The following is a 57671-nucleotide window of genomic DNA, read 5'->3' as shown; positions in this document are numbered from 1 at the left end:
CGAGCGGGACGATCGTGTGCCCCGACTCGTTGGACTTCGACTCCAGCTTGTCGATCTCCGCCCGGTGCATGAGCAGCTTCCGCTTGCGCCGCGCGGCGTGGTTGGTCCAGGTGCCCTGCGAGTACAGCGGTACGTGGATGTTGTGCAGCCATGCCTCGCCGCCGTCGATCTGCACGAAGCCGTCCACCAGCGACGCCCTGCCGAGCCGCAGGGACTTCACCTCGGTGCCCATGAGCACGAGCCCGCACTCGTAGGTGTCCAGGACGGTGTAGTCGTGCCTGGCCTTCTTGTTCTGCGCGACGATCTTGCGCTTGGGGTCCTTTTCCTTAGCCATAGTGCGGTCATTTTCGCACTACGAGCCCCCCTGAAGGCCACTCAATACTGTCTCGGCCCGCTCCCGGGCCCGCTCGGTCGCCACGAGGTCGGGCGTGAGGCCCCGGCCGTCCAGATGGTGCCCGGCGGGGGTGCGGTAGTGGCCGACCGTCAGTTCGGCGACCGAACCGTCCGCGAGGCGGCTCGGTTTCTGCACCGACCCCTTGCCGAAGGTGCGCGAGCCGACGGTCAGCGCCCGGCCCCGGTCCTGGAGCGCGCCCGTCACCAGTTCGGCGGCGCTCATCGTGCCGCCGTCGACGAGCGCGACCAACGGTCTCAGCATGTCGGCGCCGCGCTCGGCGTGCAGCGCCCGCTGTCTGCCCCGGTCGTCGTACGTCGCCACGAGCCCGCCGTCGAGGAAGGCGGAGGCGGCGGTGACGGCCTCGCCGATCAGCCCGCCCGCGTTGCCGCGCAGGTCGAGCAGGACGCCCTTGCCCGCGGGGAGGGCGCGCACCGCGTCCCGTACCCGCTCCCCCGAACCCCTGGTGAAGGAGGCCACCTTGATCAGCACCGCCCCGCCCGCGAGCCGCTCCACGGTGACGGCGTCCGTGGGCAGGGTGGCCCGGCGGACTTCCTGCGTCCAGACCTTCTTGCCGCGCTGGAGTTTGATCCGTACGGGAGTGCCCGCCTCGGCGCCCGAGCCGTCGCCGCGCAGCAGCGAGACGACCTCGGTGACCGGGCGGCGGTCCACGTCGCGGCCGTCGATGCCGCGCAGTGCGTCGCCGCGCCGGACGCCCGCCTTCGCGGCGGGGCCGCCGGGGCGCACCCGCTCGACCTGGACGCGGCCGTCGGCACGCCGCTTGGCGACCAGGCCGACACCGGTGTACTCACCGTCCAGGGACTGCTCGAACTCCTTGTACTCGGCCGGGTCGTAGACCGCGCCCCACCGGTCGCCACTGCGGCTGACCGCCTCCTGGGCGGCCTCCTTGCCGGACTTGCCGTCGGCGACGGCCTCGGCCGCCGCCCTGGCCACCGCGTCCGTGGACGCTCTGGCGGCTTCGCCCCTGGCCGCCCCGGCGGCGGCGGACCGTACCGCCGAAAAGGGCTGCGGCTCCTCGTCGTACGCCCAGGGACCGGTCGTCGAGACGGTGGCCAGAGCCCCCGCGAAGACCAAGGTCAGGGCCGCCCCGCGGCACAGGCCGCGGGGCCGGATACCGAATTCCGGGCCTGGCATGGCGACGAGTCTAGGACAAACACCGCGCCCCGTACGGCTTGTTGCCGTACGGGGCACGTGGTTCGCGGAGTGTTTGCGGAGGTGCGGGGCTACACCTTCACGGCAGGGCTCACACCTTCAAGTACTTGCGGAGCGCGAAGAAGGCGGCGAGCGCGGGCATCAGCAGACTGATCGCGAGCACCAGCGGGAGCTTGGTGAGGACCGCGTCCCAGCCGATGAACTGCACCAGTTCCATCTTGTCGGCGAGCGCCAGACCGTGGTCGATCAGGAAGTACCGGCCGAGGACCAGCAGCACGCAGGCGAGCGCACCGCCGATGAGCCCGGCGACCGCGGCCTCCATGATGAACGGCGCCTGGATGTAGAAGCTCGACGCGCCGACGAGCCGCATGATGCCCGTCTCCCGCCGTCTGCTGAACGCGGAGACGCGCACGGTGTTCACGATCAGCATCAGTGCGATGACGAGCATCAGGCCCATCAGGAAGAGCGCGGCGACGTTCATGCCGTTCATCAGCTCGAAGAGCTGGTCGAGGATGGATCTCTGGTCCTCGACGGACTGCACGCCCGGCCTGCCCTGGAAGGCGGTGGCCACCACCTTGTACTTCTGCGGGTCCTTGAGCTTGACGCGGAAGGACTCCTGCATCTGGTCCGGCGTGATGACGTTCGCCATCGGGGTGTCGCCGAACTGCTCCTTGTAGTGGTTGAACGCCTCGTCCGCGTCTTCGTGGAAGACGCTTTCGACGACGTCCATCCCCTTGAGATCCCGCTCGATCTGGGCCTTCTGGTCCTTGGTGACCTCGCCCTTGGCGCACTGCGGTACGCCGGTCTCCGCGTCGTTCTTGTTGCAGAAGTAGATCGAGATGTTGACCTTGTCGTACCAGAAGCTCTTCATCTCGCTGACCTGGTCGCGCATCAGGAGCGCGCCGCCGAAGAGAGCGAGGGAGAGAGCCACGGAGACGATGACGGCAAAGGTCATCGTGAGGTTCCTTCGAAGACCGACACCGATCTCCGACAGGACGAACTGGGCGCGCATCGGCGTCCTTTCAGTGCTGGTAGCCGTAGACGCCGCGAGACTGGTCGCGTACGAGACGGCCCTTCTCAAGTTCGATGACGCGCTTGCGCATCTGGTCGACGATCTGCTGGTCGTGGGTCGCCATCACCACAGTGGTGCCGGTGCGGTTGATGCGGTCCAGCAGCTTCATGATGCCGACGGAGGTCTGCGGGTCGAGGTTGCCGGTCGGCTCGTCCGCGATCAGCAGCATGGGGCGGTTGACGAAGGCCCGCGCGATGGCCACGCGCTGCTGCTCACCACCGGAGAGCTCGCCGGGCATCCGGTCCTCCTTGCCGCCGAGGCCGACCAGGTCGAGCACCTGGGGGACGGCCTTGCGGATCTCGCCCTTCGGCTTGCCGATGACCTCCTGCGCGAAGGCGACGTTCTCGGCCACCGTCTTGTTGGGGAGGAGGCGGAAGTCCTGGAAGACGGTGCCGAGCTGGCGCCGCATCTGGGGGACCTTCCAGTTGGACAGGCGCGCGAGGTCCTTGCCCAGCACGTGCACCTGCCCCTGGCTAGCGCGCTCCTCGCGCAGCAGCAGCCGCAGGAAAGTGGACTTTCCGGAGCCGGAGGAACCGACCAGGAAGACGAACTCGCCCTTCTCGACCTCCAGGGAGACGTCCCGCAGGGCGGGCCGGTTCTGCTTCGGGTAGGACTTGGACACGTTGTCGAATCGGATCACAGGTGCACCACGGTCGCCGGTAGTAGGTGTGCGTGACCATACGCGACCCGGCCCCGGGCTTGCAGGCTGCTTCCCCGCGATGAGCGTTTTGCTCCGTTTTGCCGGGCGCCTGCCGAGTGGCTGCCGAGCGCCTGCCGGGCGGCCCTTTGGCCCCGGGCCGCGCACGTCGGTCGACCTGCTGGCACAGTGGAGGGGAACGGATGCGTTTCCCCGGGCGTTATGGGGAGAGAACGCGAAGTATCCGTCAGTGTGCGTCCAGGATGTGCGGAGTGTGCGGCCGGTGACCGGAGGAGGACAGCGCATGACCTATGACCGCTTGGTGTGCGCGAACTGCGCGGGACCGGTGGCCGAGGGCCGCTGCCCGACCTGCCGGGCGAGCAGGCAGCGCCTGGAACAGGGCGAGGGCCCGTTCAGCCAGCTGAATCCGGCGACGCTGGTGGCGTTGCTGGTGGTACTGGTGGCGGCGATGGCACTGCTGGCCCACCAGGCCGCGTAAGGGTTCGTACGTACGAGGAGGGGCCCGGGGCGCTGATGCGCCCCGGGCCCTCTCGCGTGCTCTACGGCGTACGGCGTGCTCTACGCCGCACGGCCTGCTCTACGGCGTACGGCCTGCTCTACGGCGTACGGCTGCGGAGGATCAGGCCGCGTTGCCGCCACTTCCGCCCAGGCGGGGCAGGAAGCGGAAGGCGACGCCACCGGCGATCATCGTCGCGGCGCCGACCATGAGGAGCGTGGTGTCACCGGCACCGGTCGCGGCCAGCTCGTCCTTCGGCTTGGCCTGCTCGACCGGGCGGTTGGCGACGGAGTCGACGTCGGTGTTGTCACCGGTGCCCGTGCCGGTGCCGGTGCCCGTGCCGCCGGTCTGACCGGGGGTGGTCGGAGGCGTCGTGGGCGGCTTGGTCGGGTCCGTCGGCGGCTTGGGGTCCGTCGGGTCCGTCGGCGGCTTGGGGTCCGTCGGGTCGGTCGGCGGCTTCGGGTCCGTGGGCGGCTTGGGATCCGTCGGGTCCGTCGGCGGCTTCGGGTCGGTCGGCGGCTTGGGATCCGTCGGGTCCGTCGGCGGCTTCGGGTCGGTCGGCGGCTTGGGATCCGTCGGGTCCGTGGGCGGCTTGGGGTCCGTGGGCGGCTTCGGGTCCGTCGGCGGCTTCGGGTCCAACGGGTCCGCGGGGTCGGCGGGGTCGGCGGGGTCCGCGGGATCAGCCGGGTCCGCAGGGTCAGCCGGGTCGGCCGGGTCCGCGGGGTCAGCCGGGTCCTTGCCCGGGTCCTTCGGGTCGTCCTTGCCCGGGTCACCCGGGTCGGCCGCGTCGATGCCGGCGTCGACCTTGACGGCACCGGCGTCGAGCTGGACGCCCACGCCGCCCTTGGCACCGTCACCGGTACCGGCGGCCTGCGCGACGCCCGCGACGGTCAGCGACGCTCCGGCGGCGACCACCGCGCTGGCGGCGATCCGCGCCACGCGGACACGCATCTTGTTGGTCATCTGGTTGCTACCCCCAGTAGCTGGCGAGCTCTTCGCAATCGAGTCGGTGGAGCAGCTATGCAGGGGCAACGGCCTTGGCGGGGATGTCAGTTCACGGGACCGCCTCTCAAGAGGCCGCCCGCTCGCCCCCGTTCACACCCGCCCCAGACATACGCATGCTGCCCGCCACACTCCCCCAGCCCCGAGAAGGGCGTCAAGAACGTTCCGGGCGGGATGCCGGATTTACGAACACTTGCCCGGCCGATGCACACAGGGCTGTGACATACACGGCCCGGCCCCGGGGAACGCGGAGGCGCCGGAACCCCTCGGGGTCCCGGCGCCTCCGTTCTCGTACTGCTGCTTACTTCTCCTGCTGCTTGCGCCAGCGGATTCCGGCCTCCAGGAAGCCGTCGATCTCGCCGTCGAGGACGGACTGCGGGTTGCCGACCTCGAACTCCGTACGGAGGTCCTTGACCATCTGGTACGGGTGCAGGACGTACGAACGCATCTGGTTGCCCCAGGAGTTGCCGCCGTCGCCCTTGAGGGCGTCCATGACGGCCTGCTCCTCCTGGCGGCGGCGCTCCAGGAGCTTCGCCTGGAGGACGTTCATGGCGCTCGCCTTGTTCTGGATCTGGGAGCGCTCGTTCTGGCAGGAGACGACGATGCCGGTCGGGATGTGGGTGAGGCGCACCGCCGAGTCGGTGGTGTTGACGCCCTGGCCGCCGGGGCCCGACGCGCGGTAGACGTCCACGCGCAGCTCGGTCTCGTCGATCTCGATGTGGTCGGTCTTCTCGACGACCGGGAGGACCTCGACACCGGCGAAGGAGGTCTGGCGACGCCCCTGGTTGTCGAACGGCGAGATGCGGACCAGGCGGTGCGTGCCCTGCTCGACGGAGAGCGTGCCGTACGCGTACGGGGCCTTCACGACGAAGGTGGTGGACTTGATGCCCGCCTCCTCCGCGAACGAGGTCTCGTAGACCTCGGTGGAGTAGTTGTGCCGCTCGGCCCAGCGCAGGTACATGCGCTGGAGGCGCTCGGCGAAGTCGGAGGCGTCGACGCCTCCCGCCTCGGCACGGATGTTGACGAGGGCCTCGCGCTCGTCGTACTCGCCGGAGAGGAGCGTGCGGACCTCCATCTCGTCCAGCGCCTTGCGTACGGAGACGAGCTCGCTCTCGGCCTCGGCGAGGGCGTCCGCGTCGTCCTCGTCGGCGGCCAGCTCGAACATGACCGCGACGTCGTCGATCCGGCCGCGCAGGGCCTCGGTCTTGCGGAGCTCGGCCTGGAGGTGCGAGAGCTTGCTGGTGATCTTCTGGGCGGCATCGGGGTCGTCCCACAGGGACGGCGCCGCGGCCTGCTCTTCGAGCACGGCGATGTCGGCCCTCATCTTTTCGAGGTCCAGGACGGCCTCGATCGACCCCATGGTCGAGGAGAGGGACTTCAGCTCTTCGGATACATCGACGACTGCCACGTGCACCAGCGTAACCGGTGCGGGATCGGGGGTGCCCCGGGTCCCTCTCGGGCCCCTCTCCGGGGCCCGGGGGCGGGGCCTTCCGGGGAGGGTCAGGGCTGGGCCGGGGACGAGTGGCCGGGGGGCGGGGCGGGGTCGTCCTCGGAGGAGGAGGCCGCGAGCCAGCCGCCCACGCCGACCGCCGCCAGCAACGCCACCCCCGCCGTCGTCATGATGAGCCTGCGCCGACGGACCTCCGACCGGTGCCGGGCGGAGCCGGGACGGCGGTCACCCGAGGCGCGCGGTACCCGGGCCGTCCCGAGCGGGCCCCCGGCCAGCTCGTCCGGCGCGGGCACGCGCATGGAGGTGTGCGTGTCCCGGTTCGAGTCCAGGGAGCCCCCGGACACCAGCGGCACCGCGCCCTTGCGCGGCTGCGGCTCGGCCTCCCGCGCGCCCTCGGCCCCGTACGCGACGGTGTCGGCCTCCGAAGAGACCCCGGTCGGCTCCGCCTCCGGCTCGTCCACGTCCAGCGGTCCCATCCCCACCAGCGAGGGGAGCTGCTCGCGCAGGCCCGCCGCCAGCTCGGACGCGCGCAGCCGGGAGGCCGGGGCCTTCGCGAGGCACTGCACTATCAGCTGCCACAGCTCCTCCGGGATGCCCGGAAGCGGAACCACCGTCTCTGTGACGTGCCGCCGCAGCACCGCGCCCGGGTGGCCGCCGCCGAAGGGAGTGAAGCCCGCGAGCAGCTCGTACAGCACGGTCGCCAGTGCGTAGATGTCGACGGCGGCGCGCGGCGGCAGCCCCTCCACGATCTCCGGAGCGAGGTAGTCCGGCGTCCCGATGATCTTCGTGACCTTGGTGCGGCGCGGGGTGTCGATGAGCTTGGCGACGCCGAAGTCCGTGAGGAGCGCGGGATGCGCGCCGCCGGGGCCCAGCGGGCCCTGCATGTCCAGGAGTACGTTCTCCGGCTTGACGTCGCGGTGCACGATCTGGGCGGCGTGGGCCGCGGCGAGACCGTCGGCGATGTCGATGGCGATGGCGACGGCCGCCTCGGGGGCGAGCCTGCGCTCGCGGTCGAGCCGGGTGCGCAGGTCGGTGCCCCGTACGAGATCCATGACCAGCGCGAGGTCGTTGCCGTCGACGACCAGGTCGCGGACGGCGACGACGTTCGGGTGGTCCAGTTTGAGCAGGGCCGTGCGCTCCTGGACGAAGCGCCCGACCAGTTCCTGGTCGGAGGCGAGGTCCTCGCGCAGCATCTTGATGGCGACGGGCCCTTCGGGTCCCTCGCCGAGCCACACCGTGCCCGCGCTGCCGCGCCCGAGGATCTGGTGGGCGGTGTACCGGCTGCCGATTTTCCGTGCCAAGACTGCTCCCTCAGCGGCTGGCGTCGGCCCTCAAAGTACGCCGCCGACGAGGCGTTGAGTGCACAGGATGGCCCCTGCACGCCGTCATTCCGTACTTCCGGGGGCGAAATCCACTCCCGGAAGTCGACATGTCTCCACCCTGACCACTCCTGGTGGCAGGGGGCTACGGCGTGGAGCCGCCGATGTCGTCGAAGAACTTCACGATGCTGTCCCACACGTCGCCGATCTGCGCGAAGAAGCCCTTCGTGGTGCCGATCCACTCCTGGAGCGGGGTCAGCTCCCAGATCAGCCAGGCCGCGACGAACAGCAGGACGATCGTGAACAGGCAGCCCTTGAGGCAGCCGAGGCCCGGGATGCGCATCGGGTTGGCGGTGCGCCGGCGCGGCTCCCTCGGTGGGCGGGGCTCGCGCGGGGCGGGTGCCTGGGGCTGCTGGGGCTGCTGCGGCTGCTGCGGCTGGGGTGCGTACCGCTGCTGCGGGGGCGGCGCCTGGGGCTGGTGGTGCTGGGGGGCGTAATTCTGCTGGGGCTGGGGGCGCTGCTGCTGCCGCTGGGGCGGGCGCTGCTGCTGGGGCTGCTGGTACTGGCCCTGCTGCTGTCCGTACTGCCCCTGGCCCTGACCCTGCTGTCCGTACTGTCCCTGGGCCTGCTGCCCCTGCTGGCGCTGTTGTCCCTGCTGGCGCTGCGGGCGGCGGCGCAGGGGGTCCTGGCTCGGGTCCAGGTACTGCATCTGCGTCTGCTCGTTGCGGTCGCGGGCGGCGCGGAGCTGGTTCTGCCAGGGGTGCGGTTCCTCGGGGCCCGCACCGGCGGGGGCACCGGCCGGACGCGGTGGCACGGGCGGCATGACCGCCGTCGGGTCGGCCGCGCCGCGCGGGCCGCCGACCTGGCCGTGGGCGCCGGTCGAGGGCAGGACGCTGGTCGCGCCGTTGGGGTCGTACGATCCCGCGTTGCTCGGCAGCACCTGCGTCGGGTCGGCGTCGCCGGAAGCCCCGGTGTCGGGGACGGGCGCCGGAGCCGGGTCGGGGGCGAGCAGCGCGCCGACGCCCATGGCCGCCTCGACCTGCGCGGACGTGGCGTGCACGCCGATGCCCGGGGCGACGGTGCGCAGGGCGCGGGCCAGGTTCTCGGCGCTGGGGCGCTGGTCGGGGTCCTTGCGCAGGCAGCGCTCTATGACCGTCCACAGGGGCTCGGGGACGGTGGTGGGGCGGCGCGGCTCCTCGCTGAGGTGGCGGTGCAGCACCTCCAGGGCGGTGCCGCCCGCGAACGGGGGCCTGCCGGTGACCAGTTCGTACAGCAGGATGCCCGCGCCGTAGATGTCGACGGCGGAGGTCTGCGGGCGGCCCTCGGCGGACTCCGGCGCGACGTACGCGGGCGTGCCGACGAACTCGTGGGTGCGGGTGAGGCCCGGGGAGTCCGCGAGGCGGGCGATGCCGAAGTCGGTGAGCATCGGGTGCATCGCGCCGTCGCGCTCGTCGACCAGGACGTTCGCGGGCTTGAGGTCGCGGTGCACGACGCCGTCGGCGTGGCTGGCCGCCAGCGCGTCGGCGATCTGCGCGGTGAGCAGGGACGCGGCCACCGGCGTGAGGGGGCCGTTGTCGCGGAGGTAGCGGTGCAGGTCGGGGCCGTCGATCAGGTCCATGACCAGGGCGAGGAGGTCGCCCTCGACGACCAGGTCGCGGGTGCGCACGATGTTGGGGTGCGTGAGCCGCAGGAGTACGGAGCGTTCGCGCAGGAAGCGCATCACCACGTCCGCGTCGTTCGCGAGCTCCTCCTTGAGGACCTTGATCGCGACGGTCTCGCCCGGCTGGCCCGCGACGGCCGCCTCGGCGCCCGCGGTCTCCCGCTGGCGGGCGCGCCAGACGGTGCCCGTGGCGCCGCGCCCGAGCGGCTGCTCAAGCAGGTACTTACTGCCTACCGGCCGCACGTCATGCACTCCCTGCTGGTCGGTGACTGACCCTGATCGTGGTGTGTGTCCCGGACCGCCGGACTTCCGGTCGGCCGGGCTTCCGCTTTTCCGGTTGCCCAACTGTAGTGCCGCCGAACGGGGCACAGGCCGAACGTGCGTCGTGCCTCTCCGGTCGAGGCGACGAGACCTTTCGCACGGCCTTCCGCACGACGTTTCGCACGGCCTTTCGCGTGATCTTCCGTGCGGCCTTTCGCGCGCGGCCGTACACACGTACCGCACACGTGTTCCAGGGAAAGACGCACATGCGGGGTGGATGGTTGCCGCACGTCCGTGCGGGGTGTGCCACTGCCGTTCGGCGGACCGCCCCGGCGAGGGCGGTGCTCCGCCCCGCGCACTGTCCGAGCGTGCCTCATACAGGTGCTTTTGCGCCCACAGCCGACCATTCAAGATCACTTGGGGGCGGGCGGCGGGCAGGTTGTCAGTGGCAGGTGCGAGGATGCCATCAGCACAGACCTATGGGGTACGCGAGGGCGCACGAAGCCCTCAACACCCCACGGTGGGTGCCGACCTGTACCGGACGACGCGTCCGCGCCGGGTGGGGGGACCTCGCGGGGGCGGCGCAGTGAGCAGCTCCTCCCCGGCCCCTGCCGCCCGCGCCGCGCGCAGAAGGGACCGCTGACGCGATGCAGATCCGGCTGACCGTCCTCGCGCCGCGCAGCGGCCAGAGCCGAGCCGCCACGCAGGGCGCGCCCGCGCCGGGAGCACCGGTCGCGGCGGCCGCCGCCCCGGCGGTCTGCGACGTGCTCGTCACCGCACCCGCCGGGACGGCGCTCGCCGCGGTGGCCTCCGGGCTCGCGGCCGCAGTGCAGGGTCCCGGCGGTCCGGAGACGACAGGCGCGGTGGTGGTGTACGCCGGGCGCGAGCGCCTGGACGCACAGCGCTGCGCACTGGGCGAACCGCCGCTGGTGGACGGAGCGGTGCTGTCGCTCCAGGCCCCGGCCGAGGAGGACGCCCCCGAACTGTCCGACCTCGCTCAGCTCCAGGTGGTGGCGGGCCCCGACGCGGGCGGCGTGCACCTCCTGCACGGCGGCCAGATCCGGATCGGCCGCTCGGCCGACGCCGAGGTGCCGCTGGACGACCCCGACGTGTCCCGGCTGCACTGCACGGTGACGCTCGCCGACGACGGCCGGGTCACCGTCGCCGACCTCGGCTCGACGAACGGCACGACGCTGGACGGCCGCGAGGTCGGACGGCGGGAGGTGCGCCTGGCACCGGGGGCACTGCTGCGGGTCGGCGAGTCCGCCCTGCGGCTGGCCCCGGCGGGTGCGCACGGGAGCGCACTGCCCACCGCCCCGGACGGCGAGGGCCACTTGCGGGTGCCGCGCACGCCGTCGGCGGCGGGCCCAGGTACGGCCGAGGCTCCCGCCCCCGCCCCCGGGCGGTACGGAGGGGGCGCGTCCCACCACAGGGTGAGCGGCAGACCCCCGGCGCAGCCCCCCGTACAGGGGGCACAGCACGGCACGGTGCCCGCGCAGGGCACGTACGGACAGGGCCAGGCAGGCCCCGTCCCTGTCCGACCGGACGGGTACGGACAGGGTCACGCGGCACAGGGCGGGAGCCCGGAGCCGTTCGGCTCCGCGACCGGGGCCCCCGGTACCCCGTCGGCTGCCGGCCGTTTCCCGCCGGCGTACCAGGGCCAGGGCCCCTTCGCCGGAACGGCGGACCGTACGCACGGCGCCGGACGGGTCGTCGACAGCGGCGACGACCCGCGCACGGGCCGGGACGACACCCGCACGGGCAGGGCCGCCGAGCCCCGCAAGGAGGAGCCCAGGAGACGCGGCGGCATAGGGAGTTGGGCACGCCGCCTCGCCGGGGGCCGCACCGACCCGACGCACGACTACGCGGACGAGCAGCCCGCCCGGGAGACCTCGGCCCCGGTGTCCGATGCGGCTCCCTCCGCGCGGCCCGCCCCCGTCGCGGACTCCGCAGCCCCTGACCCGTGGCCCGACGCCGCGGCGCTGCTGCTGACCGCGCTCCAGCCGGGGCCCAGGCTGTGGGAGCGCGGGCCCGCGCACCCCGAGTCGCTGGTGCTGCGCCTGGGCACCGCCGACCGGACCGCCCCCGACGGCGCGGGCCTGCTGCCCGCTGTGCCGGTGACGGTGGGGCTGCGGGAGGCGGGTTCGCTGGGGCTCGCGGGGCCCCGGTCGCGGCTGGCCGGACTGGCGCGTTCCGTGGTGGCGCAGCTCGCCGCGCTGCACTCCCCGACCGACCTGGAGATCGTGCTGATCAGCGCGGACCGCTCCCGGCCCGCCGAGGAGCGGGCCCGCGAGTGGGGCTGGCTGGGCTGGCTGCCGCATCTGCGCCCGGCGCACGGGCAGGACTGCCGACTGCTCCTGGCGTACGACCGCGACCAGGCTTCGGCCCGGGTCGCCGAGCTGGTACGGCGTACGGAGGAAGGCCCGCTGGAGGCCGACGCGCCGCGCACCGTGGTGATCGTGGACGGCGACCCCGGTTCGGCCGGGCTGCGCGAGGCGGCGGTGCGGCTCGCCGCGCACGGTGCGGCGCACGGCATCCACCTGCTGTGCCTCGCCGAGACGCCCGCCGCGTCCCCGCTGTCCCCGGTCGAGGCGACGTACGACGCGGCCTGCGCGAGTGCGCCCGCGTTCCGCGAGTGCGGAGCGGTGGCGCTGCTGAGCGGGGACGTGGCCACGGCGGTACGGGTACTGCGCACGGCGGGCGGGCAGAGCGCCGGGCACGGCACGCTGGGTTCGGTGGACGCGGTCTCGGCGGCGTGGGCGGAGCGCTTCGCGCGGGCGATGGCCCCGCTGCGCACGGACGCCGCCGACCTCGGTCCCTCCGGCACGCCCGGTCAGGGCCGGGGCGCGGGGCGGCTGTCGGCGGCGACGCTGCCCCCGGTGTCCCGGCTGCTCGACGAGCTGGGTCTGGCCCGAGCGACTCCCGCTTCCCTGATGGCGCGTTGGGCGGCCGCGGCCGACGACGAGCAGGTGCCGGGGGCGACCCGGGCGTGGGCGGTGCTGGGCGCGGGTCCGCGCGGCCCGGTCTGCGCGGACCTGGCGCTGGACGGCCCGCACCTGCTGGTCGAGGGCCCCGCGGGCAGCGGTCGTACGGAACTGCTGCGGTCGGCGGCGGCTTCCCTCGCCGCAGCCGCGAGGCCGGACCGGCTGGGGCTGATCCTGGTCGACGGGGCGGGCGGCGAGCGCGGCGAAGGACTGCGCGCCTGCACCGAACTGCCGCACGTGTCGACGCACCTGGTGGCCTCCGACCCGGTGCGGATGCGCGAGTTCGCGCAGGCGCTGGGCGCGGAGCTGAAGCGGCGCGACGAGCTGCTGGGCGGCCTGGACTTCGCGGACTGGCACGCGGGGCGGGCTCCGCGGACGGCGGGCTCGGCGGCTTCGGCAGCTTCGGCGGCTTCCGCGGCTTCGGGCACACCGTCCGTTCCTGCGGCACGTACGCAGGCACAGGCACTGGCACAGGCACAGGCACAGGGGTACGCGCCGGGCCAGGGCTCCGCCCCCGCCGCACAGGGGCCGGAGGCATCCGCTCCGTACGCCTCCATCGGCGCACAGCGCGGCGAGGCGCGCACGGGCGGGACCGGGGGTTCCCAGGGCGCGGGCGACATAGAAGCACCGAGCACCGGGACGCTGCGGCTTCGCCCCGCCTCCGTACGGGAGCGCGAACGGGAGCGTCAGGCGCAGGCCGGTGGCGGCCCGTCCGCGCTGCCCCGACTGGTGGTGCTGGTCGACGACTTCGACGCACTGGTCGCTCCCGCGCTGGGCAGTACGGGACGGCCTTCGGCGGGTTCCGTCGTACGGGCCCTAGAGGCGGTCGCCCGGCACGGCGCCCGGCTCGGGGTGCACCTGGTGGCCGCCTCGGCCCGCCCGGACCGCACGGCCGACACCGAACTGGCACGCGGGGAAAGGCTGTTGCGGGTGGTCCTGGACCCGCCGCCCTCGGCCCCCGCGCCCGAGGAGCCCGCGCCGGGGCGGGGCAGGCTGCTGCACCCGGACGGTTCGGTGACGCCGCTCCAGGGCGGCCGGGTCACGGGCCGCATCCCGCGCACGGCGACACAGCGGCCGACCGTGGTCCCGCTGGAGTGGGACCGGATGGGCGATCCGCCGACCCGTCGGCCGGTCCGCGAGCTGGGCAACGGGCCGACCGACCTCGCGCTGCTGGCCAGTGCCCTGGAGCGGGCGGCACGGACGGTCAACGCGGAGTCGCTGCCGCCGCTGGCCGCCCCGCAGGAGGCCCGATGAGCGCACGCTGAGCGCGCAGCCGGGCGCTCCGGGCCGACACCGGGGACGCGCCCGGCCCCTGCCCGTACCTCTGCCACCCCTCCTCCGTACACCTGCCACCGCAGGGTGATGGCACGTCACGAGGCCACAACGAAAGCCGAGTTGACACCGAAGGCACTATTGCGGGCCATCACCGCCGGGCGTAGGACTGACCGCACGGGAAAGAAGTTCACAGGTCAGTAAAGAGCGGCGGTCGGCCGGTCGGTACGTGCACGGGAGAGACGGGGCAGTGATGCGCACAACTCTTCACCAGCGGAAACAGCGAGGCGCCTTCGGGCGAGGAACCTTCGGCGGTCCGCACGGCAGGCGGGCCCGGCAGGCTCTGATGGCCGTGACGGCGGCGAGTGCGCTCGCCCTCACCGGCTGCGGCGACGGCGGCGGCAAGAAGGACCCGGAGAAGCCGGGCGGCACCTCGGGCGCCCCGCAGCCGCCCGCCGACGCACTGAAGCTCCCCAACCTGGACGGTCAGAAGCTCCAGGTCATCGCCGTATGGACGGGCGCCGAGGGCGAGAACTTCAAAAAGGTCCTCAAGGAGTTCGAGAAGCGCACCGGGGCGACGGTGAGTTACGTGCCGACGCAGGACGCCATGCTCACGTACATCGGCTCGAAGATCTCCGGCGGCACTCCCCCGGACGTCGCGATGCTCCAGCAGCCGGGCGCGCTCAAGCAAGCCGTCGCGAACAAGTGGCTCAAGCCCCTCGACGCGGGTACCCAGGCCCAGTTGGACAAGAACTACTCCAAGGGCTGGAAGGACATCGCGGCCGTCGGCGGCACCCAGTACGGGGTGTACTACAAGTCCGCGAACAAGTCCCTGATCTGGTACAACACCAAGGTCTTCGAGAACGCGGGGGCGAGCGAGCCCAAGACCTGGAAGGACTTCCTGACCACCGCGGAAACGATCTCGCAGTCGGGCGTCACCCCGGTCTCGGTCGGCGGTTCGGACGGCTGGACGCTCACCGACTGGTTCGAGAACATCTACCTCTCGCAGGCGGGCCCGAAGAAGTACGACCAGCTCGCCAAGCACGAGATCAAGTGGACGGACCCGTCCGTGAAGGCCGCGCTGACCACGATGGCCGAGCTGTTCGGCAAGGAGAACTACCTGGTCGGCGGGTCGAAGGGCGCGGTCGGTACGCCGTTCCCGAAGTCCGTCGAGCAGACCTTCAGCGGCGGTGAGCAGGCCAAGGGCGCGATGGTCTTCGAGGGCGACTTCGTGGCCGTCAACATCGGGCAGACGAAGGCCAAACTGGGCACGGACGCCAAGGTGTTCCCCTTCCCTGCGGTCGGCGACAAGTCCCCGGTGGTGACCGGCGGCGACGTCGCGGTGGCGCTGAAGGACTCCCAGGCCACGAAGGCGCTGATGACCTTCCTGGCCTCCACGGACGCCGCGAAGATCTCGGCGGGCGCGGGCGGCTTCATCTCGCCGAACAAGTCCGTCGACATGTCGGCGTACCCCAACGACACGCTGCGCGACATCGCGAAGGCGCTGATCGGCGCGGGGGACGACTTCCGCTTCGACATGTCGGACCAGGCACCGCAGTCGTTCGGCGGCACGCCGGGCAAGGGCGAGTGGAAGATCCTCCAGGACTTCGTACGGAACCCGAAGGACATCGCGGGTGCCCAGCAGAAGCTGGAGACCGAAGCAGCCGCGGCGTTCAAGAACTGACGCCGTGACCACCCCGACCGCGGGGGGCGCGGCGCGCGTGACGCCGCCCCCCGCCACCCCCGGCAAGCACAAGAGCGTGACAGGCACACGCAAACTCATCGCGGTCGGCTTCCTGCTGCCCGCGCTGATCCTGCTGGGCGCGCTCGTGGTCTACCCGATCGGATTCTCGGTCTACCGCAGCTTCTTCGACAAGGCGGGCACCGGCTTCGCGGGATTCGACAACTACGTCAGCCTCTTCACCGACAACACCATCCTCACCGCGATCAAGAACAACCTGATCTGGGTGGTCGTGGCCCCGACGGTCTCCACCGCCCTGGGCCTGATCTTCGCGGTGCTCACCGAACGGGTGCGCTGGGGAACGGCGTTCAAGCTGATCGTCTTCATGCCGATGGCGATCTCGATGCTGGCCTCGGGCATCATCTTCCGGCTGGTGTACGAGCAGGACCCGGACCGAGGCGTCGCGAACGCGGTGTGGGTGGGCGTGCACGACACGTTCGCCGAGTCCTCCAGCTACCCCAAGGCCAGGCCGCTCCCGGTGCACCCGCTGAAGGCGGCGGGCGGCGGCGCGTACATCACCAAGGAGCCGGTACGCCTCGGCCAGCAGGTCAATCTGCCGCTGATCGGTGTCGCCCCCGCCCAGATGCCGAAGGACGTGCAGCCCGCGAAGGCCCCGGCGACCTCGCCCGACCGGGTCACCGGCACGGCGTGGCTGGACTTCACCAAGGGCGGCGGCGGCAAGCCGAACGTCATCGACAGCTCGGAGTCCGGCCTGCGGGGCCTGAAGATCGAGGCGGTCAAGGAAGGCACGGTCGTCGAGTCCACCCAGGCGGCGGCCGACGGCTCCTTCTCGCTCTCCGCGAACGCCGCGGGCGCCGAACTCCGGTTGCCCGCGAGCAACTTCCGCGAGCAGTACAACGGCGTCGACTGGCTCGGGCCGAACGTGGTGACTCCGGCCATCATCGGCTCGTACGTGTGGATGTGGGCCGGATTCGCGATGGTGCTGATCGCGGCAGGACTGGCGGGTCTGCCTCGCGAACTCCTCGAAGCGGCACGGGTCGACGGGGCGAACGAGTGGCAGGTGTTCCGCCGGATCACGGTGCCGCTGCTCGCGCCGGTGCTCGCGGTCGTCACGGTCACGCTGATGATCAACGTCCTGAAGATCTTCGACCTGGTGTTCATCATCGCGCCGGGCAACTCGCTCGACGACGCCAACGTCCTGGCCCTCCAGCTGTACCAGTCGTCCTTCGGTACTGATGCCGACCTGGGCATCGGCAGCGCCATCGCGGTGTTCCTGCTGTTGCTGGTGATTCCGGTGATGCTCTTCAATATCCGCCGCATGCGGAAGGAGCGGGACCGATGACGGTCAACACGGACATCGTCAAGGCGAAGCGGTCCCTGCCCGGCCGGATCGCGGCCGTGGCGGGCGGCGGGGTGATGCGGGTCTTCCTGATCGTCGTCGGGCTGTTCTGGCTGATGCCGACGATCGGGCTGCTGATCTCGTCGCTGCGTGACTCCGCCGACATCGCGGCGACCGGCTGGTGGCAGGTCTTCACCAAGCCCGCCGAGCTGACCTTCGAGAACTACTCGGCGATCCTCCAGAACGACACCGTCCTCGACTCCCTGTTGAGCACGGCCCTGATCACCGTCCCGGCGACGGTGCTGGTCGTAGTGATCGGCGCGCTCGCCGGATACGCCTTCGCGTGGCTGGACTTCCCCGGCCGCGACTGGTGGTTCCTGCTGGTCGTGGGGCTGCTGGTGGTGCCGGTGCAGGTGGCGCTCGTACCGGTGGCGAAGCTGTTCGGCGTGGTCGGCATCTTCGAGACGACGTTCGGCGTGGTCCTCTTCCACGTCGCCTTCGGGCTCCCCTTCGCGATCTTCCTGCTGCGGAACTTCTTCGCGGAGATCCCGCGCGAACTCCTGGAGGCGGCACGGCTCGACGGGGCGGGCGAGATCCGGCTGTTCACGCGGGTGGTCATGCCGCTGGGCGGCCCGGCCATCGCCTCGTTGGGCATCTTCCAGTTCCTGTGGGTGTGGAACGACATGCTGATCGCGCTGATCTTCGCGGATGCCACCAACCCGCCGATCACGGTGGCGCTCCAGCAGCAGGTCCGCCAGTTCGGCAACAACATCGACGTCCTCGCGCCGGGCGCGTTCGTCTCGATGGTGATCCCGCTGATCGTCTTCTTCGCGTTCCAGAAGCAGTTCGTGTCGGGCGTGATGGCGGGCGCGGTGAAGTAGCGGCCCGTCCCCCTTCCGTCCCAACTGGACACCACTACAGGGTGGTTCGGCCGCTTCCGGCCGAACCACCCTTTCGTGTCCTGGCCCTTGCCGAACTTCGCCCGTATGCCACATCCGGCGTAACCGGGCCCGGCCGGGGGCCGTTGCCGGGCATACGGCCCACCCGCCTTGCCGGGGGCGCGGCCCGCCCTGCCCGTGTCGACCCCATGGATGTGCCGTGCCCCGGTTCAGCGTGATCGTGCCCGCTTACCAGGTCCAGGAATACCTGGAGGAGTGCCTTGACTCGGTGCTGACCCAGTCCTTCGACGACTTCGAACTCATCGCGGTGGACGACTGCTCGCCGGACGCGTGCGGCGACCTCATCGACGAGTACGCCGCCCGTGACCCGCGCGTACGCCCCCTGCACCTGGCGGAGAACGGCGGCCTCGGCAACGCCCGCAACCAGGGCATGGAACGAGCCAGAGGCGACTACCTCCTCTTCCTGGACAGCGACGACACCCTGACCCCCGGCGCCCTCCAGTCGATCTCCGACCGTCTCAAGGAGGCGGACTCACCGGACGTCCTGGTCTTTGACTACGCCCGTACGTTCTGGACGGGCGAGGTTGAACGCAACCAGTTCAGCGCCGAGTTGCACGAGGAGGGCCCAGCCTCCTTCCCGCTCGCCGACCGCCCGGGGCTGCTCCGGGTCCTGATGGTCGCCTGGAACAAGGCGTACCGCCGCGACTTCGTCGAACGCGAGGACTTCACCTTCCCGTCCGGCTACTACGAGGACACCCCCTGGACGTACCCCGTCCTGCTGGCGGCGTCCTCCGTCTCCACCCTCGACGAGGTGTGCGTCCACTACCGGCAGCGCCGCCAGGGCAACATCCTCTCCACCACCTCGCTCCGGCACTTCGACCTGTTCGACCAGTACGACCGGGTCTTCGCCTTCCTCGACTCCCGCCCGGAGCTGGCGGGTTGGCGGCCGGTCATCTACCGCCGCATGATCGACCACTTCGGTACGGTCTTCACCCGTCCCGGCCGCCTCCCGAGGGGCAGCCGCGCCGAGTTCTTCCGCCGCGCCCGCGCCCACTGCCGCCGGTACCGCACCACGGAGACGGCTTCCCGCTTCCCCGCCCGCCCCCGGGGCATCGCCTCCCGCAGCGCCGCCGCCCGCCGCACGGCCACGAGCTCCTTCACCCCGGATGTCGAACTTCCGCAGGCCCGCCACCCGGAGACCGCCCGCCCATCGACCGCCCATACGGAACCGGCCCACGCGGAACCGGCCCGCGCCGAGGCGGCGGTGCACCCGCCCGATGGGCCCTCCTCTCCCGAAGCGGCCCCGGGCACGGGACCGACCCGGACCAAGGGATCAGGTACCGGCAAGGCACCGACAGCGAAGCCGGGCACGGCCGCAAAGGCTGGCGTCGACGCGGGCGCGAGTCCGGGCGCGGCCAGCGGCACGGGCACGAAGCCGGGCACGGGTCCGAACTCGCCCACGGCCTCCGGCTCTTCCCCGGACTCCGGCTCCGACACCCGGCCGGAGCAGGCCCCCGGCCGGGTGAAGCGCGGCCCTGCCGCCCGCCGCGCCGCGACCCTGACCGCCACCGCCCGCCGCGCCGCGGCCTCAGCGTCCCGCCGCCTCGCCCCGACCGGTGACACGGGGGCGTCACCCACCACGAGTACGGCACGTACGGCACCTGCGGCAGACCTCAGGAGCACCACGGACACCGACACCGCGGCGGCCCCGGCCCGCTCCCGGCGCACGTCCCCGCGCACCGCTCCCGGCACCGCAGCCGGTGACGCCGCGACCCTGCGCCTGGTCACCAGCACGGGCCCCGGAACCGGTGTCGGCGCCCCCGGCCCCGCCTTCCGCAGCTCCGGCGCCCCCGCCGCCCCGAGGATCGCCGCGCCCTCGCCCCGCACCCGGCTGCGGCAGGCGCTGGTCCGGCTGGGCAGCCACCGTACGTACCGGGCGCTCGCCCTCGCCCAGGCCGTCCGCCGCACCGTCACCTCCCGCACCCGCGCCCTCCTGCGCGCCGTACGGTCGGCCGCCATGCAGCTGCACTACCGCGTCCAACTGCGGCTGCCCGTCCGCGAGGACCAGGCCGTGTTCGCCGCGTACTGGAACCGTGGCTACTCCTGCAACCCCGCCGCGATCGAGGCGAAGGTCCGCGAACTCGCCCCGCACGTCCGCACGGCGTGGATCACCGGCCCCGCACACGCCCACACGGTCCCCACCGGCACCCGTCGGCTGCGCCCCGGCTCGGCCACGTACTGGAGCGCCCTGGCCCGCGCCAAGTACCTGGTGAACAACGTCAACTTCGACCAACGGCTGGCCAAGCGCCCCGGCCAGGTCCTCCTCCAGACCCAGCACGGCACTCCGCTGAAGTCGATGGGCCTCGACCTCCAGGACCGCCCCGCCGCGGCCATGGACTTCGAGCAGCTGCTCGCGAACACCGACAAGTGGGACTACCTGCTCTCCTCCAACCGCCACTCCTCCCTCGTCTGGGGAAGGGCCTACCCCTCCGCCTACACCACCCTCGAACACGGATATCCGCGCAACGACGTCTTCCAGAACGCCACGGCCGACGACGTCGCCCGTATCCGCGAGTCACTGAACATCCCCGAAGGCTTCACCGCCGTCCTCTACGCTCCGACGCACCGCGACTACCGGCGGACCCAGCGCCTGACGCTCGACCTCGAACGCATCGCCCGGTCCCTCGGGCCCCGGCACGTGATCCTGGCCCGTGCCCACTACTTCGCCAACGGCCCGCTGCACCGCCCAAGTTCCCACAGTTCCGCACGAATCGTCGATGTGAGCGAACATCACTCGATCGAGTCACTCTGCCTGGCCTCGGACGCCCTGATCACCGACTACTCGTCCCTGATGTTCGACTACGCCAACCTGGACCGGCCGATCGTCCTGCACATCGACGACTGGGAGGCGTACGAAGCGGCCCGCGGCACCTACTTCGACATCCGGGACTTCCCGCCGGGCGCGATCGCCCGCACCGAGGACGAGCTGATCGACATCTTCCGGACCGGCCACTGGCGCGGCTCGCGCTCCGCACAGCTGCGCACCGCGTTCCGCAACCGGTTCTGCCCGTACGACGACGGACACGCGGCGGAGCGCGTCGTGCGCCGCGTCTTCCTCGGCCAGACCGAGGGCCTGCCCCGCTTCGTCCCGCTGGAGGACCGCACTCCGGCACCCGCACCCGGCAGCACCGGCCGGAGCGACACGTACCCGGGCTCCGACTCCTTCCCGGCCGCCTCCGACCCGGCCGCCTCCGAGCCCGTACTGCCCGCCCAGCAGGACGCCAGGACCACCGCCCAGGCGGTAACGGACCTGCTCCCGGCGGAACTTCGCTGACCCCCTGGAAGACCCGTAGGAAGTGCCCGTAAGAACTGCCCGTAAGAACTCCCGGAGGACCATGACGGAGGGGCCCGGCGGACACCGCCGAGCCCCTCCCGCACGTCTGCCCGTATGTCTGCCCGCACGCCTGCCGGGCTACGGCTTGACGGCGATGCGCCCCTCGTCCATGCGCAGCAGGAGCAACTGCTCGCCGGTCTCCTCCAGGAACTCGTCGACGGCCTGCCGCGAGCCCTGCCAGTACCCGTAGTCGTCGATGAGCAGCACCCCGCCGCTCACCAGACGCGCGTACAGGTGCTTCAACTCGTGCTTGGTGGAGGCGTACCAGTCGGTGTCCAGACGGAGGATCGCGATCTGCTCCGGCGCCTCGCCCGGGACGGTGTCCTCGACCTTGCCCTGCACGTAGTGCAGCCGCTCGGCCGGGTAAGGCACCTTCTCGAAACCCGACTTGACGTCGTCCAGGGAGGCGACGGCCCAGATCGGACGGTCCTTGCCCTGGACGTCGAGGAGTTCCTGTGCCGACCTGCCGTCGAGGCGCTTGTCCTCGTCGGTGGGCGGGGTCATTCCCTCGAACGTGTCGAAGAGGTACAGCTCCCGGTCCTCGACCCCCTCGGCGAGGAGGGTCTTCGCGCATGCCTGCATGCTGCCGCCGCGCCACACCCCGCACTCCACGATCGCGCCGGGGATGTCGTGTTTGACGATGTGCCGGGTGGCCAGGACGAAGGCGTTGAGGCGCTCCGGTGAAGTCATCGAGTACGGCTTCACCGCACGGATGATCTCCTTCGCCGCGTCGTCGTAGTCGGCGGGAAACGTGAGACCCGTCCTGGGCGCGGACTTCGGCCTGGGCGCGGCGGCGGGGACGGATGCTGCGGGACGGGTGGTCCGACGGGGGCGCTGGCCGGGCACCGGGACGCGTCGCAGCTGGTAGCCGGTCAGTTGCTGGAGGACGCCGTTCACGGCGTTACGCCATACCATGCGCACGGACAGTACGCGGAAATATGCCCACCCGCTCATATTTCGTCAACTTCGGGCCACTTGGTGTGTATACGTCAGCAGCTGCACGAGAACGCTGCTCACCCGCAACGCACGTGGACCGGCCCACTCCCGACGGACCGGCGGGCTGCCACGCACTCCGACGTCCTCCACGTTCGGGTGACTGCCGAGGCCGGGTCCTGACGTCGGTGCGGGCGCCTGACCGAACACCGGGGCCGGACACCAGGACCGGACACCGGGGCCGGACACCAGGACCGGACACCAGGGCGTACGGCTCGCACCGCCCCGGCTCCGGTCCGCCGCCGTACCCCTGACCCGGCTACCGCACCGCTTCGGCGGGCGCGGGCACCTGCCGGGGGCGACCGGCGAGCACGCGGTCGGGGTGGGCGCCCGGCACGGGGATGCCGTCGACCCCGCCGATGTGGTTGGCCCAGCGGATCGTCACCTCGCGGACGATCGCCCGCGAGATCCGGTACGGCAGGTGGGGTGCGCGGCGCGGCCTGCGGAAGACGCCCACGGAGTCGCCCCAGTAGGCGTGCTTGGCGTCGATGGCCTGGTAGTCGTGCCGGATGCCCTTGGTGGGCGGGAAGTCGGTGAACGCCTCGCGGAGTTCGAGCCCGCAGTACGCGGCCATGGCGCGGAAGCCGTCCGGGTAGTAGCGCCAGCAGTCTTGCGCGTCGTGCGCGTTGCCGCGCGAGGGCGCGGTGATGAAGGCGTGTCCGCCCGGGCGCAGCACCCGGCCGATCTCCATGACGGACGCCCAGAAGAACGGAATGTGCTCGAACGCCTGCCCGGAGAGGACGACGTCGACGCTGCGCGACGCGAGCGGGATGCGGTAGGGGTCCTTCATGACCCGGTCGACGTTCGGCCCGTCGAGGACGTCGACGCCCACGTAGTCGACCTTGTGGTCGGCGAGCAGGGCGCGGTGAGTGAGGCTCTGACCCGGCGAGATCCGGGACCCGAGATCGACGACGCGGTGCCGCTTCGTCGCGGGCATGTACTCCTTCACACAGAGCGCCATCTGGTCGTAAGCGGACTGGTGCATGGTTTCTCTCCCTGTGAAGACAGCCCAAGGAGCATGCCGGACCGGGGCTCTTTCTTCATGCCTGCCGTCAACGCCGTGACACGGGTGACGGGCGGGCGCACGAGCCTCCCTTACGCCCGCCACCCCGGCGCACCTGCTGGTTCAGGCAGTGCGGGCGGTGAGGGCGGCGACGGCGGCCCTCGCAAGGTCATCCATGTGGGTGTCGTATCCCTGGGCGGGTTCGGTACGCATGACGACCAGCCGCCAGTACAGCGGCCCGGCCACCAGATCCAGGACCCGTTCGACGTCCGTCCCCTCGGGGAGTTCACCGCGCGCCACGGCGTCCCTCACGAGCCCTGCCGCGATGCCGTGCTGGGGGTCGAGCAGGGCGGCCCTGATCGTCTGGGCGATCTCGGGGTTGCGGACGGCCTCGACCAGCAGGTCGGGGATGACCTGGGAGGCGACGGGGTGGCGCAGGGCGCGCGCGAGCACCTCGATGAGGGCGCGCACGTCGCCGTACAGGGAGCCCGTGGCGGGGGCGGGCAGCCCGTCCACCGCGAAGGCGGACACCAGGTCGAGCACGAGGTGCAGTTTGGAGCGCCAGCGCCGGTAGACGGCGGTCTTGCCGACGCCCGCGCGGCGGGCGATGCCCTCGATGGACATCCGGGCGTAGCCGACGGCGGCCAGTTCGGCGAAGACGGCGGCCCGGATGGCCTCGGTGACGTCCTCGCGCAGCACGGCGGCACCGGCGGGGGTCCGTTTCGCGGTGCGCGCGCCTGCGGGGGGCGGGAAGTGCGGATCGGTCGTCATGCCCGGAATCCTAACGTCAGGACGGAACGGTTGCGTTTCGACGTCGAGTCGTCCTACTGTCGACGTCACGACGATACGGTCCCGTTCCGACGTTTCGACGTCGGGCGACAGACGTCCAGCGAAAGCAGCCCTTCATGGCCTCACCCCTCGCACCGCCCCGCCCTCTCCCCCCGGATCCTCCGGGGCCTGCGGACCTCCCGGACCTCCCGGATCTCCCTCCCGACCTCACCGCGTACGCCCTCGCACACGGCCTCACGGTGAGCGGGGCACGGCCCACCCTGACCGCGTACGTCCGTCAGCTGTGGTCGCGCCGCCACTTCGTGACGGCCTTCGCCACCGCCCGGCTGACCGCACAGTTCAGCGGCGCGCGGCTCGGACAGCTGTGGCAGGTGCTGACGCCCCTGCTGAACGCCGCGGTGTACTACGTCGTCTTCGGCGAGCTGATGCACACCAAGGACGACGTCACCGACTTCGTGCCGTTCCTGGTCACCGGCGTCTTCGTGTGGTCGTTCACGCAGAGCACCCTGATGGCGGGCACCCGCGCCATCAGCGGCAACCTCGGCCTGGTGCGGGCCCTGCACTTCCCCCGCGCCGCTCTGCCCGTCTCGTACGCCCTCCAGCAGCTCCAGCAGCTGCTGATCTCCCTGGGCGTCCTGGCCGCCATCCTGGTGTGCTGCGGGCAGCTTCCACGGCCCTCCTGGCTGCTGGCCGTCCCAGCGCTGGCGCTCCAGACCGTCTTCAACACGGGGCTCGCGCTGGCACTGGCCCGCCTGGCGGCACGCACACCGGACCTGGCGCAGCTGCTGCCGTTCCTGCTGCGCACGTGGATGTACACGTCCGGTGTGATGTGGAGCGTGGCGCAACTCGTCGAGGGCGACAGCGTCCCGGGCGTCGTACGCGTGCTCCTGGAGTGCAATCCGGCCGCCGTGTACATCGCCCTGATGCGGTACGCCCTGATCGACAGCTACGGCGCTTCGGGGCTCCCCGCGTACGCGTGGGCGCTGGCCGTCGGCTGGGCGCTCGTCGCGGGCGTCGGCGGCTTCGTCTACTTCTGGCACGCGGAAGAGCGGTACGGCCGTGGCTGAGCACGCTCAGACCGTGAAAAGCACCGTAGAGAGTGCTGGGAAGAGCGCTGGGGAGAGCGCCCGGAAGGACACCCCCACCGTCGTCGTCGACGGCCTGCACATCACCTACCGGGTGCACGGAGCCGGTTCGGGCCGAGGGAGCGCCGTGAGAGCCCTCCAGGGCCTGGTCTCCCGCAGGCCGTCACCGTCCGTGCGGAAGGTGCACGCCGTACGGGGAGTCAGCTTCGTGGCACACAAGGGCGAGGCGATCGGACTGATCGGCTCCAACGGCTCCGGCAAGTCCACGCTCCTCAAAGCGGTGGCCGGGCTCCTCCCCGCCGACGAGGGACGCGTCCTCACCCGGGGCCAGCCCTCCCTCCTCGGAGTGAACGCAGCACTGTTGAACGATCTGACAGGGGAACGGAACGTCGTCCTGGGCACTCTCGCGATGGGCATGACGCGCCACCAGGCCAGGGAGCACTACGACTCCATCGTCGACTTCTCCGGCATCAACGAGAAGGGCGACTTCGTCTCACTGCCCATGAACACCTACTCCTCCGGCATGGCCGCCCGGCTGAAGTTCTCCATCGCCGCCGCCAAGACCCACGAGGTGCTCCTGATCGACGAGGCGCTGTCCACGGGCGACGCACGCTTCCAGGAGCGCAGCCGACGGCGCATCGCCGAACTGCGCGAGCAGGCGGGCACGGTGTTCCTGGTCAGCCACCACAACAGAACCATCACCGAGACCTGCGACCGCGCCCTGTGGCTGGAGTCGGGGACGCTGCGGATGGACGGGCCCGCGGCGGAAGTGGTGGCCGCGTACGAGAAGTCGACCTCCGAGAAGGGCAGGTGACGGCTGTTTCCAGGACGGGCGTTCTAAGATCCCCGCGATGACGCCCCCGCAGCTCGCCCCCAGCACCCCGTTCGCCCCGGCGGCCCCCGGGGCCCCTCCCCGGCCCTCTCCCGTCCGGCTCGCCGCCGTGTGGGTCCTCACCCGCGCCCTCCAGGTCCTCCTGGTCTCGGAGGTGTTCGGCCGGGTCGGCGACGGCATCAACGGCGAGGTCCACCGGATCTACCGGACCTGGTACGAGCAACTGCTCACCGGCGCCTTCCCGCTGGACGACGTGATGTGGCAGTACCCGCCCGGTGCCGCCCTGGTGATCCTGTCGCCCGCACTGCTGCCGGGGCTGAGCTACTTCCAGGCGTTCGTCGCGCTCACCCTCCTCGTCGACGCCCTGGCCACCGTCGCGCTCGTGCGCGCGGGACGCCCGCAGGGCCGCCTGTCGGGCGCCTGGGTGTGGGTGGCGGGGCTGCCGCTGCTGCTGCACGTCCCGCTCGTCCGGTACGACGTCCAGGTGACCGCGCTGGCGGTCCTCTCGCTGCTCGCCCTGCGCCGCGCACCGCTCCTGTCGGGTGCCCTGGCCGCCGTCGGCGCCCTGGTGAAGGTGTGGCCGGCACTGGCGCTCCTGGGCGCACCCCGGGGGCGTACCACCAGGGCGGCGTGGGGGTCGGCCGTCGCGTCCGCCGCGGTGCTCCTCGGGGTGCTGGCGCTGGCGTTCTCGCACACCTTCGACTTCCTGCGCCAGCAGGGCAACAGGGGCGTGCAGATCGAGTCGCTGGGCGGCACCCTCCTGGCGCTCGCCCGGCTGACCGGACTGCCCACCCGCGGGGCGTACCGGGTCGAGTACCGGTACGGGGCGATGGAGTTCATGGGCCCGTACGTCAGCACGGTCGCACACGCCTCCTTGCTCCTGACAGTGCTGGCGTTCGGCTGGCTCCTGCTCTGGCGCGTGAAAGCACGGCGCTGGACCCCCGCGACGGCGTGCGACGCCGCACTGTGCGCCGTGCTCCTCTTCGTGGTCACCAGCAGGGTGATCAGCCCGCAGTACATGATCTGGCTGATCGGCCTGTCCGCCGTGTGCATGACGCTGCGCGAGACCGTCCTGCGCCCCGTGGTGAGGCTCCTGCTGGTGGCGGCCTTCGTCAGCACCCTCGCGTATCCCCTGGCGTACGGACAGGTGACCTCGGGGACGGTCTACGGCTGCCTGCTGATGCTCGTGCGCAACGGACTGCTGCTGTGGGCCGCCGTACTGGCGTGCCGCCGTCTCTGGGCCTCCACGGTCACGCGGTGAGCACCCGAGGGGCCCCACCACAACCGTGGTGGGGCCCCTCGCGTCAGTGCTCTGCCGGATCAGACCCGGTTGCGCAGCAGCGTGCGCATGGTGCGCATCGCGACCGACAGGTTCGCCAGGTCGAAGTCGTCCGAGCCCTGGATCTCCTCCAGGGTGGAACGCGCGCGCCCCAGCAGGGCCGCGTTCTTCTCCTCCCACGCCTTGTAGCGCTGCTCCGGCGTGGAGGTGCCGTTCCCGACGGACAGGACGTCCTGGGTCAGGCCCGCGTGGGCGGCGTACAGGTCCTCGCGGATGGACGCGCGGGCCATGGACTGCCAGCGGTCGGCGCGCGGCAGATCGATGATGCGGTCCATCAGCTGCGTGATGCCGAGCCGGTCGCCGAGGTCGTAGTACACCTCGGCGACGTCCATCGGGTCCTTGTCGAGGCGGTCCGCGATGGCGACGACGTCGAGGATCGGGAACGCCGAGGAGAAGCCCGCCACGCGCAGCGCCAGCCCCTCCGGCACGCCCGCCGCGGTGAGCTCGTCCAGGATGCCCTGGTACCACTCCAGGTCTGCGCCGCGCAGCAGCTTCGGCAGGTCGTCCCAGACGCGCGCCACGCCCGCGCTGAAGAACGCGACGGTCTCGCCGATCTCCAGCGGCTGCGGGCGGTTGCCCAGCAGCCAGCGGGTGCCGCGCTCGACCAGCCGCCGCGAGTGCAGCCGGATCTGGGTCTGGACCTCGGCGGCGACCTGGTTGTCGAGGGCCTCGACGGCCTCCCAGACCTCACTGAGGCCGAAGATCGCGCGGGCCGCGAACTGTGCCCGTACGACTTCCTCGATGGACGCGCCGGTCTCTTCGCGCAACCGGTGCAGGAAGGTCGAACCACCGGTGTTGACGGTGTCGTTGACCAGCACCGTCGTGATGATCTCCCGGCGCAGCGCGTGCGCGTCGATCTGCTCGGCGAACTTCTCCCGCAGGGCGGCGGGGAAGTACTCGTGCAGCAGCACCCGCAGGTGCGGGTCGTCGGGGAGCTCGGTGGAGATCAGCTCGTCCGCGACGGTGATCTTCGTGTACGCCATGAGGACGGCCAGCTCGGGCTGCGAGAGGCCCTTGCCGTTGTTCAACAGTTCCCGGATCTGGCGGTCGTTGGGCAGGAACTCCAGCGCCCTGTCCAGGTGCCCGTCGCGCGTCAGGCGCCGCATGAAGCGCTGGTGCGCGTGCAGCAGCGACGGCGACTGCGCGACCGCGTTCGCCAAGGCGGTGTTCTGCGCGTAGTTGTTGCGCAGCACCAGCGTGCCGACCTCGTCGGTCATCTGCGCCAGCAGCTTGTTGCGCTGCTTGACCGTCATGTCGCCGTCGGTGACGAGCGCGTTGAGCAGGATCTTGATGTTCACCTCGTGGTCGGAGGTGTCCACACCGGCGCTGTTGTCGATCGCGTCGGTGTTGATCCGGCCGCCGGCCCGGGCGAACTCGATGCGGCCCAGCTGCGTCGCCCCCAGGTTGCCGCCCTCGCCGACGACCTTGACCCGCAGGTCCTCGCCGTTGACGCGGATGGCGTCGTTCGCCTTGTCGCCGACGTCAGCGTTGGCCTCGGCGGACGACTTCACGTACGTGCCGATGCCGCCGTTCCACAGCAGGTCGACCGGCGCCTTGAGGATGGCCTGCATCAGGTCGGCCGGGGTCATCTTGGAGACGCCCGCCTCCAGACCCAGCGCCTCGCGCATCGCGGCGTTCACCGGGATGGACTTGGCGCTGCGGGCGTGGATGCCGCCGCCCTGCGAGAGCAGGTCCTTGTTGTAGTCGGCCCAGGAGCTGCGCGGCAGCTCGAAGAGGCGGCGGCGCTCGGCGTACGAGACGGCGGCGTCCGGGTTCGGGTCGATGAAGATGTGCCGGTGGTCGAAGGCGGCCACCAGGCGGATGTGCTCGCTCAGCAGCATGCCGTTGCCGAACACGTCACCGGACATGTCGCCGACGCCGACGACCGTGAAGTCCTCGGACTGGGTGTCGTGCCCGAGCTCCCGGAAGTGCCGCTTCACGGACTCCCAGGCGCCTCGGGCGGTGATGCCCATGCCCTTGTGGTCGTAGCCGACGGAGCCGCCGGACGCGAAGGCGTCACCGAGCCAGAAGTCGTAGGCGACGGCGATCTCGTTGGCGATGTCGGAGAACGTCGCGGTGCCCTTGTCGGCCGCCACCACGAGGTACGTGTCGTCCTCGTCGTGCCGCACGACGTCACGCGGCGGGACGACCTCGCCCGCGACCATGTTGTCGGTGATGTCGAGCAGCGCCGAGATGAACGTCTTGTACGCGGCGATGCCCTCGGCCAGCCACGCGTCGCGGTCCACCGACGGGTCGGGGAGGTTCTTCGCGACGAAGCCGCCCTTGGCGCCGACCGGGACGATGACGGTGTTCTTCACCATCTGCGCCTTGACCAGACCGAGCACCTCGGTGCGGAAGTCCTCACGCCGGTCCGACCAGCGCAGACCGCCTCGGGCGACCTTGCCGAAGCGCAGGTGGACGCCCTCGACGCGCGGCGAGTACACCCAGATCTCGTACGCCGGGCGGGGCGCGGGGAGGTCGGGGATCGCCTGCGGGTCGAACTTCATCGAGACGTACGAGTGCGGCTCGTTCTGCTGCGTCTTCTGGAAGAAGCTCGTGCGCAGCGTCGCCTTGATGACGGTCAGGAAGGACCGCAGGATGCGGTCCTCGTCGAGCGAGGCGACCTGCTCCAGAGCACCGTCGAGCTCTTCGAGCAGCCCGTCGATGAGCTCGGTGCCCGCCTTCTGCCGCTCCGGCGACATGCGCGCCTCGAAGAGGGAGACCAGCAGCCGGGTGGTGTGGACGTTGTTGCGGAGGGTGTCCTCCATGTAGTCCTGGCTGAAGGTCGACTTCGCCTGCCGCAGGTACTTCGCGTACGCGCGCAGCACGACCGCCTGCCGCCAGGTGAGCCCGGCGCGCAGCACCAGCGAGTTGAAGCCGTCGTTCTCCGCCGCGCCGGTCCACACCGCGCCGAAGGCGTCCTGGAAGCGCTCCCGGGCGTCGTCGGCGAGGTAGTCGCCGCCGCCCGGCTTCTGCGGCATGCGCAGCCCGAAGTCGTAGATCCAGGCGTGCGTACGGTCCGCGCAGCGCAGCTCGTACGGACGCTCGTCGACGACCTCGACGCCCAGCAGCTGGAGGACGGGCAGGACGGCCGACAGGGAGACCTGCTCGCCGGTCCGGTAGATCTTGAAGCGGCGCTCGCCGGGACCGGCGCCCACCGGCTCGTACAGGCTGAGGGCGAAGTCCTTGACGCCCTGGCTCAGCTGCTCCAGGTGCACCAGGTCGGCGACCGCGGCGCGCGGCGAGTGGTCGGCCTTGTAGCCCTCGGGGAAGGCGTGCCCGTAGCGGCGCAGCAGTTCGGCGGCGCGCTCCTCGCCGAGCTCGGCGTTGAGGGCCTCGGCGAAGCCGTCGGACCAGGAGCGGGCGGCCTCGGCCAGGCGGGCCTCGATGCGCTCGACGTCGGCCTCGGTGAGGGCGGTCAGCTCGGTGCCCGTCTCGACGCGGACGACGAAGTGCAGCCGGGAGAGGATCGACTCGGTGTTCCACGCGGTGAAGTCGACGCTGGTGCCGCCGAGCTCCTCCTTGAGGATGTCGATGAGGCGCAGGCGCACACCGGTGGTGTAGCGGTCGCGCGGCAGGTAGACGATCGCCGAGTAGTAGCGGCCGTACTCGTCCTGGCGCAGGTACAGCCGCAGCCGGCGGCGCTCCTGGAGGTACAGCACGGACGTGACGACGGAGCGCAGCTGGTCGACGGGGGTCTGGAACAGCTCGTCGCGCGGGTACGTCTCCAGGATCTGGAGGAGGTCACGCCCGTCGTGGCTGTTGGCCGTGAAGCCCGCGCCTTCGAGGACCTCGGCGACCTTGCGCCGGATGACCGGAACCCGTCGTACGGACTCGGTGTACGCGGCGGAGGAGAACAGGCCGAGGAAACGGCGCTCGCCCACCACGTTGCCCTGGGCGTCGAACTTTTTCACGCCGACGTAGTCGAGGTAGGACGGGCGGTGCACGGTGGCACGGCTGTTGGCCTTGGTGAGCACCAGGAGCTTGTGCTCGCGGGCCTTGGCGCGGGCGTCGGCGGGCAGCCGGGAGAACGACGGGGAGACGGGGTGCGTCTCGTCGTCCTCGTGGTGCTGCGGGTCGGAGCGCAGGACACCGAGACCGGTGCCGGGGACGGCGGCCAGCGAGTCGTCGCCGGTCAGCTCGTACTCGCGGTAGCCGAGGAAGGTGAAGTGGTCGGCGGCCAGCCAGCGCAGCAGCTCGCGGGCCTCGTCGACCTCCTGGTCGGAGAGGTCGTTCGCCTTGGGCTCGTTCGGCAGCTCGTCGGCGATGCGCAGCGCGGAGTCGCGCATCTTCTCCCAGTCCTCGACGGCCTCGCGGACGTCGGACAGGACGCGCAGCAGATCGGCGGTGATCTGCTTGAGGTCGCCCCGGTCGGTCTCGCGGTCCATCTCGACGTGGATCCACGACTCGACGATCGCGTCGTGCGGCAGCTCACCGGTGATCTGCTTGGCGAGCACCTCGATGAGCTTGCCGGTCACGTCACGGCGCACCAGCACCTGGGGGTGGATGACGACGTGGATGCCACGGCCCTGCCGGGACAGCTCGTTCGTCACCGAGTCGACGAGGAAGGGCATGTCGTCGGTCACGACTTCCACGACCGAGTGACTGCACGTCCACCCGTTCTCCTCGACGGTCGGCGTGTGCACCCGTACGTTCGCCGTGCCCTGCGGACGGTTCGCCGCCAGCCGGTAGTGCGAAAGTGCCGCTCCGAAGACGTCGACCGGGTCGCGGTCGCCCAGGTCCTCCGGGGCGGTATGCAGGTAGTAGCGCTGGAGGTACGCGAGAAGTGCGTCCTGGTCGGGCGCCCCTTCGCTCTCGGACCCAGTCGGAGTTAGTCCCCCCGCCGGGCTGTTCTCAGCTACCCGGGCGGCCCGTGCGAGCAGCTCGGCCTTGGCTTCGTCCAGCTTGGTCTGCATGTCCTCTGGCTCCTGTCGCGCGCCGTTGCGTGACGTAGGTGGTGGAGAAAGCACAACGCCACGACGCGGGGTTTCCGGTCGCTGTCGACGTTATGCCGCGAAATGGGTCAGCGATGACACCCGTGCCGATTTTCGCCATTTTCGGCGTCGCGTCCGGGGTCGGAAAACCAGCGAGGGCCCGGGCACGGTGGTGCGCCGGGCGAGGGCCGGGGGCTGCACCGCCCCCGAGGCGTATCGCGCTGATCACGGCACCAGGCTATCCCCCCTTGCCCGGGAGGCGTTATTCGCCGGTCGTTGGACAAAGCGCGGAGAAGTTCGACGCTTTGTCCATTCCGGCGCAGGGGTCCCGTGCGCAGCAGGGGTCACGGCTTCCGGACTCCGGCGCGCGCAGGCCCTCTTGGCAAAACCCGCGCCCGGGGGCACGTTGGCCGAACCACCGTCCTGTCGGCCGACCCGCCGTCCCGCACGACCGAGCCACCGTCCGTTCCCCGTCCGGCCCACTCCCCGCGGAGCTGTCATGTCAGCGAAGATCCTCATCGTCACGGGCGATGCCGCCGAATCCCTCGAAGTGCTCTATCCGTACCAACGGCTGCGCGAGGAGGGCTACGACGTCCACATCGCCGCGCCCGCCCGCAAACAGCTGCGCTTCGTCGTGCACGACTTCGAGGCGGGCTTCGACACGTACACCGAGAAGCCCGGCTACACCTGGCCCGCCGATCTCGCGTTCTCCGAGGTGGACCCCGGCAACTACGTGGCACTCGTCGTGCCGGGCGGGCGGGCTCCGGAGTACCTGCGCAACGACCCGGAACTGCGGAAGATCCTCAAGGCGTTCTTCGACACCGACAAACCGGTGGCGCAGATCTGCCACGGGCCGCTGCTGACGGCGGCGGTGGGCGCGCTCAGCGGCCGCCGGGTCACCGCGTATCCGGCGCTGGAGCTGGACATGCAGGCGGCGGGGGCCACCTTCCAGGACGCGGAGGCGGTCGTCGACGGCACGCTGGTGTCGGCGCGGGCCTGGCCGGACCACTCGCGGTGGATGCGCGAGTTCCTCACCGTGCTGCGGGCGAAGGCACCGGTGACCTGAACACGTCCCGTACGGGCTCCGGGCCTTCCGGTACGGACTCCGGACCTTCCCGTACTGGCTCCGGGCCTTCCCGTACGATCCCGTGCCGCCCGGCGCTCCCTTCGCGGGGGCCGCCGGGCTGCACGGCCCTCCGGGGAGCGCGGGGCGGCCCGGCTGCCCCTCAGGCCGCCAGCTCCTCCGCGATCCGTACCGCGTCCGTCAGCGAGTCCACCACCGGCACCCCGGCGGCCTCCAGGACGGCCCTGCTGTGCGAGCCGCCCGTGTAGAGCACCGCGCCCGCGCCGACGTGCGCCGCCGCCAGCGCGTCGTCCACCGCGTCGCCGATGACCACCACGCGCGCCGCCTCGACGCCCTCCAGCGCCGCGAGGTGACGCACCATGTGCACCGCCTTGGTGCCGCCCGAGGGTCCGGTCCGGCCGTCGACCCGTACGAAGTGCCGCTCGATGCCGTAGCCGCGCACCACGGGCACCAGCTCGTCGTGCCCGTACATGCTCAGCAGCGACTGGCTGCGCCCCGCGGCGCCCCAGCCGGTGAGTATCTCCTCGACCCCGTCGGTCAGCCCGCAGGCCGCCCGCAGCTCGACGTAGTGGCGGTGGAAGGCGGCGTCCATGACGAGCCATTCCTCGTCGGTGGGCGGGCGGCCCATCAGCCGCTCGTAGAACGTGGGGATCGGTATGCAGTACAGCTCGCGGTAGCGCTCCACGGTGATCGCCGGGAGGCCGATCTCCGCGAAGGCCGCGTTGGAGGCCCCCACGACCGCGTGGATGTCGTCGAGCAGCGTGCCGTTCCAGTCCCAGACCAGGTGCGTCCTCATGAAAGAACGTTACCCACCGGGTCTGACAACCGATCCGGCCAGGGCCCGCCGGGAGCCCCCGGCCCCTCGTTCCGCCGGGTTCCGCCGGGTTCAGCCGGGTTCAGCCGACGAGGCCCTCGATCTCCTGCACGCCGAACCACAGGAGTTCGTGGTCCTCCGCCCCGTCCACCGTGAACTGCGCGTCGTCGTCCCCCAGGTCGGCGGCTCCGAGCGCCGAGGCGGCGGCCGTCACGTCGTCCCGCGCCTCGTCGGCGTCGGCGTGCACCGCGGCCGCCTTCTTCAGCGGTACGGAACCCTCGACGCGCACCTCGCCGATCGCCCCGGCGTCCATGCCCCGCCCGTCCGGGTCTGCGGTCACCGCGGTGTCCGCGACGTCGACGGCGACCACGACGCGGCGGCGCTCGGCCGAGGGGTCCGCGGCGACGAGCCGCAAGGAGGCGGCGGCGGCACGCCCCAGGGCGGCGTACTCCAGCTCCTCGATGTCGTCCGAGACGTACCACTCGCGCAGCCCCGGCGTCACCGCGTACGCGACAAGCGGCCCGGGGGCCAGCTCACCGGCCTTGTACGCCGCTGCGAGACCGGGGAGGGTCAGGGGTACGTAGACGCGCATGCGTGCCGCTTTCGTCGTCGCTTTCCCTGGCCGGAGGGCTTCTCGACAGGGCAACAGCTGGGCCTCAAGGATACGTTCCGGGTCCCCCATCGGGGCGGCGGTCCCCCTTCGCCGCCGTCCACCGGGCGCCGCGCGCCCCCCGCGTCCGGCCCGTGCTCCGGGCCCCGCGCCACCCTGATAGGTGATTCCGCGGGCCGCGCCCCGGTGCCGCGTGCGCCCTTGCCGACCTGCGGCCCGGCCCCGTACAAGATTCCCAACCAGAAGTTACCGACCGGTATCCCACCGGCCAGGCAGAGCGGGGCGAGCAACATGCACAGGACGACGACCCGGCCCGGCACCACCCGCCGCGACACCCGCGGCCCGGGCGACTCCCGCGGCCCCGGCGCGGCCCCCCAGGGGGCGGCCGCCCGCATCCGGCCGCACGCCCCCCGCACCCCGCAGCAGCAGTTCGCGGAACTCCTGCTGGCGGTGCTCAGCGGCCAGCGCCCGGCGCACAGCATGCTCAACCTGATGTTCCGGGACGCGTACGACCAACTGGTCGACCTCGCGCCCAGGGCCCCGTTCCGCACCCGGGGCATCCGGCCCGTCGTACGCCACTGCCGGGGCTTCAGCCCCCGCCCCGGCGTCATCGAGGCGTCCGCCGGGATCGGCGCGGGCGAACAGCTGCGCGCGATGGCCTTCCGGCTGGAGCGCAGCCCCGACAGGCGCTGGCGTTGCACCGCCCTGGAGCTCGGCGGCGAAAGGGTGCCCGCAAGGGCCTGAGAGCGGCGGGAGACAGCACCCGACAGCGCCCGGGAACGCCGCTGGGCGCGCACCCCCGCAGGAGTGCGCGCCCAGCGCCACAGACTCAGCACCACAGACTCAGCGCCACAGAACGTACGAACGCCTACTTCTTGCGGCGACGCCCGCTCGCGCTCTTCTGCGCCTTGCGACGCTCGGCGCGGGTCAGACCGTCCGACTCGGAGCGGGTCGGCCCGTCGGCGGTGTTCTCGAAGTCACCCTCGACGATGCCGCCCTCCCCGTCGACAGTGGGCGCGGAGAAGTGCAGCCGGTCCGGACGCTGCGGAGCCTCCAGGCCCTTCGCGTGGATCTCCGGACGCGAGGCACCCGCAGGGACGGCGTCCTCCTTCGTGAGCGAGGGACCGTCCTGCACCGGCACCTCCTCGACCTGCTGCTCGACCTGGACCTCCAGGTTGAACAGGTAGCCGACGGACTCCTCCTTGATGCCGTCCATCATGGCGTTGAACATGTCGAAGCCCTCGCGCTGGTACTCCACCAGCGGGTCCTTCTGCGCCATGGCGCGCAGGCCGATGCCCTCCTGGAGGTAGTCCATCTCGTAGAGGTGCTCGCGCCACTTGCGGTCCAGCACGGAGAGCACCACACGGCGCTCCAGCTCGCGCATGATGTCCGAGCCGAGCTGCTTCTCGCGGTCCTCGTACTGGGCGTAGATGTCGTCCTTGACGGACTCGGAGATAAACTCCGCGGTGATCCCGGCACGGTCGCCCGCCGCGTCCTCCAGGTCCTCCACCGTGATCTTCACCGGGTAGAGCTGCTTGAACGCGCCCCACAGGCGGTCCAGGTCCCACTCCTCGGCGAACCCCTCGACGGTCTCCGCCTGGATGTAGGCGTCGATCGTGTCGTCCATGAAGTGCTTGATCTGCTCGTGCAGGTCCTCGCCCTTCAGGACGCGGCGGCGCTCGCCGTAGATGACCTCGCGCTGCCGGTTGAGGACCTCGTCGTACTTCAGGACGTTCTTGCGGGTCTCGAAGTTCTGCTGCTCGACCTGCGACTGCGCGGAGGCGATGGCACGGGTGACCATCTTGTTCTCGATCGGTACGTCGTCGGGAACGTTGGCCATCGCCATGACGCGCTCGACCATGGCCGCCTTGAACAGGCGCATCAGGTCGTCGCCCAGCGACAGGTAGAACCGGGACTCGCCCGGGTCGCCCTGACGGCCGGAACGGCCGCGCAGCTGGTTGTCGATGCGGCGCGACTCGTGCCGCTCGGTACCCAGCACGTACAGCCCGCCGAGCGCCTTCACCTCGTCGTGCTCGGCCTTGACGGCCTGCTCGGCCTTCTCCAGGGCGGCGGGCAGCGCGGCGGCCCACTCCTCGATGTGCTCCTCCGGGTCGAGACCCTTCTGGCGCAGCTCGGCCTCGGCGAGGTCGTCCGGGTTGCCGCCGAGCTTGATGTCCGTACCGCGACCGGCCATGTTCGTGGCGACGGTCACGGCGCCCTTGCGGCCCGCCTGGGCGATGATCGGCGCCTCACGGTCGTGCTGCTTGGCGTTGAGCACCTCGTGCTGCACACCGCGCTTGGCGAGCTGCTGCGAGAGGTACTCGGACTTCTCGACCGAGGTGGTGCCGACCAGGATCGGCTGGCCCTTCTCGTGCTTCTCGACGATGTCGTCGACGACCGCCGCGAACTTGGCGACCTCGGTGCGGTAGATCAGGTCGGACTGGTCGATGCGGACCATGTCCCGGTTGGTCGGGATCGGTACGACGCCCAGCTTGTAGATCTGGTGGAACTCCGCGGCCTCGGTCATCGCCGTACCGGTCATGCCGGACAGGCCGTCGTACAGGCGGAAGAAGTTCTGGAGGGTGATCGTGGCGAGGGTCTGGTTCTCGTCCTTGATGTCCACCCCTTCCTTCGCCTCGATCGCCTGGTGCATGCCCTCGTTGTAGCGGCGGCCCGCGAGCACACGGCCGGTGTGCTCGTCGACGATCATGACTTCGCCGTCGATGACGACGTAGTCCTTGTCCTTCTTGAAGAGTTCCTTGGCCTTGATCGCGTTGTTGAGGTAACCGACGAGCGGGGTGTTGACGGCCTCGTAGAGGTTGTCGATGCCCAGCCAGTCCTCGACCTTGGCGACGCCCGGCTCGTGGATGGCGACCGTGCGCTTCTTCTCGTCGACCTCGTAGTCGCCGGTCTCCTCGATGCCCTTCAGCGGGTTGCCCGGCTCGCCCTTCTTGAGGCGGGTCACGAGCTTCGCGAAGTCGCCGTACCACTTGGTGGCCTGGTCGGCGGGGCCGGAGATGATCAGCGGCGTACGGGCCTCGTCGACGAGGATCGAGTCGACCTCGTCGACGATCGCGAAGTTGTGGCCGCGCTGGACGAGTTCGTCCTGCGACCAGGCCATGTTGTCGCGGAGGTAGTCGAAGCCGAACTCGTTGTTCGTGCCGTACGTGATGTCGCAGGCGTACTGCGCGCGGCGCTCGGCCGGCGACATGTTCGCGATGATGCAGCCGACCTCAAGACCGAGGAACTTGTGCACCCGGCCCATCAGCTCGGAGTCGCGCTCCGCGAGGTAGTCGTTCGTGGTGATCAGGTGCACGCCCTTGCCGGACAGTGCGTTCAGGTACGCCGGCAGCGTGCCGACGAGGGTCTTGCCCTCACCGGTCTTCATCTCGGCGACGTAACCGAGATGCAGGGCGGCGCCGCCCATCATCTGGACGTCGTAGTGCCGCTGGCCGAGGACCCGCTTGGCGGCCTCGCGGACGGTCGCGAATGCCTCGGGCATCAGGTCGTCGAGGCTCTCGCCGTCGGCGTAACGCTGCTTGTACTCATCGGTCAGGGCGCGCAACTCGGCGTCGGAGAGGTTGACGAAGTCCTCTTCGATGGAGTTGACCTGGTCCGCGATGCGGTGCAGTTTGCGCAGGATCTTGCCTTCGCCTGCACGCATGAGCTTGTTGAAGACGGACACTGAGGCTGGTCTCCTTGCCGGTCGGGCCTGTGCACTGGGTCGGTGCGACGTCTGGTCGGTACTGACTTTGGCGCGGGCACGGCAGGCGGGCCCCACCGCAACGGCCATCGTAAGCGAGGACCCAGCCGCCCCGGGAGGTCCACCGCTGTGAAGCCGCACCACCGTCAACAAGGTCAACGCCCGGCACGTCCCGAAGGTGCCGGGCAGCACTCGAAAAGTGTTCGCCCCCGGCACGTGCCCGTACCAGAATTCGTTCATGGAACCCTTCCTGCTGAGCACCGAACGCCTGGAACTGCGCCCCTTCGCCACCGTGGACACCGACGAGGTGTTCCACGCGGTGCAGGACCCCGAGATCCAGCGCTGGGTGACCCTTCCCTCGCCGTACGGCCGCCAGGACGCCGTGTACTTCGTCGAGCGCGTCTCGGGCCAGGGCCTGCGCGAGGGCACCGGCTTCCACTTCGCGGTACGCCCCCGGGGCGGCGGCCCGCTGATCGGCGCGGTCGGCATCGGCGTCCAGCAGGCCCCCGGCACCTGGGAACTCGGCTTCTGGACGGCCCCGGAGCACCGCAGGCGGGGTTACCTCCTCGAAGCCGCCGACGCGGTGATCCGCTGGGCGGTCGCGACGCTGCCCGTCGACCGGATCTTCTGGCGGGCACTGGTCGGCAACGAGCCATCGCGCGCACTCGCCCTGAAGCTGGGCTTCACCATGGAGGGCGTGCAGCGCGCCGCCACCCTCCACCACGGGATCGCCCGCGACAGCTGGAGCGGTTCGCTGCTCCCCTCGGACCTGGGCCTGCCCGCGAAGCACCCGTACCTCCCGGCAGGGGACCTCGCGGCACGGGACGTCCCGGCGGGGAACCTCGCGGCGCCGGGAGGCCCGGCCCCCGATGTCAGTGCCGCCCTCTAGGCTTCCGTACATGACCTTCCAGCCGCCCGCCGCCGTCGCACTCTCCGCCGACGAAGCACGCCGGATAGCCCTGCGCGCCCAGGGTTTCCTGGGTGCCCCCGACCGCCGCGCGGGCGTGCGCGGCGTGCTGCGGCACCTGGGCGCGGTACAGCTCGACACGATCTCCGTCCTGGCCCGGTCGCACGAGCTGATTCCGTACGCCCGCCTGGGCGCGGTGGAGCGTACGAAGGTCGAGTCCGCCTACTGGTCCCCCGCATCCGAGCCCGCGCACGCCTTCGAGTACTGGTCGCACGCGGCCTGCATCCTCCCTGTGGAGGAGTGGCCGCACTTCGCGTTCCGCCGCCGCGCCTACCGCGCACGCCCGCAGTGGCACCACGAGCTCACCGACGGCGCGTACGACCGCGTGATCAAGCAGCTCCGGGCGGAAGGCCCGCTGACCGCGACGGAGTTGGGCGGCGCGAAGAACGGCGGCGAGTGGTGGGACTGGTCGGAGTCCAAGGTCGCCGTCGAACGCGCCCTGATGTACGGCGACGTGGTGTGCACCAGGCGACGCGGCTGGAAGCGGGTGTACGACCTGGCCGAGCGCGCGATCCCCGGCACCTTCCAGCACGAGGACCTGTCCGACACGGAGTGCGTACGGCGACTGGTCGCCCTCGCGGGCCAGTCCCTGGGCGTCGGCACCCGGGAGGACATCTCCGACTACCACCGGCTGAAGAACGCCCAGGTGGACGAGGTGATCGCGGACTCGGGTCTGGTACCGGTCGAGGTCGAGGGCTGGGGCAGGCCCGCCTGGGCGGACCCGGAGGCCCTGGCCACCACCCCGCGCGGCAGGCACCGCACGACGCTGCTGTCGCCCTTCGACTCACTGATCTGGGACCGGCCGCGCACCGAGCGGATCTTCGGCTTCACCCACCGCCTGGAGGCGTACGTCCCCAAGCCGAAGCGGATCCACGGGTACTTCGCGATGCCGCTGCTGGCGGGCGGGCGGCTCCTCGGCCGCGCCGACCCGGCCCGTGAGGGCACCACGCTGGTGGCCCGGCAGGTCTCCCTGGAGTCCGCGAAGGCGGTCCCGGAGATGGCGAAGGCCCTGTGGGAGGCGGCTTCCTGGGTCGGCTGCACGGAGGTCCGGGTGGACCGCACGACCCCCGCGGAACTACACGCCCCGCTGCGGGCCGCTCTCACCACACGGGGTTAGCGGTTCTCCGGTCGGGGTCAGTGGATCTTCCGGTCGGGGTCAGCGGATCTCCAGGATCTTCTCCCGCATCGCGTACACCACGGCCTCCATGCGGGAATGCAGCTGGAGCTTCTCCAGGATGTTCCGCACGTGGTTCTTCACGGTGTTCTCCGAGATGAACAGTTCCTTGGCGATGTCCCGGTTGTTCATCCCCGTAGCCACCAGCTTGAGCACTTCCAGCTCACGGTCGGTGAGCCGGGGCGCGGGCACCAGCCGGCGCTCGTCGGACCGCTGGATCATCGACTTGAATTCGGTGAGCAGTTTGGACGCCATCGACGGACTGATCTGCGACTGGCCGTCGGCCACCGCCCGGATCGCCGTGGACACCTCGTCCGTGGAGATCTCCTTCAGCAGGTATCCCGTCGCACCGGCCTTGATCGCGTCGTAGAGGTCGGCCTCCTCGTCGCTGATCGTCAGCATGATGATCTTCGCGCTGGGGGCCACCTCCTTGATCGAGGTGCACGCCTCGATACCGCCCCGCCTGGGCATTCGTACGTCCATCAGCACGATGTCCGGCAGCAGGTCGGCCGCCTTGTCGACGGCCTCCGCCCCGTCCCCCGCCTCGCCGACGACCTGGATGTCCTCCTCCTGCGCGAGGACGATCTCCAGCCCCCGCCGGAAGAGCGCGTGGTCGTCCACCACGAGGACCCTGATCGGCTCCTTGCGGAACGCACCCGCGTCCCTGTCGCCCGCACGGTCGTGACCGCGGTCAAGATTCCGGGCGTAGTCGCCGCCGTGCACCGGACCGAAGCTGTCCGCCATCGTTCCTCCCCCTGAGGCCATGGCCCGAAGTTCGTGTGCTGCGCCAACCACGGTCCGCAGAGCACTTCTTGACTTGCGGTGACATGATTCCATGCCCCGGCGACACAACGGTCGCTTCAGGACTCGCCACGGGTGCACACGCCGATGCCCCCGGAGCGCACAGGCCCTCCGGGGACACCACCTTCAGGTGGCACGGCGGACTTCGCGCCGCCGTTCAGCACTCATCCGCCGAGTGCGCCGCCCGCGCCGCTGCCTTCAGACTCCGCCAGCGGATCGGTGTTCAGGCGGATGACGCCGTAGTCGTAGGCGTGCCGCCGGTAGACGACGCTGGGCTCCTTGGTCTCCGCTTCGACGTAGAGGTAGAAGTCGTGGCCGACCAACTCCATCTCGTACAGCGCCTGGTCGAGCGACATCGGTGCGGCGACGTGCGTCTTCTCGCGCACGATCAGCGGCCCGTCGCCCTGCACCTCAAGCGAACCGATCTTCTTCGTGGGCACCCCGCCGTCCGACTCGGCGTGGTCCACGACGAGTTGACCGTCACCGTCGATGACCGCCGCGTCGGGTACCGCCGCGCCGACCTCGGCGGCGGAGAGCCTGCCGGTGCCTCGACGGGTGTGCCGCTTGTCGTGCTGCTTGCGCAGCCGCGCTTCCAGCTTTCCGGTCGCCAGGTCGAGCGCCGCGTACGGGTCGCCCGCCGACGCCTCGGCCCGGATCACAGGCCCCCGTCCGTGCACCGTGATCTCCACACGGTCGGACCGGTCCGCCTGCCTCGGGTTGGGCTCCTTGGACACCTCCACGTCGAGGCTGATCACCTTGCCGTCGAGCTTCTGGATCCTGTCCAGCTTGAGCTTCTCCGCCACGTGCTTGCGGAACCGCTCGGGTACCTCTGTCTTGCGGCCCTTGACGACGATGTCCACGCAGAACTCCGTTCCCGGATTGCTCCGCTCACTGCGGAGCGTCTCCCTTTTGCACCAGACTCCGGTCAGTCCCGAAGTCTCGGACTAGGCGACTTCCTCTCCTCCTCCCCCGTGGGGAAGATCCACACCCCCGACTTTCGGGGCGCGAGGGAAAACCTGAAGCACGGCAGTGCAATAAGTGAGGCACAGCGGCCGCTATTCCTCACTTCTGAACATAGCCCGCCCGGCCGGGTATCGGCACCCGCTACCGGCGCGTACCTCCGTTCAGGTGGTTTTTCCCTCTCACTACCTGCAACGATGCAAGTTCCCGCTCAGTTCCAGTTTATTTTGAAAGATTTCGGCGGGGCTGCGACAACCGCTGCCACGAGCTGTGGGATTCCGGTATTTCCCGGCCTTCCCCAGAACGCACGGGAGTACTCCCCGGACCTTCCCGGTCTCCCTCTGCGCCTCGCGTACCCGCCCGCAGGGCCACCGGGCCCATACTCGTCCGCGAGCGCCTTCAGTGCCCGTGCCCCCTCCACCAGTGACGCACCGGTGGTCATGAGGTCGTCCACCAGGACCACCCTGCCGCCCACCAGCAGCCTCCCGGCGCCGGGAACGGCATCCAGGGCCCCGGACAGGTTCGCCAGCCTCTCAGGGGCGCTCAGGCCCGCCTGGTCGCCCACCGGGCGGCACTGCCGCAGTACCGGCGCCACCCTGGCCCGCGTCCCGCTCCGCCGCAGCTCACCGGCCGCCGCGAAGGCGATCCGCCGCGCCGGATCCTGCCCCCGCGCGGCGACCGAACGCCGGGCGGACGGCACGGGCACCAGCACGAGTTCCTGGGTCGCGTCCACTGGGGGAGCACCTACCCAACCGGCCGGGGGATACGCCACCGGGGGCTCCCCCTCCCCCTCCTCCCCCTCCCCTCCCTCCCCACCCCATCCGCCCCCCGTCCCCGCCTCCCCCGCCGCGCTGCGCACGGCCCCCGCCAACGCCCGTCCCAGCGCTTCCGCCAGGCCGAGCGCACCCCGCTCCTTGTGCGCGAGGAGCACCGCCCGCGGGGCGTCCTCGTACCACGCCGCCGCGTGCACGACCGGCAGCCCGGGCGGCTCCGGCATCGGCCGTACGCGCCCCGGCTCGCCCCCGTACAGCGCACCGGCGCACTCCGCGCACACCCCCGACGGCTCCCGTGGCCTGCCGCATCCCGCACAGGCCACCGGCAGGACCAGCGCGGCGAATTCCCGCCAAACAACCCGCAATTGCCTCATGTCCACCACTGTGCCCGGCCTGGCCACAGCCCCGCCACCCCTGTGGACAACGCACGAAACGGGCCCGACTCCCTGTGGAAAACCAGGAGTCGAGCCCGCCGTCACACACCCTGCACAGCCCCATACAGCCCCGCACAGCCCCGCACAGCACTCCACGGCCCGCGCGGGTGCCGCCGCCCGCTACCCCGGATAGACCGGCATCGAGCCTTCCCGCACCAGCGTCTTCCAGTTCGCCCCCGGCGGCAGCCGCACGATCCCGTCGTCCGTCGACTGCGCCAGTACCGCCGCCGACTCGGTGTCGGTCGCCGCGACCACCGTCACCTGGTTGGCGCCCGGCAGCAGCCCCGCCGCCGAACTGGACCCGTCCGTCCGGACGTACCGCATCTGCTGCACGCCCCCGGACTCCCGGCCCACCACCACGAGACGGCTCTGTCCCGCCCACGACATCGCCGTCACTTCCTCCATCTGCGGGGCGGCGAGCCGCAGTCCCACGACCTCGACCGTCTGCCGGCCTGCATCGTCCCGGCGCTCCACCCGTCCGATCTTGACCGTCGTGACCGTCTTGGAGCCCTTCTTCTCCGTGATCAGCAGCGCGATCCGCACACCGTCCGCCGACACGCGCAGCGCGTCGACGGTACCTGCGCCGAGGCCGTCGACCCTGACCTCCTGCGCCGTCCCCTTGCCGTCCACGATGCGCATCACCCGTGGCCGCCGCTGGTCCCGGTCGGCGACCCACAGATCGCCCCGCCCGTCCCAACTCGGCGGGGAGAGCGGTTCCTTCGCCCCGGCAGCGCTCCTGTACACCGTTGCGCGCTTGTTCCCGCCCGACGCGATCGGGGCCACGTACAGCTCAAGACCGTCGTCCGACACGGCCGCCGCCGCACTCTCGTCCCGCGAGATCCCGGCCGACCGCACGCGCACCCCGAGTTCGCCGATCGCGCCCGGCACGGGCTCCGCGAAGCCGCTCTCGCTGGTGATGCCCAACCGCACGAGGTGACGGTCGGCGTTCAGGAAGTACTGGTGGCTGGGCGAACCGGAAATGCTGCTCGGGGCGTACACGCCCGCCTCGTTCTTGTTGAGCAGGCACAGCGACGAATCGTCGGGCCGCAGCATCTCCACCTGGTCCACCCGGGTGGAGGACGTCAGGTCCTGGAGCGTGAAGAGCAGTTGGGCGGCCATGTCCTGGCAGGTCTTCTGAGTGATGGCGGCCGCCTCCGGATTGAGCGGCACCTTCAGCGAGTTGTGGTCGCCGATCGGCAACGCCTTGGTGCCGTTCTTGAGGGCCGCCTTGGTGGGGAAGCGCGAGATGACCACCGGCTTGAGCCAGGTCGACGGCCCGTCCATGACCGCCTTCACGGCCTGCGCCACGGGGTCCAGCCGGGTCTGCGGGTCGGTGCGCTTGCGTACGTAGACGGGGTCGGCGACGAGCCAGCGCCGCCCCGGGTCCTCCGTCGCCGACGCGAAGTAGTACTTGTTCACGGACCGGAAGATGCGCTGGAAGTCCGACTCGCCGAGCACCAGTCCTGGTGGCGGCGTGTCAATGCGCCACTCGACGCCGTCCTTCTTGTCCGGGCCCTTCTCCTTCACCAGACGCAGCGTCTGCCCATACGCACCCGAGAGTGGCTCGTAGGCACTCTGCTCGTCGAGTTCGGCGATCTGCTCACCGGTGATCTTGAACGTGCGGGTCGTTTTGTTCTGGCCGGAAGTCGTCTCTCCCGGGTTCGGCCCCGCGCCGCCGAGGATGGTGGTGGTCCGGCCGGGATTCCACTTCTTCGAGGCGTTCTTGGTCAGGTACTTGCGCGCGGTGTCGAAGCCGGGGTCGTCGCTGGTCATCGCCTCCATGAAGCCGTCGACGATGGCCCCGGGCTCGGCCCCGGGGAGCGGCGGCACACTGTAGACGCGTACTTGCGTGTCGACCTGGGGGGACGCCTTGACCTCGCGCACCTCGCCGTGGTCGGGCATCGACCCGCAGCCGACGGCGGTCAGCAGCAGCCCGGCACCGGCCACGAAGGCCGTCACTCTCAGCCCGCGCTCCCGGACGGTCCTGCCTTCGTTCGTACGGTCACTGCTGCGGCTACGCCCCTCAACGCCCACGCGGGGTGTCCTCCCGGTCCCTGTTCCCGGGTGCGCGGAGGTCACTGTCGTGCCCCTGGTGCGCATCCCTTTCGCCGTCGTTCGCACCACTGTCACGCCGGTCGCTCGCACCCTTGCGACTGGCGTCGGCACTCTGTCCACCGTCGCCGCCTGTGCGATCGGCACTGTCGGCGCGGTTGTCCCACCCGTTCTGCGGCTCGTCGCCCGCCTTCCGCGACACCACGCGTGCACCGCTGCCCGGCAACGCCGTCGGGTCCGCGGGTACCACCGCCGTACGCGGCCGAGACAGGGGCCCTGCCCGCCGCTCCCCCGTCTGCTGCACGGGCAAGGAGGCGAGCCGCGTGCTCGCGGCGTCCCGGTCCGCCGCCTGCTCCGCCTCGGCCACGCGCGCGCGTGCCCGTCGTGAGTCCTCGGGCTCCAGCGGGATGGGCGACCCTCGCAGTGGTTCGTCGACCGTGCGCGGCAGCGTCAGCCGGAACTGTGATCCGCCGCCCGGCTCGCCCCACGCCTGGAGCCAGCCGCCGTGCAGGCGGGCGTCCTCGACGGCGATGGACAGCCCGAGCCCGGTGCCGCCCGTGGTGCGCGCCCGCGCCGGGTCGGCCCGCCAGAAGCGGCTGAACACCCGGGTGGCCTCGCCGGGCTTCAGGCCGACGCCGTAGTCCCGTACGGCGACGGCGACAGCCCCTCCGGCCGCCCCCAGCCGTACGACCACGTCCCGCCCCTCGCCGTGCTCGACGGCGTTGACGACGAGGTTGCGCAGCACCCGCTCGACCCGCCGGGCGTCCGCCTCGACGACCACCGACTGTTCGTCGCCGACGACCCTCACGACGGTGCCCTTGCGTTCGGCGAGCGGTTCCGCCGCGTCGATCACCCGGCGTACGACCTCGCGCAGGTCTATCGGCTCGGCCTCCAGCGCGGCGGCTCCCGCGTCGAAGCGGCTGATCTCCAGCAGGTCCGCCAGGAGTGACTCAAAACGATCGATCTGCCCGACCAGCAGCTCGGCGGAGCGCGCCGTCACCGGGTCGAAGTCGCTCTTGGAGTCGTGGATGACGTCGGCGGCCATCCGTACCGTCGTCAGCGGCGTCCGCAGCTCGTGCGAGACGTCGGAGACGAACCGCCGCTGCATCCGCGACAGGTCCTCCAGCTGCTGGATCTTCAGCTGGAGGTTCTGCGCCATCTTGTTGAAGGCTTCGCCGAGGCGCGCGATGTCGTCCTCGCCGGTGACCTTCATACGTTCCTGGAGGCGTCCGGCGGAGAGCCGTTCGGCGACCCCTGCGGCCATCCGTACGGGGGTGACGATCTGGCGCACCACCAGCCAGGCGATGGCTCCGAGCAGGACGACGACGAACACTCCGGCGGTCAGCAGGGTGTTCGTGACGACCTTGAGGGACGCCTCCTCCTGCGTCAGCGGGAAGAGGTAGTACAGCTGGTAGGGGTTCCCGCTGATGTCGTTGAGCCGCTTGCCGATGATCAGGCCGGGCTCTGACGGCTGTGCGTCGTTGCTGTACACGATGCGCCAGTTGACCTGGTACGTCTCGGAGTTCCTGTCGAGGGAGCTGCGCAGTTCCTGCGGCACGCTCGCGATCGGGTCGACCCCGCCGGAGGCGCGGGGGCCTCGCTGGCTCGCGGAGTCGGAGGCGACGCTGAGGGCCACCACGTTGAAGGCTTTCTGTCCACCGCTGGCAAGCTGTTCCACCAGGTCGGAACGCCAGTTGGCGGCGTTGCGCACGGCGTTGCCGCCGTCGCCGCTGTCCCTGCCGTTGGCGTCGGCGGGGGCGTTGGCCCGTTCCTGGGCGACGGCGAATCCGCCGCGGGCCTGGTTCTGGGCGGCTTCGACCTTGGACTTGAGCAGTCCGTTGCTGACCGCGCTGATGACGACGAAGCCGAGGAGCAGCACCACGCCGAGGGACATCAGCAGGGTCGTGGCGACGACGCGCAGCTGGATGTTGCGCCGCCACAGCCGTATCGCGGGCAGCAGGGGGCGTCGTACGAGCCGTACGACGAGGCGCAGCACGGGCCCGCCGGGGGCCGCGTCCTGGAGCAGACGGCCGCCCTGGAGGAACCGGCCGGCCCGGGACGTACGGCGTCCCGGGCGGCCGGAGACGCCGGGCGGCACCTCGTGGGGCGTGCCCCGTCCCGAGCGGTCGGCCGGTGCAGTCCGCTCCGTAGGGCCGCCCGGCTCCCCGGGCTTCGGAGCAGCACTGCCTCGGTTCATGTCAGCTCGGTCCGGCCTTGTATCCGACGCCGCGTACGGTCACGACGATCTCGGGGCGTTCCGGGTCCTTCTCGACCTTGGACCGCAGTCGCTGTACGTGGACGTTGACCAGCCGGGTGTCCGCGGCGTGGCGGTACCCCCAGACCTGCTCCAGCAGCACCTCGCGGGTGAACACCTGCCAGGGCTTGCGGGCGAGCGCGACCAGCAGGTCGAACTCCAGCGGGGTCAGTGCGATCGACTGTCCCTCCCGCTTCACCGAGTGACCGGCGACGTCGATGACCAGGTCACCGATGGCCAGCTGTTCCGGCGCGGGCTCCTCCGACCTCCTCAGCCTCGCCCGGATCCGGGCGACGAGCTCCTTGGGCTTGAACGGCTTGACGATGTAGTCGTCGGCGCCGGATTCCAGCCCGACCACCACATCGACGGTGTCGCTCTTGGCCGTGAGCATGACGATGGGCACGCCGGACTCGGCGCGGATCAGGCGGCAGACTTCGATGCCGTCCCGTCCGGGCAGCATGAGGTCCAGCAGCACCAGGTCAGGCTTGGCCTCCCTGAACGCAGCCAGCGCTTTGTCGCCGTCGGCGACGAACGACGGCTCAAAACCTTCTCCACGCAACACAATGCCCAGCATCTCGGCAAGTGCGGTGTCGTCGTCAACTACGAGAACGCGACCTTTCATAAGGGCCATCATCCCATTAGCTCATCGTTGCCTGTGGTGACCTGGCACACAGCTCCGCGAGAGCGGCCCCCGCCACCGGTGAGACGACGCCTTCTTCGGTGACGATCGCCGTCACCAGTTCCGGTGGCGTGACGTCGAAGGCGGGGTTGTACGCCTGCGTCCCGAGCGGTGCCACGGGCTGTCCGCCGCCCCCTTCCACGCCTGCCGCCGTCACCGAGAAGCCCCCGGTGAATTCCGTCACCTCGGTCCCGGGCCGCTGTTCCACCTCGATCGCCGCCCCGTCCGGGGTCGCCAGATCGACCGTGGTGAGCGGGGCAACCACGATGAACGGGACGTGGTGGTACTTCGCCAGGACCGCGAGCGGATAGCTCCCCACCTTGTTCGCCACCGAACCGTCCGCCGCGATCCGGTCCGCCCCGATCAGCACGGCGTCCACCTCGCCCGCCGCGAACAGCGAACCCGCCGCGTTGTCCGTCAGCAGCGTGTACGCCATGGAGTGCCGGGCCGCCTCGTACGCGGTGAGCCGCGCGCCCTGGAGCAGTGGCCGCGTCTCGTCGACCCAGAGCCTGCGCAGCCGCCCCTTGCGGTGCGCCGCCAGCGCCACGGCGAACGCGGTGCCCTCGCCGCCGGAGACCAGGGCCCCGGTGTTGCAGTGGGTGAGGATGCGGTGGCTCCCGCCGGGCAGCAGCTCGTCGAGGAGGGCGAGCCCGTGCCGGGCCATGGCGGCACTGGCTGCGGCGTCCGCCCGGTGCAGCTCCAGCGCGGCGTCCAGTGCGGCCTGCGCCGCCCCGTCCTGGCCGAGCCCCTTCTCCAGCGCGGCGGCATGCGCCCCGGCCGCCCGTCGCACCCCGTACCCGAGGTTGACGGCGGTGGGCCGCGCTCCCGCCAGTTGCGCCGCGGCCTCGTCGACGTCGAACCCCCGCCGGGCGGCGAGCGCCACTCCGTACGCCCCGGCAATCCCCAGCAGTGGTGCTCCTCGTACGGCCAGGCTCTGGATCGCCCGCACCAGGGCGGGCACGTCCGTACAGACCAGTTCGACTTCTTCCACCGGCAGCCGGGTCTGGTCGATGAGTACCAGCACCGGTCCTTCGGGCGGCTCCTCCCATCGCAGTGAAGGCAACGCGGGCGGTTCTGCGCCCACCGTGCTGTGCGCGTCGTGATCAGCCATCCGCCCAGTCTGCCCCGTACCGCACCGGTAATTGAAGGTGCGGAGGGGAGAGAGGAGATACGGGGGCCGGTCCGCCCGCACACCTCCCATGGCACGATGGCTGACAACCGGCCGCCGTACCCGCGGACGGGCACCGTGAAGGAGCGACGATGAACGACTCTCCGGGCTGGGCCTCGCCCGGATCCGCCCCCTCCGACGGCCGTCCCCCGGAGAACTCCGGGGAGACCGGGCCCACGGGCCGGGCGCCCGAGTCCACGCCATCCGGATCGAAGTGGTCGAAGGAGCAGCCGCCCGCGGGCCAGTGGTCCGCGCCGAGCGGCACTCCGCAGCGCAGCCACGCCCAGACCCCGCCCCGCCAGGGCCGGAACGGAGCTCCGCAGGGCGGTTGGGGAGCCCGGGGCCCCGGCGGCTGGGGCGGCCCGCCGCCCGCGGCCAAGCCGGGTGTGATCCCGCTGCGTCCGCTGGGCCTCGGCGACATCCTCGACGGCTCGGTGTCCACGGCGCGCGCCCACTGGCGCACGGTGCTCGGTGTCACGGTGGTCGTCGCCGTACTCGTCCAGATCGCGGACATCCTCCTCCAGAAGTTCGTCCTGCCCGCGCCCACCCCGATCACGGCCGACCCCGAGACCAATCCGACCGAGGCACTGCGACAGTCCCTGGACTCGATGCAGGACACCATGATCAGCACGGTGCCGTCGCTGCTGATCGGCATGATCGGCACCCTCTTCACCACGGCACTGCTGACCATCGTGGTCAGCCGCTCGGTGCTGGGCCGTGCGGTGTCGCTGGGCGACGCCTGGCGCGAGGCGAAGCCCCGGCTGCCGCACCTGCTGGGCCTGACCCTGCTGCTGACCCTCGGCGCCTTGGCGATCATGACTGTGGGCATGCTGCCGGGCTGGCTGCTCGGCTCGGCCGGCGGTGCCGCACTCGCCGCGCTCGGCGCACTCGCGGCCGCCGTCGTCGTGGTCTGGCTGTGGATCCGCTTCTCCCTGGCGTCCCCGGCGCTGATGCTGGAACGCCAGTCGATCGGTCAGGCGCTGCGCCGCTCCTCGAAGCTGGTGCAGGGCTCCTGGTGGCGGGTATTCGGCATCCAACTGGTGACGGCCCTGCTGACGGCCATCGTCTCCATGCTCATCGTGATGCTCTTCTCCACCATCGCCCTCGTCACGGACGGCAGCGGCCTGGACGGCCTGGTGAAGGGCGACGCCTCGGAGTTCAGCTGGGCGTTCCTGGTCATCGGCGGCATCGGCGCGGTGATCGCCTCGTGCATCACCTACCCGATCTCCGCAGGCGTGTCGGTCCTCCTCTACATCGACCAGCGCATCCGCCGCGAGGCCCTCGACCTGGACCTCGCCCGCGCCGCGGGCCTCCCCGGCTACGACACGGAACAGTCGCCCGACCAGACGCCGGGGAACTGATTCGCCCATGCCGTTGACGGGGGACACTGCCACGGCCTGGCTCCGCGTACGCACGGGCGAAGACCCGCCCCTGGACACCCCCCGCGTACCGGCCCGTGAAGCGGCGGAGCGCGAGCTGTCCCACCCCAGGTACCACGAGCACGACCCGAACCTCCTCCAGCGGGCACTCGACCGTCTCTGGGAGTGGGTCGGCGACCTCTTCGGCGCGGCCTCCGGGGCAACCCCCGGGGGCCCGCTCGGCCTGGCCGTCATCGCCCTGGTCGTCGTGCTGCTCCTCGCGGGCCTGTGGTGGCGCCTCGGAACCCCGAACCGCACCCCAGCCTCCTCCGCCCCCGCCCTCTTCGACGACCGCCCCCGCAGCGCCGCCGAACACCGGGCCTCCGCCGAGGCCCATGCCGCCGCCCACCGCTGGAACCCCGCCGTGCAGGAACGCATGCGCGCCCTGGTCCGCTCCCTGGAGGAACGCACCCTCCTCGATCCGCGCCCCGGCCGCACCGCCGACGAGGCCGCCGCCGAAGCCGGCCGCACCCTGCCCGACCACGCCTCCCGCCTGCACGCAGCAGCCCGCTCCTTCGACGACGTCACGTACGGCGACCGCACAGCCGACGAAGCCTCGTACGTCCGCCTGCGCGACCTGGACCTCGACCTGGAACGTACGAAGCCGTCCCTGGCCGCCACCCCGCCGACCTCCGAGTGGGCCGCCCTGTGACGACCGCGCCCCCCTCCACCTCGATCTCGCCCACCACGCGTGACATCTGGACCCGCACCCGCGGCCTCTTCCTGGTCGCGTCCCTCGTCCTCCTCGCCGGAATCGTCCTCGCCGCCCTCCAGTCCGGCACCCCGCACGGCACTCTCGACCCCCGCTCCGCCGACCCCACCGGCACTCGGGCCGTCGCGGAACTCCTCAAACAGCGCGGTGTCTCCACCCACGTCGTCACCACCCTCGCCGAGGCAACCTCCGCCACCGGCCGCGACACCACCCTCCTCGTCGCCTCGCCGAACCTCCTCACCCCCTCCCAGCAGCGCCGCCTCCACCAAACCACCTCCTCTTCCAGCGGCCGCACCGTCTTGGCAGCCCCTACCGGCACCGTCCTCCCCACCCTCGCCCCCGGCGTACGTGTCGAGGCCCAGCCCGCCCCGGTCACCACCCGCGAGCCCCGCTGCTCCCTGCCCGCAGCCACCACCGCAGGCCCCGCCGACCTCGGCGGCCTTCTGTACTCCCCCACCTCCTCGCTCTCCAGTTCCGGCCGCCCGGATGCCTGTTACCCGGTCGAGACCCACGCTTCCCTGCTCCGCCTCCTCACCCCCGCTCCCACCAACAGCAGCGGCAGCGGCAGCGGCAGCGGCAGCGGCAGCGGCGACACTGTCCTCATCGGCGCCACCGACTTCCTCCACAACGAGCGCCTCGGCCAACAGGGCAACGCCTCCCTCGCTCTCCAACTCCTCGGCTCGCGCCCCAACCTGACCTGGTACCTCCCTTCCCTCTCCGACCCTTCCGCCGCCGACAGCCAAGGCTCCACCGACGACACCACTGGCGGCTTCCTCTCCCAGGTCCCACCTGGCTGGATCTGGGGAACCGCCCAACTCGCCTTCGCCGCGCTGCTCGCCGCCCTGTGGCGCGCCCGCCGCCTCGGCCCCCTGGTGACCGAGCACCTGCCCGTCGCCATCCGCGCCTCCGAGACCACCGAAGGCCGCGCCCGCCTCTACCGCAAGGCCAACGCCCGCGACCGCGCCGCTTCTGTCCTCCGCTCGGCGACCCGCGCCCGCCTCTGCTCCCTCCTGGGCGTCCCCACCGCCCACGCGCACACCCCGGCGTCTCTTCTCCCCGCCGTCTCCGCACGTCTCCCGCACTCCGACAGAGACCTCGACTCCCTTCTCTTCGGCCCTGCCCCGTCCCAAGACGCCGGCCTCATCCGCCTGGCTGACGAACTCGACGCCCTCGAAAGAGAGGTCCGCGCCTCATGAGCGCCCAGTACGCAGAGATCCCCGCCGAGACCCCCGACAGCGCCCGCGCCTCCCTGGAGGCCCTGCGCGCCGAGATCGCCAAGGCCGTGGTCGGCCAGGACCCGGCGGTCACCGGGCTCGTCGTCGCCCTCCTCTGCCGCGGCCACGTCCTCCTCGAAGGAGTCCCCGGCGTCGCCAAGACCCTGCTGGTCCGCGCCCTGGCCGCCTCTCTCGAACTCGACACCAAGCGCGTCCAGTTCACCCCCGACCTGATGCCCAGCGACGTCACCGGCTCTCTGGTCTACGACGCCCGGACCGCCGAGTTCTCCTTCCAGCCCGGTCCCGTCTTCACCAACCTCCTCCTCGCCGACGAAATCAACCGCACGCCCCCCAAAACCCAGTCCTCCCTCCTCGAAGCGATGGAAGAACGCCAGGTCACCGTTGACGGTGTCCCCCGCCTCCTGCCCGACCCCTTCCTCGTCGTAGCGACCCAGAACCCGGTCGAGTACGAAGGCACCTACCCCCTCCCCGAAGCCCAACTGGACCGCTTCCTCCTGAAGCTCACCGTCCCCCTCCCCGACCGTCAGGACGAGATCGCCGTCCTGACCCGCCACGCCGAAGGTTTCAACCCCCGGGACCTGAAGGCAGCGGGCGTGCGCCCCGTCGCCGGTCCTGCCGATCTGGAAGCCGCTCGGTCCGCCGTCGCCAAGACCTCGGTGTCGCCCGAAATCACCGGCTACGTCGTCGATATCTGCCGTGCCACCCGCAACTCCCCCTCCCTCGCCCTCGGCGTTTCCCCCCGAGGTTCCACTGCTCTGCTGTCCACCGCCCGCGCCTGGGCCTGGCTCACCGGCAGGGACTACGTCATCCCCGACGACGTGAAGGCCCTTGCTCTCCCGACGCTCCGTCACCGCATCCAACTCCGCCCCGAAGCAGAGATGGAGGGCGTCACCGCCGACTCCGTCATCACCTCCGTCCTCGCCCACGTCCCCGTCCCCCGCTGAGACGGCGACGACCCCATGGCGCTCACCGGACGAACCGCTCTCCTTGCGGCCCTCGGCTCCCTTCCCGTCGGCATCCTCGCGCCGAACTGGTCGGGGATCCTTGCGGTCAACGCACCCCTCACGCTCGCAATTCTGTGCGACTACGCACTGGCAGCACCAGTGCGTAAGCTCCAATTCACCCGATCTGGTGACACATCCGTTCGACTTGGCGAAACCGCCACAGTTCAACTGACCGTCACCAACCCCTCGCCCCGCCGACTGCGCGCCCAACTCCGCGACGCCTGGCCGCCCAGCAGCTGGACCTCCGGCAGCCAAACCGCAGCGTCCCGCCACGAGGTGATCGTCCCTTCCGGTGAACGGCGCCGCCTCACCACCGAGTTGCACCCCAGCCGTCGCGGCGACCGCCGCTCGGACCGTGTCACGGTCCGCTCGTACGGCCCCTTGGGCCTGGCCGCCCGCCAGGGCAGCCACAGCGTCCCGTGGACCGTCCGCGTGCTCCCTCCCTTCGCGAGCCGCAAACACCTCCCGTCGAAGCTGGCTCGACTTCGTGAACTCGACGGCCGTACCAGCGTGTTGACCCGTGGCGAGGGCACCGAGTTCGACAGCCTCCGTGATTACGTTCCCGGCGACGACACCCGCTCCATCGACTGGCGCGCGACCGCGCGCCAGAACACGGTGGCCGTGCGTACGTGGCGTCCGGAACGTGACCGCCACATCCTCTTGGTCCTGGACACCGGCCGCACCTCCGCGGGACGCGTGGGCGACGTCCCACGGCTCGATGCCTCCATGGACGCGGCACTCCTCCTGGCCGCCCTCGCTTCCCGCGCGGGCGACCGGGTCGACCTCCTGGCCTACGACCGTCGTACACGCGCCCAGGTCCAAGGCCGGTCGTCGGGTGAACTCCTGTCCTCACTGGTCAATGCCATGGCTCCACTGGAACCCGAGCTGGTGGAAACGGACACCCATGGTCTTAGCGCCACGGCGCTTGCCTGCGCTCCTCGCCATTCCCTCATCGTTCTCCTCACCGGCCTCGATTCAGCGCCCGTGGAGGACGGTCTCCTCCCCGTCCTTCCTCAGCTCACCAAGCGCCATACGGTCGTGGTGGCTTCCGTGGCCGACCCCCGCGTCGAGGAAATGGCTGCGGCTCGGGGATCAGTGGAGTCCGTCTACGAAGCCGCCGCAGGAGCCCAGTCCCGGGAACAGCGCGAAAACACAGCAGAAAAGCTCAAGCGATACGGAGTCACCGTGGTCGACGCCACCCCCGAAGATTTGGCCCCTGCTCTCGCTGACGCCTATCTGGCATTGAAGTCGGCAGGCCGTCTCTAGGACTCCGCACTGCCGAGAAGGAGCCCAACCAGCAGGAATCCCTCTGGGGCTTCCCATCTACCCTTAAACGCAGAAATGCCCCGTACCGGTCTCCCGGTACGGGGCATTTCCACAATGATTGTTCGGCGGCGTCCTACTCTCCCACAGGGTCCCCCCTGCAGTACCATCGGCGCTGAAAGGCTTAGCTTCCGGGTTCGGAATGTAACCGGGCGTTTCCCTAACGCTATGACCACCGAAACACTATGAAATTTGAACGCTGGTGTTTTCACAGCTGTTCGTTATTTCAGAACTAACACAGTGGACGCGAGCAACTGAGGACAAGCCCTCGGCCTATTAGTACCAGTCAGCTCCACCCGTTACCGGGCTTCCACATCTGGCCTATCAACCCAGTCGTCTACTGGGAGCCTTAACCCCTCAAAGGGGGTGGGAATACTCATCTCGAAGCAGGCTTCCCGCTTAGATGCTTTCAGCGGTTATCCTTTCCGAACGTAGCCAACCAGCCATGCCCTTGGCAGGACAACTGGCACACCAGAGGTTCGTCCGTCCCGGTCCTCTCGTACTAGGGACAGCCCTTCTCAATATTCCTACGCGCACAGAGGATAGGGACCGAACTGTCTCACGACGTTCTAAACCCAGCTCGCGTACCGCTTTAATGGGCGAACAGCCCAACCCTTGGGACCGACTCCAGCCCCAGGATGCGACGAGCCGACATCGAGGTGCCAAACCATCCCGTCGATATGGACTCTTGGGGAAGATCAGCCTGTTATCCCCGGGGTACCTTTTATCCGTTGAGCGACAGCGCTTCCACAAGCCACTGCCGGATCACTAGTCCCGACTTTCGTCCCTGCTCGACCCGTCGGTCTCACAGTCAAGCTCCCTTGTGCACTTACACTCAACACCTGATTGCCAACCAGGCTGAGGGAACCTTTGGGCGCCTCCGTTACTCTTTAGGAGGCAACCGCCCCAGTTAAACTACCCATCAGACACTGTCCCTGATCCGGATCACGGACCTAGGTTAGACATCCAGCACGACCAGAGTGGTATTTCAACGGCGACTCCACCATGACTGGCGTCACAGCTTCACAGTCTCCCACCTATCCTACACAAGCCGAACCGAACACCAATATCAAACTGTAGTAAAGGTCCCGGGGTCTTTCCGTCCTTCTGCGCGAAACGAGCATCTTTACTCGTAGTGCAATTTCACCGGGCCTATGGTTGAGACAGTCGAGAAGTCGTTACGCCATTCGTGCAGGTCGGAACTTACCCGACAAGGAATTTCGCTACCTTAGGATGGTTATAGTTACCACCGCCGTTTACTGGCGCTTAAGTTCTCAGCTTCGCAACCCCGAAAGATCACTAACCGGTCCCCTTAACGTTCCAGCACCGGGCAGGCGTCAGTCCGTATACATCGCCTTACGGCTTCGCACGGACCTGTGTTTTTAGTAAACAGTCGCTTCTCGCTGGTCTCTGCGGCCACCCCCAGCTCATGAAGTAAATTCAATCACCGGTGATGGCCCCCCTTCTCCCGAAGTTACGGGGGCATTTTGCCGAGTTCCTTAACCATAGTTCACCCGAACGCCTCGGTATTCTCTACCTGACCACCTGAGTCGGTTTAGGGTACGGGCCGCCATGAAACTCGCTAGAGGCTTTTCTCGACAGCATAGGATCATCCACTTCACCACAATCGGCTCGGCATCAGGTCTCAGCCTTAATGTGTGACGGATTTGCCTATCACACGGCCTACACCCTTACCCCGGGAACTACCACCGCCCGGGTTGGACTACCTTCCTGCGTCACCCCATCGCTTACCTAGTACAGATCCGGGTCACCGGCTCCACCACTTTCCTTTCCCCGAAGGGTCCGGAACGGCTTCACGGGCTTAGCATCGTCTGATTCAGTATTGGGCGTTTCAAAGCGGGTACCGGAATATCAACCGGTTGTCCATCGACTACGCCTGTCGGCCTCGCCTTAGGTCCCGACTTACCCTGGGCAGATCAGCTTGACCCAGGAACCCTTAGTCAATCGGCGCACACGTTTCTCACGTGTGTATCGCTACTCATGCCTGCATTCTCACTCGTGAACCGTCCACAACTCGCTTCCGCGGCTGCTTCACCCGGCACACGACGCTCCCCTACCCATCCCAGCCGGCGTTGGCCCTATGTGCTGGAATGACACGACTTCGGCGGTACGCTTGAGCCCCGCTACATTGTCGGCGCGGAATCACTTGACCAGTGAGCTATTACGCACTCTTTCAAGGGTGGCTGCTTCTAAGCCAACCTCCTGGTTGTCTCTGCGACTCCACATCCTTTCCCACTTAGCGTACGCTTAGGGGCCTTAGTCGATGCTCTGGGCTGTTTCCCTCTCGACCATGGAGCTTATCCCCCACAGTCTCACTGCCGTGCTCTCACTTACCGGCATTCGGAGTTTGGCTAAGGTCAGTAACCCGGTAGGGCCCATCGCCTATCCAGTGCTCTACCTCCGGCAAGAAACACACGACGCTGCACCTAAATGCATTT

40 protein-coding genes and 2 rRNA genes (2 of these 42 running past the window's edge) are annotated in these 57671 nt (G+C 70.5%); 18 read left to right on the top strand and 24 right to left on the bottom strand.

Going from position 1 to position 57671, the window contains the following annotated elements:
* From smpB to ftsE, 4 genes are all read right to left on the bottom strand, one after another.
* Positions 1-334, bottom strand: partial view of an SsrA-binding protein SmpB gene (gene smpB / locus OG897_RS05295; protein ID WP_266653290.1) — the 5' portion only. 158 nt of this gene lie to the left of the window's left edge; only the first 334 of its 492 coding nucleotides appear in the window; its start codon is at positions 332-334; the stop codon falls past the left edge of the window.
* Positions 335-352: 18 nt separating this feature from the next.
* Positions 353-1546 (bottom strand): S41 family peptidase, encoded by a 1194-nt coding sequence (locus tag OG897_RS05290; protein WP_266653288.1) that lies wholly within the window; start codon positions 1544-1546, stop codon positions 353-355.
* A gap of 109 nt (positions 1547-1655) precedes the next feature.
* Positions 1656-2576 carry a permease-like cell division protein FtsX gene (ftsX, locus tag OG897_RS05285; RefSeq protein WP_266653286.1) on the bottom strand — a complete coding sequence of 307 codons (921 nt, stop codon included), beginning with the start codon at positions 2574-2576 and terminating at the stop codon, positions 1656-1658.
* 10 nt (positions 2577-2586) lie between these two features.
* Positions 2587-3276 (bottom strand): cell division ATP-binding protein FtsE, encoded by a 690-nt coding sequence (gene ftsE / locus OG897_RS05280; RefSeq protein WP_266653284.1) that lies wholly within the window; start codon positions 3274-3276, stop codon positions 2587-2589.
* A gap of 301 nt (positions 3277-3577) precedes the next feature.
* On the opposite strand from ftsE, the gene OG897_RS05275 reads away from it, so the two are divergent.
* A complete protein-coding gene (locus OG897_RS05275; protein ID WP_266653282.1) occupies positions 3578-3772 on the top strand; it encodes a hypothetical protein in 195 nt (64 codons plus the stop codon).
* A gap of 141 nt (positions 3773-3913) precedes the next feature.
* Here the strand turns inward: OG897_RS05275 and OG897_RS05270 are convergent, their stop codons facing one another.
* The 4 genes from OG897_RS05270 to OG897_RS05255 form a co-directional block, all read right to left on the bottom strand.
* A complete protein-coding gene (locus tag OG897_RS05270; RefSeq protein WP_266653280.1) occupies positions 3914-4753 on the bottom strand; it encodes a hypothetical protein in 840 nt (279 codons plus the stop codon).
* Positions 4754-5093: 340 nt separating this feature from the next.
* Positions 5094-6200: a peptide chain release factor 2 gene (gene prfB, locus OG897_RS05265; protein WP_266653278.1), complete on the bottom strand. Its 1107-nt coding sequence runs from the start codon at positions 6198-6200 to the stop codon at positions 5094-5096.
* Positions 6201-6292: 92 nt separating this feature from the next.
* Positions 6293-7543, bottom strand: coding sequence for a serine/threonine-protein kinase (locus OG897_RS05260; protein WP_266653275.1), 1251 nt, complete (start codon positions 7541-7543; stop codon positions 6293-6295).
* A gap of 163 nt (positions 7544-7706) precedes the next feature.
* A complete protein-coding gene (locus OG897_RS05255) occupies positions 7707-9464 on the bottom strand; it encodes a serine/threonine-protein kinase (protein WP_266653273.1) in 1758 nt (585 codons plus the stop codon).
* A gap of 665 nt (positions 9465-10129) precedes the next feature.
* Between OG897_RS05255 and OG897_RS05250 the strand changes: the two genes are divergently transcribed.
* From OG897_RS05250 to OG897_RS05230, 5 genes are all read left to right on the top strand, one after another.
* Positions 10130-13720, top strand: coding sequence for an FHA domain-containing protein (locus OG897_RS05250; RefSeq protein WP_266653271.1), 3591 nt, complete (start codon positions 10130-10132; stop codon positions 13718-13720).
* A gap of 364 nt (positions 13721-14084) precedes the next feature.
* The gene (locus OG897_RS05245) at positions 14085-15422 is read left to right on the top strand and encodes an ABC transporter substrate-binding protein (protein WP_266656583.1); all 1338 of its coding nucleotides are present in this window, start codon (positions 14085-14087) and stop codon (positions 15420-15422) included.
* A gap of 37 nt (positions 15423-15459) precedes the next feature.
* Positions 15460-16782 carry a carbohydrate ABC transporter permease gene (locus OG897_RS05240; protein ID WP_266656581.1) on the top strand — a complete coding sequence of 441 codons (1323 nt, stop codon included), beginning with the start codon at positions 15460-15462 and terminating at the stop codon, positions 16780-16782.
* Entirely contained in the window at positions 16779-17660 is an 882-nt protein-coding gene (locus OG897_RS05235; RefSeq protein WP_266653269.1) for a carbohydrate ABC transporter permease, read from the top strand. The genes OG897_RS05240 and OG897_RS05235 overlap by 4 nt, the downstream gene beginning before the upstream one ends.
* Before the next feature lie 217 nt (positions 17661-17877).
* Positions 17878-21012 (top strand): CDP-glycerol glycerophosphotransferase family protein, encoded by a 3135-nt coding sequence (locus OG897_RS05230; RefSeq protein ID WP_266653267.1) that lies wholly within the window; start codon positions 17878-17880, stop codon positions 21010-21012.
* Between the two features lie 138 nt (positions 21013-21150).
* On the opposite strand, the gene OG897_RS05225 is transcribed toward OG897_RS05230, so the two are convergent.
* The 3 genes from OG897_RS05225 to OG897_RS05215 all read right to left on the bottom strand — a co-directional run bounded on the left by OG897_RS05225 (position 21151) and on the right by OG897_RS05215 (position 23839).
* Positions 21151-21987, bottom strand: a complete 837-nt coding sequence (locus tag OG897_RS05225) for a TylF/MycF/NovP-related O-methyltransferase (RefSeq protein WP_266653265.1) — start codon at positions 21985-21987, stop codon at positions 21151-21153.
* A gap of 337 nt (positions 21988-22324) precedes the next feature.
* Complete coding sequence (locus tag OG897_RS05220) at positions 22325-23050, bottom strand: methyltransferase domain-containing protein (RefSeq protein WP_266653263.1); 726 nt, start codon at positions 23048-23050, stop codon at positions 22325-22327.
* 141 nt (positions 23051-23191) lie between these two features.
* Positions 23192-23839, bottom strand: coding sequence for a TetR/AcrR family transcriptional regulator (locus OG897_RS05215; RefSeq protein ID WP_266653261.1), 648 nt, complete (start codon positions 23837-23839; stop codon positions 23192-23194).
* 134 nt (positions 23840-23973) lie between these two features.
* Here OG897_RS05215 and OG897_RS05210 point away from each other — a divergent pair, with 134 nt between their 5' ends.
* Genes OG897_RS05210 through OG897_RS05200 form a run of 3 tightly spaced genes read left to right on the top strand, consistent with a single transcriptional unit; the run spans position 23974 to position 27035 of the window.
* A complete protein-coding gene (locus OG897_RS05210; protein ID WP_266653259.1) occupies positions 23974-24924 on the top strand; it encodes an ABC transporter permease in 951 nt (316 codons plus the stop codon).
* A 13-nt stretch (positions 24925-24937) separates the two neighbouring features.
* The gene (locus tag OG897_RS05205) at positions 24938-25756 is read left to right on the top strand and encodes an ABC transporter ATP-binding protein (protein WP_266653257.1); all 819 of its coding nucleotides are present in this window, start codon (positions 24938-24940) and stop codon (positions 25754-25756) included.
* A 37-nt stretch (positions 25757-25793) separates the two neighbouring features.
* The gene (locus OG897_RS05200) at positions 25794-27035 is read left to right on the top strand and encodes a glycosyltransferase family 87 protein (protein WP_266653255.1); all 1242 of its coding nucleotides are present in this window, start codon (positions 25794-25796) and stop codon (positions 27033-27035) included.
* Positions 27036-27094: 59 nt separating this feature from the next.
* On the opposite strand, the gene OG897_RS05195 is transcribed toward OG897_RS05200, so the two are convergent.
* Complete coding sequence (locus OG897_RS05195) at positions 27095-32029, bottom strand: NAD-glutamate dehydrogenase (RefSeq protein WP_266653253.1); 4935 nt, start codon at positions 32027-32029, stop codon at positions 27095-27097.
* Between the two features lie 517 nt (positions 32030-32546).
* Between OG897_RS05195 and OG897_RS05190 the strand changes: the two genes are divergently transcribed.
* On the top strand, positions 32547-33113 hold the full coding sequence (locus OG897_RS05190; RefSeq protein ID WP_266653251.1) for a DJ-1/PfpI family protein: 567 nt from the start codon (positions 32547-32549) through the stop codon (positions 33111-33113).
* A gap of 160 nt (positions 33114-33273) precedes the next feature.
* On the opposite strand, the gene OG897_RS05185 is transcribed toward OG897_RS05190, so the two are convergent.
* On the bottom strand, positions 33274-33927 hold the full coding sequence (locus tag OG897_RS05185) for an HAD family hydrolase (RefSeq protein WP_266653249.1): 654 nt from the start codon (positions 33925-33927) through the stop codon (positions 33274-33276).
* A 100-nt stretch (positions 33928-34027) separates the two neighbouring features.
* The gene (locus OG897_RS05180; RefSeq protein WP_266653247.1) at positions 34028-34537 is read right to left on the bottom strand and encodes a hypothetical protein; all 510 of its coding nucleotides are present in this window, start codon (positions 34535-34537) and stop codon (positions 34028-34030) included.
* Between the two features lie 309 nt (positions 34538-34846).
* Between OG897_RS05180 and OG897_RS05175 the strand changes: the two genes are divergently transcribed.
* On the top strand, positions 34847-35299 hold the full coding sequence (locus OG897_RS05175; RefSeq protein ID WP_266653245.1) for an Rv3235 family protein: 453 nt from the start codon (positions 34847-34849) through the stop codon (positions 35297-35299).
* Between the two features lie 124 nt (positions 35300-35423).
* Here the strand turns inward: OG897_RS05175 and secA are convergent, their stop codons facing one another.
* Positions 35424-38240 carry a preprotein translocase subunit SecA gene (secA, locus tag OG897_RS05170; protein WP_266653243.1) on the bottom strand — a complete coding sequence of 939 codons (2817 nt, stop codon included), beginning with the start codon at positions 38238-38240 and terminating at the stop codon, positions 35424-35426.
* Positions 38241-38496: 256 nt separating this feature from the next.
* On the opposite strand from secA, the gene OG897_RS05165 reads away from it, so the two are divergent.
* Both OG897_RS05165 and OG897_RS05160 read left to right on the top strand, forming a co-directional pair.
* Positions 38497-39147: a GNAT family N-acetyltransferase gene (locus OG897_RS05165; RefSeq protein ID WP_266653241.1), complete on the top strand. Its 651-nt coding sequence runs from the start codon at positions 38497-38499 to the stop codon at positions 39145-39147.
* A gap of 10 nt (positions 39148-39157) precedes the next feature.
* Positions 39158-40342 (top strand): winged helix-turn-helix domain-containing protein, encoded by a 1185-nt coding sequence (locus tag OG897_RS05160; RefSeq protein ID WP_266653239.1) that lies wholly within the window; start codon positions 39158-39160, stop codon positions 40340-40342.
* Positions 40343-40381: 39 nt separating this feature from the next.
* On the opposite strand, the gene OG897_RS05155 is transcribed toward OG897_RS05160, so the two are convergent.
* The 7 genes from OG897_RS05155 to mtnA form a co-directional block, all read right to left on the bottom strand.
* Positions 40382-41143, bottom strand: a complete 762-nt coding sequence (locus tag OG897_RS05155; RefSeq protein WP_266653237.1) for a response regulator transcription factor — start codon at positions 41141-41143, stop codon at positions 40382-40384.
* Positions 41144-41364: 221 nt separating this feature from the next.
* Positions 41365-42060 carry a ribosome-associated translation inhibitor RaiA gene (gene raiA, locus OG897_RS05150; protein ID WP_266653235.1) on the bottom strand — a complete coding sequence of 232 codons (696 nt, stop codon included), beginning with the start codon at positions 42058-42060 and terminating at the stop codon, positions 41365-41367.
* A gap of 311 nt (positions 42061-42371) precedes the next feature.
* Positions 42372-43298 (bottom strand): ComF family protein, encoded by a 927-nt coding sequence (locus OG897_RS05145; protein WP_266656579.1) that lies wholly within the window; start codon positions 43296-43298, stop codon positions 42372-42374.
* Between the two features lie 189 nt (positions 43299-43487).
* Complete coding sequence (locus tag OG897_RS05140) at positions 43488-45401, bottom strand: LpqB family beta-propeller domain-containing protein (protein WP_323187987.1); 1914 nt, start codon at positions 45399-45401, stop codon at positions 43488-43490.
* Positions 45391-47616, bottom strand: a complete 2226-nt coding sequence (mtrB, locus tag OG897_RS05135; protein ID WP_266653233.1) for an MtrAB system histidine kinase MtrB — start codon at positions 47614-47616, stop codon at positions 45391-45393. Before mtrB ends, OG897_RS05140 begins: the two co-directional genes overlap by 11 nt.
* A 1-nt stretch (position 47617) precedes the next feature.
* Complete coding sequence (gene mtrA / locus OG897_RS05130) at positions 47618-48307, bottom strand: two-component system response regulator MtrA (RefSeq protein WP_266653231.1); 690 nt, start codon at positions 48305-48307, stop codon at positions 47618-47620.
* Positions 48308-48311: 4 nt separating this feature from the next.
* A complete protein-coding gene (gene mtnA / locus OG897_RS05125) occupies positions 48312-49463 on the bottom strand; it encodes an S-methyl-5-thioribose-1-phosphate isomerase (RefSeq protein WP_266653229.1) in 1152 nt (383 codons plus the stop codon).
* Between the two features lie 149 nt (positions 49464-49612).
* Here mtnA and OG897_RS05120 point away from each other — a divergent pair, with 149 nt between their 5' ends.
* Genes OG897_RS05120 through OG897_RS05100 form a run of 5 tightly spaced genes read left to right on the top strand, consistent with a single transcriptional unit; the run spans position 49613 to position 55155 of the window.
* A complete protein-coding gene (locus OG897_RS05120) occupies positions 49613-50881 on the top strand; it encodes a glycerophosphoryl diester phosphodiesterase membrane domain-containing protein (RefSeq protein WP_266653227.1) in 1269 nt (422 codons plus the stop codon).
* Between the two features lie 7 nt (positions 50882-50888).
* Positions 50889-51590, top strand: a complete 702-nt coding sequence (locus tag OG897_RS05115; RefSeq protein ID WP_266653225.1) for a DUF4129 domain-containing protein — start codon at positions 50889-50891, stop codon at positions 51588-51590.
* Complete coding sequence (locus OG897_RS05110; RefSeq protein ID WP_266653223.1) at positions 51587-52846, top strand: DUF4350 domain-containing protein; 1260 nt, start codon at positions 51587-51589, stop codon at positions 52844-52846. The genes OG897_RS05115 and OG897_RS05110 overlap by 4 nt, the downstream gene beginning before the upstream one ends.
* Positions 52843-53829 carry a MoxR family ATPase gene (locus OG897_RS05105; RefSeq protein ID WP_266653221.1) on the top strand — a complete coding sequence of 329 codons (987 nt, stop codon included), beginning with the start codon at positions 52843-52845 and terminating at the stop codon, positions 53827-53829. The genes OG897_RS05110 and OG897_RS05105 overlap by 4 nt, the downstream gene beginning before the upstream one ends.
* A gap of 15 nt (positions 53830-53844) precedes the next feature.
* Positions 53845-55155 (top strand): DUF58 domain-containing protein, encoded by a 1311-nt coding sequence (locus OG897_RS05100; RefSeq protein WP_266653220.1) that lies wholly within the window; start codon positions 53845-53847, stop codon positions 55153-55155.
* A 120-nt stretch (positions 55156-55275) separates the two neighbouring features.
* On the opposite strand, the gene rrf is transcribed toward OG897_RS05100, so the two are convergent.
* Positions 55276-55392, bottom strand: a 5S ribosomal RNA gene (gene rrf, locus OG897_RS05095).
* Between the two features lie 76 nt (positions 55393-55468).
* Positions 55469-57671: ribosomal RNA gene (locus tag OG897_RS05090) — 23S ribosomal RNA — on the bottom strand (it continues 923 nt past the right edge of the window).

It is taken from the genome of Streptomyces sp. NBC_00237 (assembly GCF_026342435.1).
Taxonomy (GTDB): domain Bacteria; phylum Actinomycetota; class Actinomycetes; order Streptomycetales; family Streptomycetaceae; genus Streptomyces.
The sequence above is the reverse complement of the archived record's forward strand: the minus strand, read 5'-3'. Positions and strand labels throughout refer to the sequence as shown.

Excerpts from the sequence above, each read along its gene's own strand:
- OG897_RS05245 (WP_266656583.1), top strand. The coding sequence starts at position 14,085 with ATGGCCGTGACGGCGGCGAGTGCGCTCGCCCTCACCGGCTGCGGCGAC.
- mtnA (WP_266653229.1), bottom strand. The coding sequence starts at position 49,463 with ATGGCTGATCACGACGCGCACAGCACGGTGGGCGCAGAACCGCCCGCG.
- OG897_RS05235 (WP_266653269.1), top strand. The coding sequence starts at position 16,779 with ATGACGGTCAACACGGACATCGTCAAGGCGAAGCGGTCCCTGCCCGGC.
- OG897_RS05275 (WP_266653282.1), top strand. The coding sequence starts at position 3,578 with ATGACCTATGACCGCTTGGTGTGCGCGAACTGCGCGGGACCGGTGGCC.
- OG897_RS05115 (WP_266653225.1), top strand. The coding sequence starts at position 50,889 with ATGCCGTTGACGGGGGACACTGCCACGGCCTGGCTCCGCGTACGCACG.
- OG897_RS05120 (WP_266653227.1), top strand. The coding sequence starts at position 49,613 with ATGAACGACTCTCCGGGCTGGGCCTCGCCCGGATCCGCCCCCTCCGAC.
- OG897_RS05180 (WP_266653247.1), bottom strand. The coding sequence starts at position 34,537 with ATGCGCGTCTACGTACCCCTGACCCTCCCCGGTCTCGCAGCGGCGTAC.
- OG897_RS05220 (WP_266653263.1), bottom strand. The coding sequence starts at position 23,050 with ATGCACCAGTCCGCTTACGACCAGATGGCGCTCTGTGTGAAGGAGTAC.
- OG897_RS05215 (WP_266653261.1), bottom strand. The coding sequence starts at position 23,839 with ATGACGACCGATCCGCACTTCCCGCCCCCCGCAGGCGCGCGCACCGCG.
- OG897_RS05165 (WP_266653241.1), top strand. The coding sequence starts at position 38,497 with ATGGAACCCTTCCTGCTGAGCACCGAACGCCTGGAACTGCGCCCCTTC.
- OG897_RS05200 (WP_266653255.1), top strand. The coding sequence starts at position 25,794 with ATGACGCCCCCGCAGCTCGCCCCCAGCACCCCGTTCGCCCCGGCGGCC.
- OG897_RS05190 (WP_266653251.1), top strand. The coding sequence starts at position 32,547 with ATGTCAGCGAAGATCCTCATCGTCACGGGCGATGCCGCCGAATCCCTC.
- OG897_RS05105 (WP_266653221.1), top strand. The coding sequence starts at position 52,843 with ATGAGCGCCCAGTACGCAGAGATCCCCGCCGAGACCCCCGACAGCGCC.
- OG897_RS05210 (WP_266653259.1), top strand. The coding sequence starts at position 23,974 with ATGGCCTCACCCCTCGCACCGCCCCGCCCTCTCCCCCCGGATCCTCCG.
- mtrB (WP_266653233.1), bottom strand. The coding sequence starts at position 47,616 with ATGAACCGAGGCAGTGCTGCTCCGAAGCCCGGGGAGCCGGGCGGCCCT.
- OG897_RS05155 (WP_266653237.1), bottom strand. The coding sequence starts at position 41,143 with ATGGCGGACAGCTTCGGTCCGGTGCACGGCGGCGACTACGCCCGGAAT.
- OG897_RS05160 (WP_266653239.1), top strand. The coding sequence starts at position 39,158 with ATGACCTTCCAGCCGCCCGCCGCCGTCGCACTCTCCGCCGACGAAGCA.
- OG897_RS05290 (WP_266653288.1), bottom strand. The coding sequence starts at position 1,546 with ATGCCAGGCCCGGAATTCGGTATCCGGCCCCGCGGCCTGTGCCGCGGG.
- OG897_RS05100 (WP_266653220.1), top strand. The coding sequence starts at position 53,845 with ATGGCGCTCACCGGACGAACCGCTCTCCTTGCGGCCCTCGGCTCCCTT.
- OG897_RS05185 (WP_266653249.1), bottom strand. The coding sequence starts at position 33,927 with ATGAGGACGCACCTGGTCTGGGACTGGAACGGCACGCTGCTCGACGAC.
- OG897_RS05270 (WP_266653280.1), bottom strand. The coding sequence starts at position 4,753 with ATGACCAACAAGATGCGTGTCCGCGTGGCGCGGATCGCCGCCAGCGCG.
- OG897_RS05250 (WP_266653271.1), top strand. The coding sequence starts at position 10,130 with ATGCAGATCCGGCTGACCGTCCTCGCGCCGCGCAGCGGCCAGAGCCGA.
- OG897_RS05195 (WP_266653253.1), bottom strand. The coding sequence starts at position 32,029 with ATGCAGACCAAGCTGGACGAAGCCAAGGCCGAGCTGCTCGCACGGGCC.
- OG897_RS05225 (WP_266653265.1), bottom strand. The coding sequence starts at position 21,987 with ATGGTATGGCGTAACGCCGTGAACGGCGTCCTCCAGCAACTGACCGGC.
- mtrA (WP_266653231.1), bottom strand. The coding sequence starts at position 48,307 with ATGATGGCCCTTATGAAAGGTCGCGTTCTCGTAGTTGACGACGACACC.
- ftsX (WP_266653286.1), bottom strand. The coding sequence starts at position 2,576 with ATGCGCGCCCAGTTCGTCCTGTCGGAGATCGGTGTCGGTCTTCGAAGG.
- OG897_RS05175 (WP_266653245.1), top strand. The coding sequence starts at position 34,847 with ATGCACAGGACGACGACCCGGCCCGGCACCACCCGCCGCGACACCCGC.